Genomic DNA, 56,937 nt, shown 5'->3' with positions numbered 1-56,937 from the left:
TCTCGGATCGCTCCGCGGCGGGGCTGCGCGAGGACGTCTCCGGTCCGCTCGCCGCCGAACTCCTCGCGGGCGGTGGCTGGCGGGCCGACGTCCGGGTGGTTCCCGACGAGGTCGCGGAGATCGTCGCCGCGGTGCGAGAGGCCGCGGATGCCGGGGCGCGTCTGGTCGTGACGACCGGCGGCACCGGCGTCTCCCCGCGGGACGTGACGCCCGACGCGATGGACGAGCTGTTCGACCGCGAGCTGCCGGGGATCGCCGAGGAGCTGCGCCGCCGCGGCGCCGCCGTCCTCCCGCAGGCGCTGCTCTCGCGCGGGCGGGCGGGGATCGCGGGGCGCGCGCTCGTGGTGAACCTCCCCGGCTCGCCGGGCGCGGTGCGCGACGGCATCCCGGTCGTCCTCTCCGTCGCCGCGCACGCGCTCTCGCAGCTCGACGGGGGTGATCACCCGTGATCGTGCGCAGTGAGATCTCCGCGCAGCCGCTGGACGTCGCCGCGCACCTGACCGCGGTGGCGGATGCCGCGGCCGGCGCCACCGCGCTCTTCGTCGGCACTGTGCGCGACCACGACCCGGATGCCGAGGGGCGCGTGGTGCGGCTGGAGTACAGCGCGCACCCGGATGCCGGGCGCTTCCTCGCCGCGCTCGCCGCCGATGCGGATGCGGCGGGGCTGAGGATCGCGATCAGCCACCGCGTCGGGGCGCTCGGCGTGGGTGAGACGGCCATCGTGTGCGCGGTGTCGTCCGCGCATCGCGCCGACGCCTTCGAGGTGTGCCGCGCGCTGGTCGAGAGCGTGAAGGCGGAGCTGCCGGTGTGGAAGAAGCAGGTGGAGGCCGACGGCGGGGCGTCCTGGGTCGGCCTGGGCGGTCTCGCGACGTGAGGTCCGCGGGGTTCGCGGCCTGAGGCCGCGAGGCCCGGCGCCGGGCGCCTGTGACGCGGGGCGCCGCGCAGCGGCGATCGTGGTCTATTCTCGCCCCATGGCCCGGAACCCCCCGACAGAGGACATCGACGAGACGCGTCTGCGCGTGACGGCTCCGAAGGAGGTGGCCGTGGGCGTGCCGGCCGTGCTGCACGCCCTGCAGATCGCGCACGAGCAGATGGGGATCGTGCGCTCGGTGCAGACCCTGACGCGAGTCAACCAGAAGGACGGGTTCGACTGTCCCGGCTGCGCCTGGCCGGAGGAGGACAGACGGCACATCGCGGAGTTCTGCGAGAACGGCGCCAAGGCGGTCGCCGAGGAGGCCACGGTGCGCCGCGTGGGCCCGGAGTTCTTCGCGGCGCATTCTGATCCCCATCCTCGCGGCGGTCTCGGCGCCGTCGTCGCTCGCGGTCGAGCTCGCCGCGGCGTCCGGACTCACGCTCGTCGGTTTCCTCCGCGGGCGCTCCATGAACGTGTACACCGGGGCGGAGCGCATCCGGGTCGAGGCCGCCCGGGTGTGACGCCGCGACGCCGCGCGCCCGGCGTCAGAGCCGCGGCGTGCGCGGCGGAGGCGTGCGCCGCGTGCCGGGGGTCCCGATCGCCTCGAACGCGGAGGCGACGCGCAGCAGCTCGGTGTCGTCGTACGCCCGGCCGATGAAGGTGAGCCCGATCGGCATGCCGATGTCCTCCATCAGGCCCATCGGCACCGTCACGCTCGGGATGCCGAGGTGACGCATCGCCAGGTTGCCGTTCGCGATCCAGACGCCGTTGCGCCAGCCCAGGTCCGCGGATGCCGGGTTCACATCCATGTCCGCCGGTCCCACGTCCGCGACCGCGGGGAACACCACCGCATCCAGGCGCAGCCCGTCCATCCACTCCTCGAGGTCGCGGCGGCGGGTCTCCTCCAGCCCGCGCAGCCCGTCGGCGAGCTCCGGCATGTCGTCGAACGTCGCTCCCGGGTGCTCGCGCACCCAGGCCGGGTACTCCGCGATGTCGTCGTCGAACCCGTCGTACCGGTCCGGCAGCGCACCCTCCGGATGCGGGAAGATCGTCGCCCCGTCCACATCCGCGAGCGAGCGCAGAGCCGGGTCACCGTTCGCCTGCAGGAAGTCCTCCCAGCCCCACGCGGAGAGGTCGACGATCTCCCGGCGCAGGTACTCCGGGCTGACCAGGCCGCGGGTGGCGATCGTGGGCGCCCCAGGCCGGTCGCCCTCGTAGTTCGACACGACCGGGAAGTCCACCTCGACCACCGTGGCGCCGGCGGCCTCCAGGTCGCGGCGCGCGACCTCCCAGCGGGCGATCACGGACGGGCGGGTCTCGATGCGCCGCCCGGTGGGGCCGCCGATGCCGGGGTTCTCCGCGGTGCCGGCCTCGGGGTCGGCGTTGATGTACATCTTCGGGATGCCGATGCGCTTTCCCGCCAGGACCGCCGCGCCCTGCTCGGCATCCGTCACCGCGAGCGCGGGGTACGAGGCCGGGCGCACCGCAGATGCCGCGGGCAGCTGCACCCACGGCTGCACGCGCCAGAAGTCGCCCCGCGTCTCGGCGTCGTCGCCGACGATGACGTCGAGCACCTCGAGCAGATCCGCCATGCTGCGGGTGTGCGGCACGACGACGTCCATGGTCGGCACCAGCGGCCAGTTGCCGCGCACCGAGATCACGCCGCGGGACGGCGTGTACGCGCACAGGGCGTTGTTCGTCGCCGGTCCCCGCCCGCTCGACCACGTCTCCTCGCCCAGGCCGAAGGCGCCGAAGCTCGCCGCCGTCGCCGTGCCGGATCCGTTCGAGGACCCGGAGGCGAACGGCGCGGTGAGGTAGTCGGCGTTGTACGGGCTCTCGGCGCGGCCGTACACGCCGCGCTGCATGCCCCCGTTGGCCATCGGCGGCATGTTCGTCAGGCCCAGGCAGATCGCCCCGCCGGCGCGCAGCCGCTCGATCGTGAACGCGTCGCGCTGGGCGACGAGGTCCTTGAACGCCGGGCTGCCGGATGCCGCGGTGAGCCCCTTCACCAGGTAGCTGTCCTTCGCGGTGTACGGGATGCCGTCCAGCGGGCCGAGCGTCTCGCCGCGGGCGCGCCGGGCGTCGGATGCGGCGGCCTCCGCGCGCGCCTCCGGGTTGCGCACGACGACCGCGTTCAGCGCGGTGGGCGTGTCGGGGGCGTCGTAGGCGTCGATGCGGGCGAGATAGGCGTCGACCAGCTCCACGGCGGTCGTCGCGCCGGTCTCCAGCGCACGGCGCAGGTCGGCGATGGAGCGTTCGTACACGTCGAACATGGGGTGACTCCTTGCAGGGTTCGTCTCGGGTTGCCGGGGTCGTCTGGGGCGGCTTTCCGGCCGCGGCCGGCGGCTGTGTCTCGGCGGGCGTTCAGCGGGTGGTGTCGGGCAGGGCGGGCTGCTGCTGCGTGATGCAGTGGATGCCGCCGCCGCGGTCGAACAGCGGGCGCGCGTCCACCGTGACGACGCGGCGACCGGGGTACACGTCGGACAGGATGGCGCGGGCGCGGGCATCCGCCTTCTCGTCGCCGAAGCCGCACGCGACCACGCCGTCGTTCGTGACGAGGTGGTTGACGTAGCTCCAGTCCACGAAGCCCTCGTCGTCGCGGAGGGTGGACGGCGCCGGCAGGTCGACGATCTCGAAGGTGCGGCCGGCGGCGTCCGTCTGGGTCTCCAGGTGTGCGCGCAGCTCGGCCATCACCTGGTGATCGGGGTGCGCCGGGTCCTCCTGCGCGTGCATCAGCAGCACGCCCGGGGAGGGCAGGGTCGCCACGATGTCGACGTGGCCGTTCGTGCCGAACTCGTCGTAGTCGCGGGTGAGGCCGCGGGGCAGCCAGACCGCGGTGGTGGCGCCGATCGTGCGGAGCATCTCCGCCTCCACGCGCGTGCGGTCCAGGTACGGGTTGCGGCGCGGGTCGAGCTGTACGGTGTCGGTGAGCAGCACGGTGCCCTCGCCGTCGACGTGGATGCCGCCGCCCTCGTTCACGAGCGTGGAGCTGACCAGCTCGGCGCCGGTGGCCGCCGCGATGATCCGGGCGTGCTCCGCGGACTTCCGCCACTGCGCCCAGGCCGGGGCGCCCCAGCCGTTGAACACCCAGTCGACGGCGCCGAGCACCCCGGGGCGCTCGTCGTCGACGACGAAGGTGGGGCCGGAGTCGCGCATCCAGAACTCGTCCACCGGAGCCTCGACGATCTCGATCTGCTCCGACAGCATCCGGCGCGCGCGGCCGAGCTCGCTCGGGTCGACGAGCATGGTGACCGGCTCGAACTCGGCGACCGCGTGCGCGACCGCGGTCCAGGCGGCGTATCCCTCCTCGCGCTCGGTGTCGCTCTCGCCGAGGGTGATCCCCTCGGCGGGGAACGCCATCCAGGTGCGGGTGTGCGGTGCGGTCTCGGACGGCATGCGCCAGGACATGGGATCTCCTTCGATTCGCCGCCGCCTGATCTCTCGGGCGACGGTCTAGAGCGATGGTAGTGAAACGGGGCCGGGGTCAGGTGCCGATGACGTGGACGGTGCGGCCGCCGACGACGGTGCGGACGACGGATGCCGCCAGCAGTGCGTCCGGGCCGAGGGCGAACGGGTCCCGGTCGAGGACGGCGAAGTCCGCCCGCATGCCGGCGGCGAGGCTGCCGCGGAGGTGCTCCTCGCCGAGGGACGCCGCGGCGTCGCGCGTGCCGTGCACGATCGCCTGCTCGAGGGGGAGCGCGAAGTGCGGCAGCACCGGGGGCAGGGAGGGGTCGGCGGCGGAACGGCGGGTGGCCGCGATGAACATGTTCGCCAGCGCCGGGTGCGGCGCGGTCGGCGCGTCGGTCGAGAACGCGAGCCGCACCCCGGCGTCGACGTACTCCGGCCAGGCGAAGCCGCGGGCGGCGCGCTCAGGCCCGAGCATGGCGGCCCAGTTCTCCCAGATCGACGGGTCGGCGTGCACCGGCTGCATGGATGCGGTGACGCCGAGCTTCGCCATCCGCGCCGGGGTCTCCGGCGCGGCGTACTCGAGGTGCTCGATGCGGTGCCGGCGCTCGCGGGCGCCGTTGCGGGCGACCGCGGCCTCTAGGGTGTCCAGGGCGATGTCGCTGGCCCGATCGCCGATCGCGTGCATCGCGATCTGCAGCCCCGCCGCGTCCGCGGCGGTCACCACCGGGATCAGCCGATCGAGGGGCCAGATCGGGTCGGCGTTCGCGCCGTTCGTGTACGGCGCCCGCAGCGCCGCGGTGCAGGCGTCGATCACGCCGTCCAGGATCAGCTTGATGCCGACCACGCGCAGCCACGGGGCATCCGTCCGCTGCGACAGCTCCACCGCACGGCGCACCTGGGCGAGGTTCTCCTCGTCGTCGCCGGTGTTGTGGACGAACCAGTGCGCGCGCACCGCGAGCGGGAGCCCGCCGCGGCGCCCGGCGATCCGGTCGAGGGCGGCGAGGGCGACCGGATCGAGCGCCATGCCACGGCGCCGGTCACGCCGGCGGCGAGGTACGCGGCGAAGGCGCGCTCCAGGGCCTCGTCCCGCTCGGCATCCGTGCGGACCTCGTCGAGGAACGGCCAGACGATCTGCTGCGCGGCCGTCTCGTAGAACATCCCGTCCGGCGCACCGTCCGCGTCACGGCCGATCTCGCCGCCGAGCGGGTCCGGCGTGTCCCGGGTGACGCCGAGCTCGGCCAGCGCCGCCGAGTTCACCCACACGGAGTGGTAGTCGTTGGCCTGCAGGTACACCGGCACATCCGGCACGGCCGCGTCGATCATGGCTGCCGTGGGACGACCGCCGGGCACCGAGTCGAACAGCCAGCCGCGGCCGTGCAGGCGCGGGGCCGCGGGATCCGCCGCCCGGGCCTCGCGCAGACGCGCCTGGATCGCCTCCAGCGTGCGCTCCTCCGTGAGCGGGACGGCGCCGAGCGCTTCCCCCATCATCAGCAGGTGCGTGTGCACGTCGAGGAAGCCGGGCAGCACGACCCCGCCGTCCAGGTCGACGATCTCCGCGTCCGGGCCGGCCGCGGCGCGCGCGGAGTGCTCGTCGCCCACGAACGCGAGGCGATCGCCGTCGACGACGAGCGCCTCGGCCCAGGGGGCCTCCGCGGCGGTGAACACCCGGGCACCTCGATAGATCGTTGCCATGAATTCAGACTCCTGCCGTGCGGATGAGGTCGATATCGGGGGAGGCCTCACCCGGGAGCAGCTGCTCCTTCTCCACGCGTGTGGAGAGGCGGGCGACCAGGATGAGCGGGATCAGCAGGACCGCGCTGATGCCGGCGAGCACGATCCCGAGGCCGAGGAACCCGGACATCTCGGCGATCCACGCCCCGAACAGCGGCGAGAAGCTCGAGCCGATGAGGTACACGCCGAGCACCGGACCGGACCATCGCCCGCTCGCGTCCAGGGCGGCGGCGGTGGCCACGATGTACATGAAGGCGACGGCGTACACGGTGTTCCACGCGATCATGCTGACGAGATACACGGTGGGGTCGGTGGTCGTGCAGGCGAGCAGTTTGAGCGCGCCGCCGAGCGCGATCAGGATGCCGAGCGGCAGGGCCCGCCCGAGCCGGGCGCCGAGGACGATGAGCGCGATCGCGGCGACCAGGCCTCCGGCCGTGGACGCGCTCAGCACGAGCCCGAGGCCTCCGTCGTCCATGCCGGCCTGGGCGATGCCGATCGCGCCGGACATCGCCCACAGCGAGTCCTCGCCGACCGCCCAGACGGCGAACATCACCAGCAGGGCGAAGCCGGCGACGGTGATCGTGCGGGTGGAGGTGCGGACCCGGCTGGTGCCGGTGCGGGTGGTGATGATCGCCCCGGTGAGCGCGGGATCGGTCGCGGCGTCGCCGGACGGCTCGCCGTCGTCCAGGGCGAGACCGATCCCTGAGCGCGGCCCGGCCGACGGCGCGACACGCCCGGAGCGCGATCCGGATTTGCCGGGTCGGCGGGATCCGCGTAAGTTGTTACCTGTTCGCCCCAAGCGGTTGAGCGGAAGGCCGGAAGGTCCAGCTCCCCTCCAAGCGGCGGACACACCTCCTACTTCACATCAGTGGTCACGTTGGTGTAGGATGGAGGGCCCGGGTCCGGAAGGCTGCACAGCCTCAACGGTGCCCGGACAGATTGCGAAGTTGCCCTGCGCGTCCTGCCTTGGTTGGTGGGTGTGTGGGTGCGTCCGATCCTTGAGAACTCAACAGCGTGCACTTGTCAAATGCCAAATTATCCTCGTCGGCTTTTCGGAGTCGTTGAGAATTCCTTTGGATCAATTTGCGGATGTCAGTGACATTCGTTTTGGTCATGATTGAACTCGCTGGCCTTCGACTGTTTTCCCGGTTGTTGGTTGGCTTCTGTTTTTTTACGGAGAGTTTGATCCTGGCTCAGGATGAACGCTGGCGGCGTGCTTAACACATGCAAGTCGAACGATGAAGCCCAGCTTGCTGGGTGGATTAGTGGCGAACGGGTGAGTAACACGTGAGCAACCTGCCCCTGACTCTGGGATAAGCGCTGGAAACGGCGTCTAATACTGGATATGTGCCATGGCCGCATGGTCTGTGGTTGGAAAGATTTTTTCGGTTGGGGATGGGCTCGCGGCCTATCAGCTTGTTGGTGAGGTAATGGCTCACCAAGGCGTCGACGGGTAGCCGGCCTGAGAGGGTGACCGGCCACACTGGGACTGAGACACGGCCCAGACTCCTACGGGAGGCAGCAGTGGGGAATATTGCACAATGGGCGCAAGCCTGATGCAGCAACGCCGCGTGAGGGATGACGGCCTTCGGGTTGTAAACCTCTTTTAGCAGGGAAGAAGCGTGAGTGACGGTACCTGCAGAAAAAGCGCCGGCTAACTACGTGCCAGCAGCCGCGGTAATACGTAGGGCGCAAGCGTTATCCGGAATTATTGGGCGTAAAGAGCTCGTAGGCGGTCTGTCGCGTCTGCTGTGAAAACCCGAGGCTCAACCTCGGGCCTGCAGTGGGTACGGGCAGACTGGAGTGCGGTAGGGGAGATTGGAATTCCTGGTGTAGCGGTGGAATGCGCAGATATCAGGAGGAACACCGATGGCGAAGGCAGATCTCTGGGCCGTAACTGACGCTGAGGAGCGAAAGGGTGGGGAGCAAACAGGCTTAGATACCCTGGTAGTCCACCCCGTAAACGTTGGGAACTAGTTGTGGGGTCCTTTCCACGGATTCCGTGACGCAGCTAACGCATTAAGTTCCCCGCCTGGGGAGTACGGCCGCAAGGCTAAAACTCAAAGGAATTGACGGGGACCCGCACAAGCGGCGGAGCATGCGGATTAATTCGATGCAACGCGAAGAACCTTACCAAGGCTTGACATACACGAGAACGCCCTAGAAATAGGGAACTCTTTGGACACTCGTGAACAGGTGGTGCATGGTTGTCGTCAGCTCGTGTCGTGAGATGTTGGGTTAAGTCCCGCAACGAGCGCAACCCTCGTTCTATGTTGCCAGCACGTTATGGTGGGAACTCATGGGATACTGCCGGGGTCAACTCGGAGGAAGGTGGGGATGACGTCAAATCATCATGCCCCTTATGTCTTGGGCTTCACGCATGCTACAATGGCCGGTACAAAGGGCTGCGATACCGCGAGGTGGAGCGAATCCCAAAAAGCCGGTCCCAGTTCGGATTGAGGTCTGCAACTCGACCTCATGAAGTCGGAGTCGCTAGTAATCGCAGATCAGCAACGCTGCGGTGAATACGTTCCCGGGTCTTGTACACACCGCCCGTCAAGTCATGAAAGTCGGTAACACCTGAAGCCGGTGGCCTAACCCTTGTGGAGGGAGCCGTCGAAGGTGGGATCGGTAATTAGGACTAAGTCGTAACAAGGTAGCCGTACCGGAAGGTGCGGCTGGATCACCTCCTTTCTAAGGAGCATCTGGCACCTGTTGGTGTCCAGGCGCCGGTTCGGGGCGAACGTTCCCGCCGGTCAGCTCATGGGTGGAACATTTGACATGACGTCAGCGCAGCTGTCTTCTGCTAGTACGCCGCTTCGGTGGTTGGAAGGTGGGGGGTGGTGAGCGGGGCGTCTGCACGCTGTTGGGTCCTGAGGGACCGGGCCGGCTTTCGGGTTGGACTGGACCTCGTGGCCCTTTCTTCTGTCGCCGTGGTGGTGGTGGGGGAGGGGGACCGCCCGTACTTTGAGAACTACACAGTGGACGCGAGCATCTTAAAGAAAACTTCGACCGGCCCTTTTGGGGTTGGTCGTGCTCATGTGATTTCAAGTCTTTAAGAGCAAACGGTGGATGCCTTGGCATCTGGAGCCGAAGAAGGACGTAGCAATCTGCGATAAGCCTCGGGGAACTGATAAGCGAGTTTTGATCCGAGGATCTCCGAATGGGGAAACCCCGCCGGGCGGCGTGCCGACCTGGTGACTCCCGTCTGAATATATAGGGCGGGTAGAGGGAACGTGGGGAAGTGAAACATCTCAGTACCCACAGGAAGAGAAAACAACCGTGATTCCGTGAGTAGTGGCGAGCGAAAGCGGATGAGGCTAAACCGGGTGTGTGTGAGAGCCGGCAGGCGTTGCATATCCGGGGTTGCGGGACTCTCCTGGTCATTCTGCCGAGTGGCCGACGTGATGCGATCGTATAGACGAATGGTCTTGAAAGGCCAGCCGTAGTGGGTGCCAGCCCCGTAGTCGAAATGCGGTTCGCAGCGTGGAGTGTATCCCAAGTAGCACGGGGCCCGAGAAATCCCGTGTGAATCTGTCAGGACCACCTGATAAGCCTAAATACTCCCAGATGACCGATAGCGGACAAGTACCGTGAGGGAAAGGTGAAAAGTACCCCGGGAGGGGAGTGAAATAGTACCTGAAACCGTTTGCTTACAAACCGTTGGAGCACCCCTGGTAGGTGTGACAGCGTGCCTTTTGAAGAATGAGCCTGCGAGTTAGTGATATGTGGCGAGGTTAACCCGTGTGGGGTAGCCGTAGCGAAAGCGAGTCTGAATAGGGCGTTTGAGTCGCATGTCCTAGACCCGAAGCGAAGTGATCTATCCATGGCCAGGCTGAAGCGACGGTAAGACGTCGTGGAGGGCCGAACCCACTTAGGTTGAAAACTGAGGGGATGAGCTGTGGATAGGGGTGAAAGGCCAATCAAACTTCGTGATAGCTGGTTCTCTCCGAAATGCATTTAGGTGCAGCGTTGCGTGTTTCTTGCCGGAGGTAGAGCTACTGGATGGCCGATGGGCCCCACCAGGTTACTGACGTCAGCCAAACTCCGAATGCCGGTAAGTGAGAGCGCAGCAGTGAGACTGTGGGGGATAAGCTTCATAGTCGAGAGGGAAACAACCCAGACCACCATCTAAGGTCCCAAAGCGCGTGCTAAGTGGAAAAGGATGTGGAGTTGCTCAGACAACCAGGAGGTTGGCTTAGAAGCAGCCACCCTTGAAAGAGTGCGTAATAGCTCACTGGTCAAGTGATTCCGCGCCGACAATGTAACGGGGCTCAAGCACGCCACCGAAGTTGTGGCATTGACATTTTTGGTAGGCCTTCGTGGTCCAGCCGTGTTGATGGGTAGGAGAGCGTCGTGTGGGCGGTGAAGCGGCAGAGTGATCTAGCCGTGGAGGCCACACGAGTGAGAATGCAGGCATGAGTAGCGAAAGACGTGTGAGAAACACGTCCTCCGGAAGACCAAGGGTTCCAGGGTCAAGCTAATCTTCCCTGGGTAAGTCGGGACCTAAGGCGAGGCCGACAGGCGTAGTCGATGGACAACGGGTTGATATTCCCGTACCGGCGAAGAACCGCCCCAGTCAATCCAGTGGTGCTAAGCGCCCGAACCATCACACCGCCGCCTTCGGGTGGCATCGTGGTGGGGAGCGCGCGACCCCATGCTGGTGCGGCTAGCGTATTAACAGGTGTGACGCAGGAAGGTAGCCCAAGCCAGGCGATGGTTGTCCTGGTGCAAGTGCGTAGGCCGAGTCGTAGGCAAATCCGCGGCTCATACAGGCTGAGACACGATGCGGATGAAAAGTGGGTGATCCTATGCTGCCGAGAAAAGCATCGACGCGAGGTTCTAGCCGCCCGTACCCCAAACCGACTCAGGTGGTCAGGTAGAGAATACCAAGGAGATCGAGAGAATCGTGGTTAAGGAACTCGGCAAAATGCCCCCGTAACTTCGGGAGAAGGGGGGCCCTCCGCTTATTAGGACTTGCTCCGAAAGGGCGTGGGGGCCGCAGAGACTAGTGGGTAGCGACTGTTTACTAAAAACACAGGTCCGTGCGAAGTCGCAAGACGATGTATACGGACTGACGCCTGCCCGGTGCTGGAAGGTTAAGAGGACCGGTTAGCCGCAAGGCGAAGCTGAGAATTTAAGCCCCAGTAAACGGCGGTGGTAACTATAACCATCCTAAGGTAGCGAAATTCCTTGTCGGGTAAGTTCCGACCTGCACGAATGGCGTAACGACTTCCCAACTGTCTCAACCGCGAACTCGGCGAAATTGCATTACGAGTAAAGATGCTCGTTACGCGCAGCAGGACGGAAAGACCCCGTGACCTTTACTACAGCTTGGTATTGGTGTTCGGTGTGGCTTGTGTAGGATAGGTGGGAGACGGTGAAGCTCGGACGCCAGTTCGGGTGGAGTCATTGTTGAAATACCACTCTGGTCACTCTGGATATCTAACTTCGAACCGTGATCCGGTTCAGGGACAGTGCCTGGTGGGTAGTTTAACTGGGGCGGTTGCCTCCCAAAGAGTAACGGAGGCGCCCAAAGGTTCCCTCAACCTGGTTGGCAATCAGGTGTCGAGTGTAAGTGCACAAGGGAGCTTGACTGTGAGACTGACAGGTCGAGCAGGGACGAAAGTCGGGACTAGTGATCCGGCAGTGGCTTGTGGAAGCGCTGTCGCTCAACGGATAAAAGGTACCTCGGGGATAACAGGCTGATCTTGCCCAAGAGTCCATATCGACGGCATGGTTTGGCACCTCGATGTCGGCTCGTCGCATCCTGGGGCTGGAGTAGGTCCCAAGGGTTGGGCTGTTCGCCCATTAAAGCGGTACGCGAGCTGGGTTTAGAACGTCGTGAGACAGTTCGGTCCCTATCCGCTGCGCGCGTAGGAAGTTTGAGAGGATCTGACCCTAGTACGAGAGGACCGGGTTGGACGAACCTCTGGTGTGCCAGTTGTTCCGCCAGGAGCACCGCTGGTTAGCTACGTTCGGGATGGATAACCGCTGAAAGCATCTAAGCGGGAAGCCGGCCTCAAGATGAGACTTCCATCACCCTCGGGTGGAGAGGCTCCCAGCCAGACGACTGGGTTGATAGGCCAGATGTGGAAGCCCAGCAATGGGTGCAGCTGACTGGTACTAATAAGCCGACGACTTGATAACACTTTCCCTTGAGAAAGCTCGCGTCCACTTTGTGGTTCTCGACGTACGGTCGGAACCAAACAACACACCACACGAGTGTGTTGCCGATGAACATGTCAACAGTGTTTCGGCGGCCATAGCGTGAGGGAAACGCCCGGACACATTCCGAACCCGGAAGCTAAGCCTCACAGCGCCGATGGTACTGCAGGGGGGACCCTGTGGGAGAGTAGGACACCGCCGGACTTCTTCTGTGAAAGAGCCACCCAGTGCTGGGTGGCTCTTTCGCGTTTAACGCCCCTGTCCCGGGGCGCTCACCTCCCGTGCGCGGCGCCACGATGATTCGGGGCCTGATTCGGTCACGGTGACGCGCCCGGCCGGTCGCGCCGTCCGGTGCGTCGCTCCAGCGTGCGGGCGGCACCGGTCACGGCATCCGTCACCGCCCCCACGTCGACGCCGGCGTCCGCCGCCCAGGTCACCGCGACTGCGGCGGTCGGCCACCCGGCGTGATCGCGCACGGCCACGGCGACCGAGCGGAAGCCCTCGGTCACCTCGCCGTCCTCGGTCGCCACCCCGGTGCGCCGCACCTGGCGCAGCAGCTCCCTCAGCTCGGACGGCTTCGACGGGCCGCGCCCGGTGCGCTCGGTGAACGCCGAGACGTCCGGATACAGCGCGCGCACCTGCGAGGCCGGCAGCGCGGCGAGCATCGCGCGGCCGGTGGCGGTGAGGTGCGCGGGAAGGCGCACCCCGACCTCGGTCACCAGCGCCGGGCGGCGCAGCGCCCGCTCCTCCACGATGTACAGCACGTCTCGTCCGCTCATCACCGCGAGGTGCGCGCTCTCGCCCAGACGGTCGGCGAGGCCTGCGACCAGGGGCCGGCCGAGACGCGCCAGGGGCTCCTGCCGGGCGTAGCCGCCGGCGAGCTCGAAGGCGCTGGTGCCCAGACCCCAGCGCCGCTCCTGCGGCAGCCGCACCACGAAGCCGTGCGCCTCGAGCGTCGCCAGCAGGTGGTAGACCGTCGACCTCGGGATGCCGAGGTCCCGGGCGAGCGCGGATGCCGCCACCGGCGCCGGCCGCCGCGCGAGATGGCGGAGGATGCGCAGCGTCTGGTCCGCCGCGGGAACCTGCGGGCGCGCCTCGGGGCGGGCGAGTTCGTCTGGAATCACAGACACAGTCTGTCATTCCGCCCCTCCGCCCGGCACCCCCAGGGTGTGGAATCGAAGCATGCAGGAAACCTCCCCGATCGTCATCGGCGCGACGCCGCTCACTCCCGCGGACGTCGTCGCCGTCGCCCGCCACCACGCCCCCGTCACCATCGCCGACAGCGCCCGTGACCGCGTCGCCGCGGCCCGCGCCGTCATCGACGGCATGGCGGCCGATCCCAAGCCGCACTACGGCGTCTCCACCGGGTTCGGCGCCCTCGCCACCACCTTCATCGCCCCGGAGCGCCGCCGTCAGTTGCAGGTCAGCCTGATCCGCTCGCACGCCGCCGGCACCGGCCCCGAGGTGGAGACCGAGGTCGTCCGCGCGCTGCAGCTGCTGCGCCTGCAGACGCTCGCCTCCGGCCACACGGGCGTGCGCCCGGCGGTCGTCGACGCCTACGCGGCCATGCTGAATGCGGGGATCACCCCGATCGTGCGCGAGTACGGCTCGCTCGGCTGCTCCGGCGACCTCGCCCCGCTCGCCCACATCGCGCTCGCCGCGATGGGCGAAGGCGAGGTGCGCGACGCCCACGGCGAGCTGATGCCGGCGGCCCAGGCGCTCGCCGCCGCGGGCATCGAGCCGCTGGTGCTCGTGGAGAAGGAGGGGCTCGCCCTCATCAACGGCACCGACGGCATGCTCGGGATGCTCGTGCTCGCGCTGCACGACCTGGAGACGCTGGTCACCACCGCCGACCTCGCCGCCGCGATGTCGATCGAGTCGCAGCTGGGCACGGATGCCGTGTTCGCCGCCGATCTGATGGCGCTGCGCCCCCAGGTCGGCCAGGCCGCCTCGGCCGCGAACCTGCGCGCCTTCCTCGGCGACTCGCCCATGGTGGCCAGCCACAAGGGCCCGGAGGACGGGCGCGTGCAGGACGCCTACTCGCTGCGCTGCTCTCCGCAGGTGCACGGCGCCGCCCGCGACACCATGGCGCACGCCGCGACGATCGCGGAGCGCGAGCTGGCCTCCGTCGTCGATAACCCCGTGGTCACCGCCGACGGACGCATCGAATCGAACGGCAACTTCCACGGCGCCCCTGTCGCCGCGGTCCTCGACTTCCTCGCGATCTCGGTCGCCGACGTGGCATCCGTCTCCGAGCGCCGCACGGACCGCGCCCTCGACCCGGCGCGCAGCCACGGCCTGCCGCCCTTCCTCGCCCACGAGGTGGGCGTGGACTCCGGGCTCATGATCGCCCAGTACGCCGCCGCCGGCATCGTCTCGGAGCTGAAGCGGCTCGCCGCCCCGGCATCCGTCGACTCCATCCCGTCCTCGGCGATGCAGGAGGACCACGTCTCGATGGGCTGGGCCGCCGCCCGCAAGCTGCGGCGCGCGATCGACGGACTCGCCCGCGTCCTCGCCATCGAGATCCTCACGGGCGCCCGCGCGCTCGACCTGCGCGCGCCGCTCGAGGCCGGACCCGCCACCGGCGCGGTGCGCGACCTCGTCCGCACCGTGGCCGAAGGCCCCGGACCCGACCATTTCCTCTCACCCGACATGGAGGCCGTCACCGAGCTCGTGCGCTCGGGCGAGGTCCTCCGCACTGCGAAGGAGCACGCGAATGTCTGACACCACCACCGCGACCACCACTGCGACCGCCGCCAACGGGATCGGCCACCAGGGGCGGAGCGTCCGCGCCCCGCGCGGCAACGAGCGCACCGCGAAGAGCTGGGGCGCCGAGGCCGCCAAGCGGATGCTGATGAACAACCTCGACCCCGAGGTCGCCGAGCACCCCGAGGACCTCGTCGTCTACGGCGGTACCGGCCGCGCCGCCCGCAGCTGGGAGGCGTACGACGCGATCGTGCGCGCCCTCGACGAGCTGGAGCCCGACGAGACCCTGCTGGTGCAGTCCGGCAAGCCGGTCGGCGTGTTCCGCACCCACGAGTGGGCGCCGCGCGTGCTCATCGCGAACTCGAACCTCGTCGGCGACTGGGCCACCTGGCCCGAGTTCCGTCGGCTCGAGTCGCTGGGCCTGACCATGTACGGCCAGATGACCGCCGGCTCGTGGATCTACATCGGCTCGCAGGGCATCCTGCAGGGCACCTACGAGACCTTCGCCGCCGTCGCCCGCTCGCTCGGCCGCGACTCGCTCAAGGGCACGCTGTCCCTCACCGGCGGCGCCGGCGGCATGGGCGGCGCGCAGCCGCTCGCGGTCACGCTGAACGAGGGCGCCTGCCTCATCGTCGACGTCGACGAGACCCGCCTGGCCCGCCGCGTGGACCACGGCTACCTGGACGAGTACCACACCGACCTCGACACCGCGGTGGCCCGTGCCGTGGCAGCCAAGCAGGCCGGCGAGGCCCTCTCGGTCGGCATCGTCGGCAACGCCGCCGAGGTGTTCCCAGAACTGTTCCGCCGCGGCGTGCCGATCGACATCGTCACCGACCAGACCAGCGCCCACGACCCGCTCGCCTACCTCCCGATCGGCATCTCGGTCGAGGACTGGAAGGCCGAGGCCGAGCGCGACCCGGAGGAGTTCACCCGCCGCTCGCGGGAGTCGATGGCCGCGCACGTGCGGGCCATGGTCGACTTCCAGGACGCCGGCGCCGCGGTGTTCGACTACGGCAACTCGATCCGGGCCGAGGCGCAGCTCGGCGGCTTCGACCGCGCGTTCGCGTTCCCCGGCTTCGTGCCGGCCTACATCCGCCCGCAGTTCGAGGAGGGCCGCGGCCCGTTCCGCTGGGCCGCTCTCTCGGGCGACCCGGAGGACATCTACAAGACCGACCGCGCCATCGCCGAGCTGTTCCCGGAGGACGCCGCCCTGCACCGCTGGCTGAAGAAGGCGGGGGAGAAGGTGCACTTCGAGGGCCTGCCCGCGCGCATCTGCTGGCTCGGCTACAAGGAGCGCCACCTCGCCGGCCTGAAGTTCAACGAGATGGTCGCCTCGGGCGAGCTGAAGGCGCCGATCGTGATCGGCCGAGACCACCTCGACTCCGGCTCGGTGGCCTCGCCGTACCGCGAGACCGAAGCCATGAAGGACGGCTCCGACGCGATCGCCGACTGGCCGCTGCTGAACGCGCTGCTGAACACCGCCTCCGGCGCGGCGTGGGTGTCCATCCACCACGGCGGCGGTGTCGGCATCGGCCGCAGCATCCACGCCGGCCAGGTCACCGTGGCCGACGGCACCGAGCTCGCCGCGCAGAAGCTGGAGCGGGTGCTCACCAACGACCCCGGCACCGGCGTGATGCGGCATGTGGACGCCGGCTACGAGCACGCGCGCGAGGTCGCCCGCGAGCGCGGCCTGAAGGTGCCGATGCTGTGAGCGCCACGCTGATCACGAACATCGGGGAGCTGACCACCAACGACCCCGGCGCCGCCGGCGACCGCTGCGGCACGCTGCACGATGCCGCCGTGCTCATCGAGGATGGCCGGATCGCATGGGTCGGCGCCGCCCCGGATGCCCCGGTCCGGGCATCCGGGGAGAGCGGCCGCGGCGCCGCCGAGGTCGTCGACGCCGGCGGCCGGGCGGTCATCCCCGGGTTCGTGGACAGCCACAGCCACCTCGTCTTCGGCGGCGATCGCGCCGCCGAATTCGAAGCGCGCATGGCCGGCGAGAAGTACGCCGCGGGCGGCATCCGCTCGACCGTGACCGCCACTCGCGGCGCGAGCGACGACCAGCTGCGCGAGCGGCTGCGCGGCTTCCTCGACGAGATGCACGCCCAGGGCACGACGACGGTGGAGATCAAGAGCGGATACGGGCTCGACGTCGCCACCGAGGAGCGGCTGGTGCGGCTCGCCGCCGAGGTCACCGAGGAGGTGACGTTCCTGGGCGCGCACGTCGTGCCGGCCGAGTACGCCGGCCGCGCCGACGAGTACGTCGACCTCGTCGTCGGGGAGATGCTGGACGCGTGCGCGCCGCACGCGAAGTGGATCGACGTGTTCTGCGAGACCGGGGCCTTCACGGTGCCGCAGTCGCGGCGGGTGCTCCAGGCCGGCATCGCGCGCGGGCTGCAGCCGCGCCTGCACGCCAGCCAGCTCGGCCCCGGTGAGGGCGTGCAGCTGGCGGTCGAGCTCGGCGCGGCATCCGTCGACCACGGCACCTACCTCACCGACGCGGACGTCGCCGCGCTCGCCGCATCCGACACCGTGCTCACCCTGCTGCCGGGCGTGGAGTTCTCCACGCGCCAGCCCTATCCGGACGCGCGGCGCCTCATCGACGCCGGGGTGACCGTGGCGCTGGCATGCGACACCAACCCCGGGTCGAGCTTCACCTCGTCGATGCCGTTCTGCATCGCCGTCGCCGTGCGCGACATGGGCATGACCACGGCGGAGGCGGTCTGGGCCGCGACCGCCGGCGGGGCCGCCGCGCTCCGGCGCGATGACATCGGCGTCATCGCGCCGGGCAGGCGCGCCGACCTGGTGCTGCTGGACGCCCCGACCCGCGTGCACCTGGCCTACCGCCCCGGCGTGCCGCTGGTGGCGCGGGTCTGGAAGGACGGCGTTCCGGTGCGCTGACGCCGGACTCAGGTGTTGCGGGTGAACGTGATGCCGTGCTGTGCGGCGGCCGCGCCGAGGAGCTGCAGGGCGCGGTGGACCTCTTCGCCGGTGCGGCCGTTGAGTCCGACGTGCACGGTGGCCGCGCTGCCGAGCATCGGGGCGAAGAGCACCATCCTGCGCGCCTTGGTCGTGGCCCGGGCCTTCACGGCCTCGTAGTCCTTCAGGGACAGCGTGATCACCTTCATCGAGGCGTCGATGCCGGCGTCGGCGATCCCCTTCCCGACCGCGTTCGCCGCGATCGCGAGCCAGACCAGGATCGCCGCGATCGCCAGGCCGATCACGATCCAGCCGACCAGCGGCACGCCGAGCAGGATGAACCCGATCCCGACGCCGATCCCGAGGACGCAGGCGATGGCCACCCCGAGGCTCTTGCCGGCGAGGGACCTCTGGGCGGTGGGGTCGCTGACGTAGCGGAGGCGTTCGGTCCAGGTGTGCGGTGTCACGGATGCGGCGGTCACAGCCCTCATCCTAGGGTCGGCCCGCCGACCTCCGGAGGAGGCGCGGTCTCAGCGCGAGGCAAGCCCTGCGAGCAGCTCCAGCACACACAGCGCGGTCAGGCGCACGGTGCGCGCGTCCTCGGCATCCGCCGTCGCGTCCACCTCGACGAGGTCGGCGCTGACGACGCGGGCGTCCGAGGCGACACCGCGGGTGAGGGCGCGCAGCTCCCACGCGGCGAGCCCGCCGGGCGCGCTGGCCGGGCAGCCGGGTGCGACCGACCGGTCGCACACGTCCACGTCGATGTCGAGGTGCACGCGGGCGCCGTCCCCGGCCCCGGCGATCTCGAGGGCCTCAGCGAGGACGTCCGGGATGCCGCGGCGGCGCAGCTCGTCGAGAGCGATCACTCGGATGCCCCAGTCGGCGGCGCGCTGCGCGTAGGCGACCGAGTTCGTGAAGTCGGCGATGCCGATCTGCACGATCCGCCGCGGGTCGATCCGCTCCTCGTCGGGGGCGTCCTCCACGAGTCGGCGCACCGGGGAGCCGTTGGAGACGCCGTCGCGCAGGTCGAAGTGCGCGTCGAAGGTGATCAGACCGGTCGCCCGGGCCCCGCGCGCGACGGGGTAGGTCACCGAGTTGTCGCCGCCGAGCGCGATCGTGAAGGCCGGGCCGAACTCGCGCACCCGCTGCACGACCGCCGCGATGCCCTCCTCGCCGTCCGGTTCGGACACGTCCCCGGCATCCGCGATCCGCAGCACCGCGTTCAGGTCCACCGCGGGCGGGCCCATCAGGGTCGGGCTGTACCGGGCCAGCGCCTCGCGCACGGCCGCCGGGGTCGCGTGCGCGCCGGTCGGCGACAGCGAGCTGCGCCAGGCGGGGACGCCGAGCAGCACGGCATCCGCCGCGTCGTCGAAGGCCGGCCAGGAGCCCGCGCGGGGCCAGAGGGGGTCGTGCGAGAGTGCCATGTCATGCTCCGGGGATCAGGTTGTGGGCGACGGCGAAGATCGCCAGGCCCGCGAGGGCGCCCACGACCGTGCCGTTCAGGCGGATGTACTGCAGGTCGCGACCGACCATGAGCTCGATCTTCTCGGTGGTCTCGGCGGCGTCCCACCGCTCCACGGTATCGGTGATGATCGAGGCGATGTCGTGCCGGTAGCGGTCGACGAGGAACACCGCCGCCTCGGTGGCCCAGCCGTCCACGCGGGCCTGCAGGGCGGCATCCGTGGCCAGCCGCTCGCCCACCTCGGTCAGGGCCGTGGCGGCGCGCCGCCGCAGCCCGCTCTCCGGGTCGGCGAGAGCCGTGAGCAGCCCGTTCTTCGCGGTGTTCCACGCCTCCGCGGCCAGCGCCGCGACGCGGGGACTGTCGAACATGGCCGCCTTGGCGCCCTCGAAGCGGGCGCGCACCGCCGGGTCGTGCTGCAGGCCGTCGGCGAGGCGGGCGAGGTAGCCGTCGAGAGCGCGGCGGGCCGGATGCCCGGCATCCGCCTGCACGGCGCGGACGAACTTCACCGCCTCGTTGTACACGGTCTCGTCGACCAGCCGCTGCGCGATCCGCGGCACCCAGGCCGGCAGGCGGCGCGACACCAGGCCGGAGAACGCCTCCGCGTTGCCGTCCAGCCAGGTGGCGATGCTGTCCACGGCGAGATCCACCGCGCCGCGGTGCGCGTCGGCCTCGACGATCCGCTGCAGCCAGGCGCCCGCCGGCGGTCCCCACTCCGGCGCGACAAGGTGCTCGCGGGCGAGATCGGCGATCAGGTCGCGCACGTCGTCGTCGCTGAGCGCGTGCAGCACGGCGGTGGCGACGGTCGCGCCCTCGGCGGCGACCCGCTCGGCGTGCGCGGGCCGGCGCAGCCAGTCGCCGAAGCGGCGCGCCACGGACGTCGTCGCGAGCTTGGCGCGCACGACCTCCGCGGACAGGAAGTTCGCCTCCACGAACTCGCCCAGGGAGCGGCCGATCTCGTCCTTGCGGGTCGGGATGATCGCGGTGTGCGGGATCGGCAGGCCGAGCGGGCGGCGGAACAGGGCGGTGACCGCGAACCAGTCCGCCAGCGCCCCGACCATGCCGCCTTCGGCCGCGGCGCGCAGATAGGCCAGCCACGGATGCCGCTCCTGCAGCCAGAACGCGAACACGAAGGCGATCGCCATGGCCAGCAGCGCGCCCAGCGCGACCGCCTTCATCCGCCGCAGGCCGCGCAGCCGCTCCTGATCGGCGGGGGACAGCAGCGCCATCGGCGTACGCGACATGCCGCCATCCTTTCATGGACGTGCCGGCGGATCCCGCCGGGCTCGTGCGGACTACGCTCGAAGGGTGATCGACGACATCAAGAAGCGCGCCCTGCACCGCACCAGCATCCTCGAGGGTCAGCTGCGCGGGATCGCGCGGATGATCGAGAACGAGGAGTACTGCATGGACATCATCACGCAGTCCCGTGCGATCCAGCGGTCCCTCGAATCCCTGAACCGGCTGCTGCTGGAGAACCACCTGCGCACCCACGTCACGCACATGTTCGAGCACGGCGGGGAGCAGCGCGACAAGGCGGTCGGCGAGCTGCTGAAGGCGTTCAACTTCGACGGACGCTGATCCCGGATATCCGTTGCTCGATTCGGCGAATGCAACGGATATCGTCGCAAAGTGCTCCGTATGCTTCGTTTTTCGCTGTACCTCGGTCGGCTCTTGTGATTGACTACCGGCAGTCGGAACTCGATGGGGAGGTCTCATGCCGGGCACTGCCGCGAATCCACACGACGAGGTGCGCGCGGGCGGCGCCTCGCACTGCTCGACCGGGACCCGTCCGACGGACCGGCCGACGAGATCGGCAGCACGCGGGTGCTCGGCACGTGGGTGGAAGGGGAGCAGGTCTACGACGCGGAGCCCGGTCGCTGAGCGAGGACGCCCCTGAGCCTGTCGACGTCCGCTCGACGGACGGGCTCTCAGAGGATGCGGGCCGCCTCGCCGAGGACCCCGCGGAGGATGTCCGCGATCTCGCGGAACTCCGCGGCGCCGACCGTGAGCGGCGGGGCGAGCTGGATCACCGGGTCGCCCCGGTCGTCGGCGCGGCAGTACAGCCCGGCCTCGAACAGCGCCTTCGACAGAAACGTGCGCGTTCAGCCTCTCCTCGTCGAAGATGTCGAGGTTCTCCAGGGCGACCGCCGCCGACACCGGGTGCCCGCCGAAGGTGTACCCGTGCGGGAAGAAGGTCTGCCCCGTGGAGAACGGCTCGTAGATCCGATCCGACACGATGGTCGCGCCGATCGGCGCGTACCCGCTCGTCATCGCCTTGGCGCACGTGATCATGTCCGGGACGTAGCCGTAGCCCTCGCAGGCGAACGTGTGCCCCAGCCGGCCGAACGCGCAGATCACCTCGTCGGAGACCAGAAGGACATCGTGACGGTCGCAGTTCTCGCGGACCCGGGCGAAGTAGCCCGGAGGCGGCGGAAAGCATCCGCCCGAGTTCTGCACCGGCTCCAGGAACACGGCCGCGACGGTGTCCGGTCCCTCGAACAGGATCATCTCCTCGATCCGGTCCGCCGCCCACCTCCCGAACGCCTCCTCGTCGTCGGCGGGCCCGCCCGCCTCCGCCGCGCGGTAGAAGTTCGTGTTCGGCACCCGGAACCCTCCGGGGGCGACGGGCTCGAACATCTCCTTCATCGCCGGGATGCCGGTGATCGCCAGCGCTCCGTGGGGCGTGCCGTGATAGGCGACCGCGCGGGAGATCACCTTGTGCTTGCCAGGCTTCCCGGCCCAGGCGCCAGTACTGTTTGGCCAGCTTGAACGCCGTCTCCACCGCCTCGCCGCCGCCCGTGGTGAAGAACACCCGGTTCAGGTCGCGAGCGAGCTTGACAACCGAAAGCGAAGCCTCAGTCCGCCTGGAGCTTCGGATTCAGGACTCGAGCGGCCCCAGCCACGCGGTGGCGGCGGTGGCGTGCGCCGACTCGGGGTCGGAGGGGTGGAACATCCCGGCGAGCACGTCCCGGTACAGCCGGGAGAGCTCGTTGCCGGTGAAGTAGGAGCCGCCGCCGGCGACGAGCATCGCCTCGTCAACGACCCGCTTGGACATCGTGACCGCGCGGTGCTTGACGCCGGACAGCAGCGTGAACCATCGGGCCCCGTGGTCGGCCTGTTCGTCCACGTCGCGTGCGAGGGCGGCGATCTGCGGCGGCAGGGCGTCGTAGGCGAGGGCCATGTCGGCGATGCGCCAGCGGATGTCCGGGTCCTGGCTGTACGGCCGCTGAACCGCGCCCTGAGCGTGCCGAAGGGTGGAGCGCCGGGTCTGCGCGGTCGCCACCGCCAGGTCGAGGGCCCGCCGGGCGATGCCGGTGTACACGGAGGCGAGCAGGATCTCGAACACGCTGAAGATGCCGAACACGATCGGATCCGGGTTCGGGCCGGGATCGATCCGCCGCACGACGTGCTCCGGCGCGGCGACGGCGCCGTTCAGGCGCGTAGTGCGGCTCTGGGTGCCCCGCATGCCGAGGGTGTCCCAGTCGCCGCTCGTGGCGACGGCATCCGTGCGATCCACGAACGCGAAGACGAGCTTCGGCGCGTCCTCGCTCGCGGTGTCCAGCCCGTGCAGGCCGAGCCTCGTCCAGACCGGTGCGAGGGAGGTGAAGATCTTGGTGCCGGTGAACGCGTAGCCGCCGTCCGGACGCGGCGCGGCCTCGGCGCTGCTGCCGAACAGCACCAGGTCGTTGCCGGCCTCGCTGATGCCGAACGCGTATACCTCGCCGGCGGCGGCGCCGTCCTGCACGAACTCCAGGCCCGGGACGCCGCGGTCGCCGAACACTTTCGCGACCCCGGTCCACACCAGGTGCATGTTGACCGCGAGGGCGGTGGCGGGGGAGGCCGTCGCCAGGCGCTGCTGCAGCAGCGCCGCCTGCTCCAGCCCGAGCCCGGCGCCGCCCCGTGCCTCCGGGACGAGGATGCGCAGGTATCCGGCATCCCGCAGCTCGTCGAGGTCCTGCTGGGGGAAGGTGTTCTCCCGGTCGTGGATCGGGGCGCGCTCGCGGATCCGCGCGAGCAGGTCGTCGGGCAGGTGCGCGGCGGGGTCTGAGGCGGCGGGGTCTGAGGCGGTCATCGCAGGGCCTCCAGGATCTCGTGGACGGTCTCGTCGGGCTTGTCGCGGTGCGGGGAGTGGCCGGCGCCCGCCACGATCGACATGGTGATGCGCGGGTTCTCCAGGACGGATGCCGCCAGCTCCCCGGTGAACAGGCTGTACACCTCCGGATCGGCGCCGATGATGTGCGTGGGCACGGTGAGGCGCGCGGCCTGCTCGCGCACGTCCCATGGCCGGTTCTGGGCGCTGGTCTCCGCGACGGCCCACGCGCTGGCGCGGCGGACGGCGTCCACCTTGAGCTCGACGTCCTGCGGATGCCAGTGCGGATGTTCGGCGCGCACCGTGGCCTCGGACGGGTCGGCGAAGGCCCGCTCCTGGCTGCGGCGGATGATCCCGGCGTCCCGGCCGGCGACGTGGATCGCCGGGTCGATGAGCACCAGGCGCCGGGTCCAGTGCGGATGCCCGGCCGCCGCGACCACGCCGGCGGCGCCGCCCAGGGAGTGCCCGATCACGGCGTCCCACGCGCCGCCGCCGTCCGGCGCGGTCGCGGCGAGATCGGCCGCGTAGGCGCCGACGGTGTAGTCCAGGGCGCGCGGGGCGTCGCCGTGGCCGCGCAGATCGACGGCCGTGGCCTGCCATCCGGCATCCGCGAGCGCGACGCCGATGCGCCACATCAGGGCCGCGGAGGAGCCGAGGCCGTGGACGAGCAGGGCGCGGCTCGGGCCGGCGCCCCAGACGATCCGGGGGAGCGTGAGCGGTGCGGGCACCGTCCCAGCCTACGGCGGAGGGCCGGCGCGATCGCGCCGGCCCTCCGTGGCGTCTGCAGCGGATCAGCCCCGCGCGACGGATCCGGTCGCCGCGGTGACCGGCTCGGGGCGCGGCACCAGCCGGGTGAGGACGAGGTAGAGCGCGCCGCTGGCCAGGAAGCCGACGATCCAGGCGACGTCCACGTCGGCCAGGGCGACGCCGAGTGGGCCGGTGTAGAGCGGGGTGACCATGAACGGCAGCTGCACGAGCAGGCCCACCGCGTAGGTGCCCAGGCCCACGGCGTTCCACTTCCCGTAGCGCCCGCCGTCCCGCTGGTACAGTACGACGCGCTGCCCGGGCTCGGTCACGCCTGCGGGCACAACCTCATCGCCGCCAGCGCCGTCGGCGCGGGACTCGCGCTGGCCCGCGTCGCCGACGAGCTCGGCATCACCGTCCGCGTCTACGGGACGCCGGCCGAGGAGGGCGGCGGCGGCAAGATCGAGATGATCGAGCACGGCGCGTTCGCGGATCTGGACCTCGCGATGATGGTGCATCCGGCGCCGGTCGATGTGGCCGAGGCGCGTCCGTTCGCCGTGGCGCACAGCCACGTCGCGTACCAGGGCGTGTCGGCGCACGCCGCCGCCTATCCGGACCAGGGCGTGAACGCCAACGACGCCTTCCTGATCGCGCAGGTCGCGATCGGCCTGCTGCGCCAGCAGCTGCCCGCGGACACCCGGGTGCACGGCATCCAGACCCTCGGCGGCGACGCGCCGAACGCGATCCCGGAGCGCACCGAGGGGCGCTGGTACTGGCGGGCGAACACGCTCGAGGAGCTCGCCGAACTGGAGGAGCGCGTGCGCCGCTGCTTCGAGGCGGGCGCCCTCGCCACCGGGGCGGCGCTGACGATCACCCCCGAGTCGAAGCCGTACGCCGAGTTCCGCACCGACGAGCGCGCGCTCGCCGCGTACCGGCGCGCGGCGCGCGAGCGGGGCCGCGTCTTCGCCGATCCGGCGGTGGCCGGCCGGATGAACCGCGCCTCCACGGACATGGGGAACGTGTCGCTGCTCGTCCCCGCCATCCACCCGTACATCGGCGTCGACTCGCTGCCGCACGGCAACCACCAGAAGGAGTTCGCCGCCGCCTGCGTCGGGCCGACCGCGGAGCGCGCACTCCTGGACGCCGCCGTCCTGATGGCCTGGACGGCGATCGACACCATGATCGAAGGAAGAACCGCATGACCACCATCGACTGGCAGACCCGCGCCCGCGACCTCCGGATCGACGGCCGCGCGTTCGACGGGGGCGCCTGGAGCCGGATCGGCGCCGCCGACCGCGGGCGGGTGCTGATCGCGCTGGCGGATCTCATCCAGGAGAACCTGGAGGAGCTGGCGCTGCTGGAGACGCTCGACTCGGGCAAGCCGATCGCGCAGACGCTCACCGTGGACGTGCCGGGCGCGGCGGAGACGTTCCGCTGGTACGGGGAGCTCGCCGACAAGCGCACCGACGAGATCCCGGCGACGCCGCCCGGATCCACCGCGCTGGTGCGCCGCGTGCCGCTGGGCGTGGTCGGTGCGATCACCCCGTGGAACTACCCGCTCGAGATCGCCGCCTGGAAGCTCGCCCCGGCCCTCGCCGCGGGCAACAGCGTCGTCCACAAGCCGGCGACGGAGACGTCGCTGACCGCGCTGCGGCTCGCGGACCTGGCGCTCGAGGCCGGGGTGCCGGCCGGGGTGCTGAACGTCGTGCCCGGACGGGGCTCGGATGTCGAAAGCAGGATCGCCCGGCATCCGGACGTCGACGTGCTGGCGTTCACCGGGTCCACGGCCGTCGCGAAGCGGCTGCTGATCGACGCGGGGTCCTCGAACATGAAGCGCGTCGCGCTGGAGGCCGGCGGCAAGAGCGCCAACCTCGTCTTCGCCGACGCGGACCTCGGCACCGCCGCGGAGAAGGCCGCCTTCGGGGCCTTCTATAACCAGGGCCAGGTCTGCTCGGCGAACTCCCGCGTGCTCGTCGAAAGGGCGGTGCACGACGAGTTCCTGGAGCTTCTCGTGGCGGCCTCCCGCGCGTACGAGCCCGCCGACCCGCTCTCCGGCGGGCCCGGCAACGGCAGCCTGATCAGCACCGCGCACGCCGACGACGTCAGCCCGGCGATCGAGGCCGGCGCACGCGACGGGGGCCTCGTCAGCGGCGGCGAGCGGGTCACGATCACCGGGTCCGACGCGTACCTCCGGCCCGCGATCGTCACCGGGCTGGACGCCGGTCACGACCTGCACCGCAGCGAGGTGTTCGGACCTCTCGTGGTGGTGCATCCGTTCGACACGGAGGAGGAGGCCGTGGCGCTGGCGAACGCGACCGAGTACGGGCTCGCGGCGTCGCTGTGGACGTCCGACCTGTCGCGCGCGCACAGGGTGTCCGAGCGGCTCGTCGCCGGAACCGTGTCGGTGAACACCGTCGACGCGCTGGGACTGACCACGCCGTTCGGAGGCTTCCGGCAGTCCGGCTTCGGCCGCGACCTCTCCCGGCACGCCCTGGACAACTACACCGACTGGAAGACCACCTGGTTCCAGCACGGCTGAGGACCGGGACAGATCAGGACGGCGTGACCGCCACCGGCTCGGTATCCGGGTGCGGGCTGGCGTCGCGATGACGCAGGTCGGGGAAGGCGCGGACGGCGAGCACCGACACGATCAGCCCCACCGCCACGAAGAGCACCGCGGCGAGGTAGGCGCCGGCCGGTCCGCGCTGGTCGATGAGCACGCCCGCCACCGCGGAGCCGGCCGCGGCGCCGATCAGCTGACCGGTTCCCGCCCAGCCGAAGGCCTCGGCGGTCTCGCTGAACTTCACGCTCGCGCTGGTGATCGCGAAGAGCACCGCCAGCGCGGGTGCGATGCCGACCCCGGCGAGCAGGAGCGTGCCGCCGAGCCAGAACACGTTCAGCGACACCATCGTCAGCGCCAGGCCGACGGTCACGATGAGCAGGCGCCGCGCCATCGCCCACGGGCCGATCGGCACGTGGCCGAAGGCGAGACCGCCGGCCAGGCTGCCCACCGAGAACACGGCCAGGACGAGGCCGGCCTCCAGTCCGCCGTGCCCGAAGGTGGCGACCACCCCGACCTCGACCGCGGCGCAGGCGCCGATGAGGAGGAAGCCGAGCACCGTGGCCAGCAGCACCGGGGGCTTGAGCACGACGAGTCCGAAGGCGCGGCGGCTGCGCGGGATGCGCACCCGGCCCACCTCGGGGGAGAGGATGAACCACGCGCCGCCGCCGGCGAGGATCACCGCCACCAGGAGCAGACCGGGCACCGTGCCCGCCTGCGTGGAGACGACGGTGATCACCACCGGGGCGACGATCCAGATGATCTCCTGCAGCGACGCGTCCAGTGAGAACAGCGGCGTCAGATGCCCGGCGTTGACGAGCTTGGGGTAGATGGTGCGCACCGCCGCCTGCACCGGGGGCGTGGAGAGGCCGGCGAGCAGCGCCAGCGCCATGTAGCCGGGCAGCCCGAGCGGCAGCAGCGCCAGGCCGAGCACCGAGAGGACGCACACGACGAGGGTGAGCAGCAGCACGCGGCGCATGCCCCAGGCGCCCATCCAGCGGCTGGTCACGGGGCCGGCGACGGCCTGGCCGACGGATGCCGCGGCGAGCACGATGCCGGCCGCGCCGTAGGAGCCGGTCTGCTGCTCGACATGCATGAGGATCGCCAGGCTCATCATCCCGTTGGGGAAGCGCGCCGTCAGCTGCGCGGCGATGATGCGCGCCACGCCGGGCGTGCGAAGAAGGTCACGATATCCCGCCACCAGAGCAACGATATCGGCGGGACGCGACACCGCGCGAAGCCGCCGGCGGTGCGACACGCCGCGACACGCCGAAGGCGGCTCTCCACAGGAAAACCGATGTCCGAGGGGTGGCGTAGCGTCCGCCCTGTGGATGGATCGCGGACCGGCCGTCGCGAGCCGCGGGAAACCGCGCTTCGAGAGCCCTCCGCCGGCATCCGCGCCTGTGGAAGAAACGGGGGAGAACCTGTGTTGAAACCAGGGAGAACGGTGGAAAACTACACGGATGTAACTACTACCCCTTGTGGTCGCTTCCAATGTCCGTCCCCATATGTAGTATTGAGTTCCCGGCGGGGGTCTGCCGGGGCAACAGCCGGAATCTGAGGGGAAGAAGAGCCAACATCATGTCGATCACGGTCTACACCAAGCCTTCGTGCGTGCAGTGCAACGCCACCTACCGCGCCCTCGACGCCAAGGGCATCGAGTACGAGATCCACGACCTCTCGCAGGACGCGGACGCGCTCGAGCAGGTCAAGGCACTCGGCTACATGCAGGCGCCGGTCGTCGTCACCGACGAGGACCACTGGTCGGGCTTCCGCCCGGACAAGATCGACGAGCTGGCCGCTCGCCTCGCGTGAGGAGTGACCATGAGCGTCGTCGCCACCGCCGCGCCGCTCGTGGTCTTCTTCTCGAGCGTCTCCGGCAACACAGCCCGCTTCGTCGAGAAGCTCGGGCTGCGAGCCCGCCGCATCCCCCTGCACAGCACGGATGAACCGCTCGTCGTGGACGAGCCGTTCGTGCTGATCACCCCCACCTACGGGGGCGGGCAGGGGCGCGGCGAGGAGAAGGGTGCGGTCCCCAAGCAGGTGATCCGGTTCCTCAACGACGAGCGCAACCGGAGACACATCCGCGGAGTCATCTCCGCGGGCAACACCAACTTCGGCGAGGCCTTCTGCCTCGCCGGGGAGATCATCAGCCGCAAGTGCCACGTGCCGCACTTGTACCGGCTCGAAGTCTTCGGCACACAGGACGACGTCGATCGCGTGAGCGACGGATTGGAACGATGGTGGGCAGCGCAATCGAGCATGCAGAGCAGGACGCAATGACCGAGCAGACCGAGGAGGCCTTCAAGGTCAACCCCGCGTACGAGGGCCTGGACTATCACGCCCTGAACGCGATGCTGAACCTGTACGACGCGAACGGGAAGATCCAGTTCGACGCCGACAAGCGGGCGGCGCGGGAGTACTTCCTGCAGCACGTGAACCAGAACACCGTCTTCTTCCACTCGCTCAAGGAGCGGCTGGACTACCTGGTCGAGAAGGAGTACTACGAGGCCGCGGTCATCGAGAAGTACTCGTTCGAGTTCATCCAGAAGCTCAACGACCTCGCCCACTCGAAGAAGTTCCGCTTCGAGACCTTCCTCGGCGCGTTCAAGTACTACACCAGCTACACGCTGAAGACCTTCGACGGCAAGCGCTACCTCGAGCGCTTCGAGGACCGCGTCGTGATGACCGCCCTGGCGCTCGCCGACGGCGACGAGCAGCTCGCCGTGAACCTCGTCGAGGAGATCATCTCCGGCCGGTTCCAGCCGGCCACCCCGACCTTCCTCAACGCCGGCAAGGCGCAGCGCGGCGAGCTCGTCAGCTGCTTCCTGCTGCGCATCGAGGACAACATGGAGTCGATCGCCCGCGGCATCAACTCCGCGCTGCAGCTGTCCAAGCGCGGCGGCGGCGTGGCGTTGCTGCTGTCGAACATCCGCGAGGCCGGTGCGCCGATCAAGCAGATCGAGAACCAGTCCTCCGGGATCATCCCGGTGATGAAGCTCCTCGAGGACAGCTTCAGCTACGCTAACCAGCTGGGTGCGCGTCAGGGCGCCGGCGCCGTCTACCTCTCGGCGCACCACCCCGACATCATGCGGTTCCTGGACACCAAGCGCGAGAACGCCGACGAGAAGATCCGCATCAAGACGCTCTCCCTCGGCGTCGTCGTGCCCGACATCACCTTCGAGCTCGCCAAGAACGACGAGGACATGTACCTGTTCTCGCCGTACGACGTCGAGCGCGTCTACGGCGTGCCGTTCGGCGACATCTCGGTCACCGAGAAGTACCGCGAGATGGTGGACGATGCGCGGATCAAGAAGACGAAGATCAACGCCCGCGAGTTCTTCCAGACGCTCGCCGAGATCCAGTTCGAGTCGGGCTACCCGTACATCATGTTCGAGGACACGGTGAACCGGGCCAACCCGATCAAGGGCCGGATCAACATGTCCAACCTCTGCAGCGAGATCCTGCAGGTGAACACGCCGACCACCTACAACGACGACCTGTCGTACAAGGACATCGGCAAGGACATCTCCTGCAACCTCGGCTCGATGAACATCGCCCTGTCGATGGACGCCGACGACCTCGGGCAGACCGTCGAGACCGCGATCCGTGCGCTGACCGCGGTCAGCGACCAGAGCCACATCCGCTCGGTGCGCTCGATCGAGGACGGCAACGACCGCTCCCACGCGATCGGCCTCGGCCAGATGAACCTGCACGGCTACCTGGCGCGCGAGCGCGTGTTCTACGGCTCGGAAGAGGGCCTGGACTTCACGAACATCTACTTCTACACCGTGCTCTACCACGCGCTGCGCGCCTCCAACCGGATCGCGATCGAGCGCGGGGAGACGTTCGACGGCTTCGAGGACTCGACGTACGCGTCGGGGGAGTTCTTCGACAAGTACATCGAGCGGGAGTGGGTGCCGCAGACCGACAAGGTCAAGGAGCTGTTCGCCCGGCACCACATCCCGACCCAGCAGGACTGGATCGAGCTGAAGGAGTCCATCCAGAAGCACGGCATCTACAACCAGAACCTGCAGGCCGTCCCGCCGACCGGGTCGATCTCGTACATCAACAACTCGACGAGCTCGATCCACCCGATCGCCTCGAAGATCGAGATCCGCAAGGAGGGCAAGCTCGGCCGCGTCTACTATCCGGCGCCGTTCATGACGAACGACAACCTGGAGTACTACCAGGACGCGTACGAGATCGGCTACGAGAAGGTGATCGACACCTACGCCGCCGCCACCCAGCACGTCGATCAGGGTCTGTCGCTGACGCTGTTCTTCAAGGACACCGCCACCACTCGCGACATCAACAAGGCCCAGATCTACGCCTGGAAGAAGGGAATCAAGACGATCTACTACGTGCGGCTCCGTCAGCTGGCGCTGGAGGGCACCGACATGACCGAATGCGTCTCCTGCATGCTGTGACCCTTCCCGGTCGTCGAGCGAGGGCCGCAGGCCCGGAGACCACCGGCCGTTGAGCGAGGGCCGCAGGCCCGAGACGAAACGCACACTCAGACACTTCAAGGAACACCATGACCCCTGAACAGATCAAGCTGGCCACCGAGGTGCAGGCGATCAACTGGAACCGGATCGAGGACGACAAGGACCTCGAGGTCTGGAACCGCCTCACCGGGAACTTCTGGCTGCCGGAGAAGGTGCCGCTGTCCAACGACATCCAGTCGTGGAACACGCTCACCCCCGAGGAGCAGACCCTCACGATGCGGGTGTTCACCGGGCTCACGCTGCTGGACACCATCCAGGGAACGGTGGGTGCGGTCTCGCTGCTGCCGGATGCGCTGACGCCGCACGAGGAGGCGGTGTACACCAACATCGCGTTCATGGAGTCGGTGCACGCGAAGAGCTACTCGTCCATCTTCTCGACGCTGTGCTCGACGAAGGAGATCGACGAGGCGTTCCGCTGGTCGGTAGAGAACCCGAACCTGCAGAAGAAGGCGCAGATCGTCCTGCACGACTACCGCGGCGACGAGCCGCTGAAGCGCAAGATCGCCTCCACCCTGCTGGAGTCATTCCTGTTCTACTCCGGCTTCTACCTGCCCATGCACTGGTCGAGCCGCGCCAAGCTCACCAACACCGCCGACCTGATCCGCCTCATCATCCGCGACGAGGCCGTGCACGGCTACTACATCGGCTACAAGTACCAGCGCGGGCTGGAGCAGGTCGACCAGGCCAAGCGCGACGAGCTGAAGGACTACACCTTCTCGCTGCTGTACGAGCTCTACGACAACGAGGTGCAGTACACGCAGGACCTCTACGACGCCGTCGGCCTCACCGAGGACGTGAAGAAGTTCCTGCACTACAACGCCAACAAGGCGCTGATGAACCTCGGCTACGAGGCGATGTTCCCGTCATCGGTGACGAACGTGAACCCGGCGATCCTCTCGGCCCTGTCGCCGAACGCCGACGAAAACCACGACTTCTTCTCCGGGTCGGGCTCCTCGTACGTGATCGGCAAGGCGGTCGCGACCGAGGACGACGACTGGGACTTCTGAGTCGCAGTCAGCACGGCTGACAGAGGCCCGGCCCGCAGGATGCTGCGGGGCCGGGCCTCTTCTCATGACCGGCCGGCACCATGACCTGTCACGCGCTCGCGTCGTCGACCTCGCCGATGTCGGGGATCGTGGGGAGCCAGTCGGCGAAATCGTCCACCCAGCGCTCGATCGCCCTGACCGCGTAGTGCGACGGATCCCATCCCGCATACAGGCGCATCCGAACCCGCTTCCCCCGCTGCATGATCCGCACCGGCCTCAGCCCGAAGACGGCCGCGTTGGTCAGGATCGCCGCCCCGCGACCGGTGGCCGCCACGCCCTGTGCCATGAACGACGAGGCCATCTCTATGGCGCTCGCGGGCTCCAGCCGCTCGGCGGCCAGCGCGTCGTCGAACACCGTCCGTGCGGCGTTGGTGCGATCCATGAGCACGAGCGGATGCCGCACCAGCTCGGACATCTCGACCTCGCCGCGTCCGCCGAGCGGATGATCGGGGGGAACGTGGGCGCTCAGGCCGACTTCGCACAGCAGGCGATCCGACCAGCGGGCAGGCGGAGGGACGGTGGAGACGCCGAGGTCGGCTCCGATCTCGACGGCGCGTTCGAACACCACCGCGGGGCTCGCCTCGACCGCGTCGATGATCGGATGGGACGACCCGCGCTCGGCGGTGAACGGGGCGAGGGTGCGCAGAATCGTCGCGAACGGAGCGACCACGGTGAACTGCGTCTCACGGAGGCGATCGGCGCCCAGCGCGGTCCGTGCCATCTCCTCCCGGCGGACGAGATCCCGAACGATCGCGAGGAAGCGTCTGCCGGCGTGGGTGAGCCGGAGCGCACCGTGACCGCGTTCGAAGAGCGTGGTGCCGAGCTCCCCGAAAGCGGGCGGCGACGGTACGCTCCTGCGCCGCGGACACGTAAGGGGTTGCATCCCTTCGGCGGGTGTGTCAGCAGCGACAGGTATCTTGAGCCCGCCGGTGTCAAGAAACGTCCGGCACGCATGGTGCCGGCGCCCCGCGAGGAGTGTCGTCCTGACATGGGGAGAATCATCTATGACGGGTCCGAATACCCGATCGAAATCGACGATCGGACCCTTGCGCACCTCAAGGTCGTGATCGCGACCAAGCTGCGCCGGAACGAGGCGTTCACGTTCTCGTGGGTGCATCCGGACAGCGACAACGGCGGCAGGTCGACGATCTGGCTGCATCCGTCCATCCCGCTGCGCTTCGTCTTCGAGGATCCGAAGCCGCCCGCACTCAATCGCGAGTGGATCGAGCGGCTCATGCACTCCGCGAACTCGAGCGGCGGTATCACCTTGCTGGAGGAGAACGTCCCCGAGAACGTGTCCGAAGCCGTGTGAGCGAACCCGATCTGTCGCGACTGTGTCGGGCGCGTTACATGATGCCGCCGAAACGCTCCTGGTGCGCTACGGTCGGCATATGGGCGCACTTTTCTACGGTCAGTCCGACGACCCGATACACATCGATGATCGCGCGCTGGCGCACCTGAAGGTGGTCATCGCAACGAAGCTCCGCCGCCAGGAGAGCTTCACGCTGTCCTGGCGGCATTCGGACGGGGACGCACCCGGCCGGTCGACGATCTGGATGCACCCGTCCATCCCGCTGCGGTTCGAATTCGAGGAGTCGGAACCGCCCCAGCTGAACCGTGAGTGGATCGAGCGGCTGATGCACCTCGCGAACACGACCGGCGGCATCATGCTCGTCGACGAGGTGATCGATCCGGACCAGAGTCTCGCAACGGCCTGAGCGGCCCCGGCGCGTATGCCCATGCCTGCATACGCAGGCGCGTAGCCTGGCATCAGCGATCGGCATCCGCCTTTGGCTTCCACAGCTCAAGGGCTTCCGATCGGCAGGAGAAGGCCATCTCTCTCACCCAGACCGCTCCCCCCACCGCCACTCTCGGCCCCGTCCGGCAGACGTACGCCGGCACCGCGGACTTCCCGCCGATGGCGAAGGCGTACAACCAGGTCTCGCAGGTGGTGCGCGAGACCGGCCTGCTGCGCCGCACCCCGGTGTTCTACGGTCTCGTCGCCGCCGGCATCCTGCTGGGCTTCGCCGGATGCATCGCCGGGTTCCTCCTGCTCGGCGACAGCTGGTTCCAGCTGCTGATCGCGGGGGCCCTGGGCATCCTGTTCACGCAGGTCGCGTTCCTCGCGCATGAGGCGGCACACCGTCAGATCCTCTCCAGCGGGCCCGCGAACTTCCGGCTCGCGCGCATCCTCGCCGGCATCGTCGGCATGAGCTACTCCTGGTGGGACTCCAAGCACACCCGGCACCATGGCAACCCGAACCGGGTCGGCAAGGATCCGGACATCGAGGTCGACACCATCTCGTTCCTCGACACGGATGCCGCGCGCTCGCGCGGTCTCACCCGGCTGATCACCCGCAGACAGGGCTGGCTGTTCTTCCCGCTGCTCACCCTCGAGGGGCTGAACCTGCACGTCCTCGGCCTCAAGCACCTCGTCTCGCGGGGCCCGGTGAAGGGCCGCTGGACCGAGCTCGGCCTCATCGCCGCGCGCTTCGCGCTCCTGCTCACCCCGATCTTCCTGCTGCTGCCGCTGGGCATGGCCTTCGCCTTCCTCGGTGTGCAGCTGGCCGTCTTCGGCGTGTACATGGGCGCGTCCTTCGCGCCGAACCACAAGGGGATGCCGATCATCGCGCCGGACGCGAAGCTCGACTTCTTCTCCAAGCAGGTGCGCACCTCCCGCAACATCAGCGGCGGCTGGTGGGCGACCTGGCTGATGGGCGGGCTGAACTACCAGGTGGAGCACCACCTGTTCCCCAGCATGCCGCGGCCGCACCTGGCGCGGGCGCGCGAGATCGTCCGCGAGTACTGCGCGACCCACCAGGTGCCGTACACCGAGACGACGCTGCTGCGCTCCTACGGCATCGTCATCGCCTACCTGAACCGGGTCGGCCTGGCGGCGCGCGACCCGTTCGACTGCCCCGCCGCGGCATCCTTCCGCCGCGTCTGACGCCGCGCACGGCGGCCCGGTGAGCTCGCGGCGAGAGACACCGCTCAGCGGCTGCGGTGCTGGTGGTAGTAGGCCAGCAGCGCGCGGGTGGAGGGGTCCTGCGCGTCGATGGCGGCGTCGTCGCCCTCGAGGGCAGGGGCGATCTGCAGGGCCAGCTGCTTGCCGAGCTCGACACCCCACTGGTCGAACGAGTTGATGCCCCACACCACGCCCTGCGTGAAGGTGATGTGCTCGTACAGCGCGATCAGCTGGCCGAGCACCTGCGGGGTGAGCGCCGGGGCGAAGATCGAGGTCGTCGGCCGGTTGCCGGGGAACGTCCGCGCGGCGACGAGGGCGCCGGTGGTGCCCTCCGCCTCCACCTCGGCGGCGGTCTTGCCGAAGGCGAGCGCCTTGGTCTGTGCGAGGAAGTTCGCCAGGAACAGCCCGTGCACGTCGCGTCCGCCGTCGCTCAGCGGGTAGGCCGGGTTGACCACGGCGATGAAGTCGGCCGGGATCAGCCGGGTGCCCTGATGGATCAGCTGGTAGAAGGCGTGCTGGCCGTTCGTGCCCGGCTCGCCCCAGAACACCTCGCCGGTGTCGGTGGTGACCGGGGTGCCGTCCCAGCGGACCGACTTGCCGTTGGACTCCATCGTCAGCTGCTGCAGGTACGCCGGGAAACGGCTCAGCTGCTGCGCGTACGGCAGCACGGCGTGCGACTGCGCGCCCAGGAAGTTCACGTACCAGACGTTGAGCAGGCCCATCAGCACCGGCACGTTGCGCTCGAGCGGCGTGGTGCGGACGTGCTCGTCCACGGCGTGGAAGCCGGCCAGCAGGTCCCGGAACGCCGCCGGCCCGAGCGTGATCGCCAGCGAGAGGCCGATCGCCGAGTCCACCGAGTACCGGCCGCCCACCCAGTCCCAGAACCCGAACGCGTTGGCCGGGTCGATGCCGAACTCGGCGACCTTGTCGAGGGCGGTCGAGACGGCGACGAAGTGGTGCGCCACGGCATCCGCCCGGCTCGCGTCGTCCTCGCCCACGGCGCCGGATGCCGCCAGCCGCTGCCACAGCCAGTCCCGGGCCAGCCGCGCGTTGGTGAGCGTCTCGAGCGTGGTGAAGGTCTTGGACGCCACGACGAACAGCGTCGTCTCCGGGTCGAGGTCCGCCGTCTTCTGGGCGATGTCGGTGGGGTCGATGTTCGACACGAAACGGGCCTCGATCCGCCCCGCATCCGCGAACGGGCGCAGCGCCTCGTACACCATCGCCGGCCCGAGATCCGACCCGCCGATGCCGATGTTCACCACGTGCGTGACCTTCTTGCCGGTGACGCCGCGCCACTCGCCGGAGCGCACGCGCTCCGCGAAGGCGGTGAGGGCGTCGAGCACCTCGTGCACGTCGCGGTCCACGTCCTGACCGTCGACCACGAGGGCGGGGGAGGCGCCCGCCGGGCGACGCAGCGCGGTGTGCAGCACCGCCCGGTCTTCGGTGGTGTTGATGTGCGCGCCCTCGAGCATCGCGGCGAACCGCTCCGTGACGTGGGTCTCCTCGGCGAGGCGCAGCAGCGCGGCGAGGACGTCGTCGGTCACCAGGTTCTTCGACAGGTCGACGTGCAGGTCGGCGAGCGGGAACGTGAGCCGCTCGGCGCGCTGCGAATCCTCGGCGAACCAGCGCCGCAGGTCGGGGGAGAAGCCGTCACGGAGGGTGGAGAGGTCGGCCCAGGCCGAGGTGCGAGTGGGGTCGATCGGTGCGCTCATGCGACCAACGTTAGCGTCGCGCCGTGTCAGGCGTGTTTCGCGAGTCGCGCCTCCAGGTTCGCCTCCACGGCCGGCCACTCGGGCTCGATGATCGAGTACTCCACGCTGTCGCGGAGAGCGCCGTTGCGGTAGCGGCCGATCGCCCGCATCACGCCGTCCTGCTTCGCGCCCAGTCGCTCGATGGCGGCCCGGGACTGGAAGTTCACCCACTGCGTGGTGAAGCCGACCCGGTACACGCCCAGCGTCTCGAAGGCGTGCCGCAGCAGCAGCAGCTTCGACTCGGCGTTCGTGCCGGTGCCGTGCGCGGACGGGCGGTTCCAGGTGTAGCCGATGTGCAGCCGCGGCACGTCGGCGACGATGTCGTAGTACGTCGTCATCCCGAGGACGCGTCCGGCGGCATCCACCGCGGTGAACGGCACCATCTCGCCCTTCTCCTGGAGCGCCAGCCGGCGCTCGATCTCGGCCTCGATGCCGTCCGGCGCCGGCACCGAGGTGTACCAGGCCCGCCGCCACAGGTCCCCCTCGGAGACCGCTTCGATGAGGTCGTCCCGGTGCTCTCGGGTGAGCGGACGCAGCTCGACGAGGCGGCCGGTGAGGGTGATGGGGTCGATCGCGAATGCCATTCCGCCATTCAACCAGCGCGATAGCGTGGTCCCGACACGGGAGGAGCCCCCATGAAGCACGTCCCCTTCGGCGCCGGGACCGCGCCGGCCGTGATCGCCGGCATGATGCGGATCACGGAGAAGACGGATGCCGAGATCCGCACCCTCTACGACACCGCGCGCGACGCGGGCGTGGACTTCTTCGACCACGCGGACATCTACGGCGGTGACATGCACGTGTGCGAGGACCGGTTCGCCGCCGCTCTGCAGCTGACCGCGTCGGAGCGAGAGGAGATCGTGCTGCAGACGAAGTGCGGCATCGTCCCCGCGCAGGGCATGTTCGACTTCTCCTACGAGCACATCGTGGCCCAGGTCGAGGGGTCGCTGCGGGCGCTGCGCACGGACTATCTCGATGTGCTGCTGCTGCACCGGCCGGACGCCCTGGTGGAGCCGGACGAGGTCGCCCGGGCGTTCGACGAGCTCGAGTCCTCGGGCAAGGTGCGGGCGTTCGGCGTCTCGAACCACACGCCCCGGCAGATCGACCTGCTCCGCACCGCGGTCCGCCAGCCGCTGATCGCGAACCAGCTGCAGCTGTCGATCACGCACGCGCCCATCCTCGCGCAGCCGCTCGCGGCGAACATGCTGGCCGCGGACCAGAGCATCGTCCGCGACGGCGGCGGCATCGTCGAGTACTGCCGCATCAACGGCATCACGATCCAGGCGTGGTCGCCGTTCCAGGGCGGCTTCTTCACCGGCGTCTTCCTCGGCAATCCCGAGTACCCGGAGCTCAACGCCGTGATCGACCGGCTCGCGGCGTCCTACGGCGTCGAGCCCATCGCGATCGCGACCGCGTGGATCACCCGGCATCCCGCGAAAATGCAGGTCGTGCTCGGCACGACGACGCCGGAGCGGGTGACGGATGCCGCGGCCGGCGCCGACGTCGAGCTCAGCCGCGCGGAATGGTACGAGCTGTTCCGCGCCGCCGGGCACATCGTCCCCTGATCGTCCCCCCTGATCGTTCCTGAGAGCGGAGGAGCCATGGTGAACCCCCTGATCCAGGCCGAGGAGCTGCAGCGGCGCCTCGGCGAGGTGCACGTGCTGGACGCCCGCTGGCAGCTCGGCCGCGACGACGGCCGGGAGCAGTACCTCGCCGGCCACATCCCCGGTGCCGTGTTCGTCGACGTGGAGCGGGAGCTCGCGCGGCACGGCGAGCCGCACGAGGGCAGGCACCCGCTGCCGCGGGACGCCGACCTCGCCGCCGCGGCGCGGCGCTGGGGCATCCGCCGCGGGGTGCCGGTCGTGGTGTACGACGACCACCGGATGCTGGCCGCCTCCCGCGCCTGGTGGGCGCTGCGCCGGGCCGGCGTGGCGGATGTGCGTGTGCTGGACGGCGGATGGCCGGCGTGGCTCGCTGCGGGCGGGGAGATCCAGACCGGGGAGGTCGTCGTGCCCGAGGGCGACGTCGAGCTCGCAGCGCCCGGGGATGCCGGCACGATCGACACCGAGGGCGCCGCGCGCTGGCCGGAGCACGGGGTGCTCATCGACGTCCGCGCGCGGGAGCGCTACCGCGGCGAGATCGAGCCGATCGACCCGGTCGCCGGTCACATCCCGGGCGCGCGGAACCTCCCGATCGGGGAGCTGCTCACCGCGGACGGCCGGTTCCGCCCGGCGTCCGACATCGCCGCTGCGCTGGACGGCATCGGCGCCGGCGTCGACACCCCGGTCGCGGCGTACTGCGGGTCCGGGATCACCGCGGCCCAGTTCGCCCTCGCCGGGGCCATCGCCGGCCGCGACGTGACGGTGTATCCGGGGTCGTGGAGCGCGTGGTCCAACACGCCCGGCCGCCCGGTGGCGACCGGGGCTCTCGATCGCCTTCCTCCCGGTCGTTGAGCGAGTCGGTCCGCTCGCGGGCATCGTCCGACGACCGGGAGTCGCCGGTCGTCTACCCTGAGACCATGCCGTTCCTGTTCACCCTGCTGACCATCGCGCTGATGGTGTTCGCCCTCGTCGACATCATCCGGCGGGAGGACGCGCAGGTGCGGTACATGCCGAAGTTCGTCTGGCTGCTTCTGGTCATCCTGCTGCCCCTCATCGGCAGCATCCTGTGGTTCGCCATCGGCCGGGAGTACCCCGACGGCGGCATCCGTCTCGGCGGGCCCGCGCGGGCACCGCGAGCAGTCACGGCCGCCCCTCCGGCGCCGCCGGCGGCGCCGCCGGCGCCCGCCGACACCCGCACCACCGAGGAGCAGATCGCCGACCTGGAGCGCGAGATCGAGGAGTGGCGGCTGCGCGAGGAGATCGCGAAGCGCAAGAAGGAGCGCGGCGAAGAACAGGACGGCTGATGCGGGCGGTCCTCGGCGGCGGCAGCGGCTTCCTCGGCCGCGCCCTGCGCCGCGCGCTTGAGGAGGACGGGTACGAGATCGCGGTGATCGGCCGCGACGGCCCGGATGCCCGGTGGGACGACCCGGACGCCGTGCGCGGACTCGTCGACGGCGCCGACCTGCTGATCGGCCTGGCCGGCCGGAGCGTGAACTGCCGCTTCACCGACCGCAACCGCGAGGAGATCCTGCACTCCCGCCTCGACACCACCCGGGTGCTGCGCGAGGCCGTGGCGCAGTCCGCGCATCCGCCCGCGGTGTGGATGAACGCGAGCAGCGCCACGGTGTACCGCTACGCGCTCGATCGGCCGCAGACCGAGGCGGACACCGAGTTCGACACGGGATTCTCCCCGGACGTCGCGCTGGCCTGGGAGGAGGAGTTCTTCCGCGGCGCGCTGCCGGCCACGCGGCGGGTCGCTCTCCGCATCACCATCGTGCTCGGGGACGGCCCCGCCACCGACCTGCTCTTCCGGCTCGCACGGTGGGGCCTGGGCGGACCGCAGTACGACGGCTGGTGGTTCCCGCACCGCCGATACCGGGGGATCGGGCAGCATCCGACGCAGCCGCGGCAGCCCCTCGGCATCCGCTCTCGCGGCCGGCAGAAGTTCAGCTGGATCCACCTCGACGACGTCGTGGGGGCGGTGCGATTCCTCCGCGACCACTCCGGGATCGACGGTTCATCCGGGCGAGATCGCCTACGATTACTGGACGTCCGTGCGGGCGCTGGAGGCGATCGACCGCCGTCCCGCCTTCGGCTTCAACTGGGATCCGTCCCACATGATGTGGCAGAACATCGATCCGGTCGGCTTCATCTGGGACTTCCGGGACCGCATCTACCACGTCGACTGCAAGGACACCCGGATGCGGCCTCGCAACGGCCGCGCCGGCGTGCTCGGCTCGCACCTGCCTTGGGGCGACCCGCGTCGCGGCTGGGACTTCGTGTCCACGGGTCACGGCGACGTGCCCTGGGAGGACGCGTTCCGCGCGCTGGACGCGATCGGCTACACCGGGCCCATCTCCATCGAGTGGGAGGACGCGGGGATGGACCGCCTGCACGGGGCCGCGCAAGCGGTCGGATTCGTGCGGTCGCTGCTGTGGCCGCCGCCGGAGGCGTCGTTCGACGCCGCGTTCAGCAACCAGTAGCCGGGGCTCAGTCGCGCGCGGTCGCCAGGTGCTGCTCCAGTGCCTCGACGACCAGCGCGTGGTCGTCCGCCTGCGCCAGGCCCGACACCGTGACGCTGCCGACCACGCCGACGCCGGCGACGGTCACCGGGAAGGCGCCGCCGTGCGCGGCGTAGCGGGCCGGGTCGTTCCACGGCTTGTCGAGGAAGTCGGCCCCGGATGCCTTGTGGCTGAGGCCGACCAGATACGAGCTCTGCCCGAACCGGGAGACCGTGTTCGCCTTGCGGGTCGCCCAGCCGTCGTTGTCGGCGGAGGTGCCGGGAAGCGCGGCGTGGAACAGCACCTGCTCGCCGCGGACGATGCGGATCGTGATCGCCAGGCCGCGTTCGCGGGCGGCCCGGACGAGCCAGCTCCCGATCTCCCAGGCCTCGTCGAAGGTGAAGCGGGGGAGCACCAGGCGCTCCTCCTGGGCCCGGATCTCGGCGATCCGGGTGCGCAGCTCCTCGGTCATGGTTCCTCCCTCGGTCTCGAACGCGGCGGCTGTCCTCCTCAGCGCTCGCGCAGGCGCACCAGGCGCTCGTGCCCGGTCTCCTCGAGCTCGGCGATGTCGTCCCGCGACTTCAGGAAGTCGGAGAACGACCGGTAGCCGAGCGCCTTCTCGCTGAAGGACGGGTCCATGCGCCGCATGTGCGTCTTCACCGCCGAGCTGTGCAGCCACTCGTCGGCATCCGCCTTGTCATGCCCGAGACGCAGTGCACGCTCGAGCAGCTGCGTCGCCTCGCCCTGCTCATCGAGCTTCGGCGCGGCCATCGCCTTGCGGGTACTGCCTCCCGTCTTCCCCTCGGCTCGCTCCTTGGCGGGCGCGGATGCCGTCGCGACGACCTCGGCACGCGGCGTCGGGCGGACCACGCCGGGCAGCGAGTCGTACGCCTCGAACTCGTCGCACGCCGCGGCGAGCGACTTCGCGGTGGAACCGGCCACCCCCACGCCGATGACGTAGCGGCCCAGCCGCTTGCAGCGCTGCGCCAGCGGCACATAGTCGCTGTCGCCGGCGACGATCACCACGTGCGTGAGGTCGGGCAGGCGGAACATGTCCTCGACCGCATCCACGGCGAGGCGGATGTCGGCGCCGTTCTTGGCGTACGCGGCCGCCGGGAACAGCTGCACCAGGTCCACCGCGCGCGCCACCAGCTGCGTGCGGTACTCGGCGTTCACGGGCGAGGACCAGTCGGCGTACGCGCGGGTGAGGACGAGCGTGCCGAAGGAGGCGGCGTAGTCGATGATCGCGCCGACCTCGATCATGGCGCGGCTGAGCCGGTCGGCGACCTCGGCGTCGTTCGGGTCGTCGGCGATGCGCTGCCGGTCCTTGCCGTAGGCGTTGCGGCCGTGCACGCGGTCGTACCAGGAGATGACGATGTTGTCGAAGTCCAGGTAGACCGCGACGCGGGCGTCCGTGCTCTCTGCCATCAGGTCGTTCCTCCGTGGGCCATCAGGTCGTTCCTCCGTGGGCCATCAGGTCGTTCCTCACTCACCCGGGTAGGTGACGCCGATCTGGCGCCGGATCTCGTCGAGGGTGCCCATGATGGCGACGCTCTCGGCCACCGGGAGGATGTCCCCGGCGAGGGTGCCGTCGGCGACGAGGCGCTCCGCCGCGAACGCCTGGAACTGCATGCCGCGCCCGTCCACCCTCGACACGTACTCCTCGAGGACCTCGCCGGCCGGCGCGACCACCCGGAACGACGTCGGGGTGTACCAGACCCGGTCGATCTCGATCCGGGCATCCGTTCCCACGACCACCGCCGTGTTCGGCCCCGCCGCGCGCGACGACGAGATGCTGGTCGACACCGCGCCGCCCTCGTGCGTCATCACGGTGGCGACCTCGCTGTCGGCGCCCGTCTCGACGAGCCGGCCCGACGCCTTGACCGAGGTCGGCGCGCCCAGCACGTCCCAGATGAACGAGATCGAGTAGATGGCGAGGTCGAGCAGGGCGCCGCCGCCGAGCTCGAGCGCGTTCAGCCGGTGCGCGGGGTCGGAGGGCAGCAGCTGGGTGTGATCCGCCGTCACCGCGCGCAGCTCGCCGAGCGTCCCCGCCGCGAGGATCTCGCGCAGCCGCACCATGTGCGGCAGGTAGCGGGTCCACATCGCCTCCATCACCAGGAGGCCCTTCTCCTCCGCCAGCCGCTGCAGATCCTCCGCCTGCGCCCGGTTGATCGTGAACGCCTTCTCGACCAGGGCGTGCTTGCCGTGCTCCAGCGCGAGCCGTGCGTTGGCGTGGTGCATCGGATGCGGCGTGGACACGTACACGATGTCGACGTCCGGGTCGGACACGAGCGCCTCGTACGACCCGTGCGCGTGCGGGATGCCGAAGCGCTCGGCGAAGGCATCCGCCGCCTGCTGCGTGCGAGAGCCGACCGCCACCAGGTCGAGGCCGGCGGTGCGGAGGTCGGAGGCGAAGGCGGAGGCGATGCCCCCGGTGGCGAGGATTCCCCAGCGAAGACCGGTCATGCACTCAGACTAGCCCGCGCGGGCGCGGCCCGGCGGGCGAGCGGACGGCACCCCGCGCCCCGGACCTCAGATCCCGGCGAGCGCCCGGTCGAGATCCGCGATGAGGTCGTCCGGGTCCTCCAGACCCGCCGACAGCCGGATCGTCGTCGGCGAGATGCCCGCCGCGGCGAGCTGCTCGGCCGTGAGATGCGAGTGCGTCATCGACGCCGGGTGCGCGACCAGGCTGCGCGCGTCGCCGATGTTCGCAACCAGGCGCCACACCCGGAGGGCGTCGATCACCCGCGCGACCGCCTCCTGCGCGGCCCGGTCGGCGGGGGCTGCGAGATCGAACGAGAACACCGAGGGCACCCCGCGCGGCAGGTACCGCGCGGCGAGGTCGTGCCACGGGTTGCCGGGCAGCCCCGGGTGGTTCACCGCCGCGACCGCCGGATGCCGCTGCAGATGCTGCGCCACGGCGAGCGCCGTGGCGCTCTGGCGGGTCACCCGAAGGTCGAGCGTCTCGATGCCCTGCAGGATCTGCCACGCGTTGAACGGCGACAGCGACGGGCCCAGGTCGTGCACGTACTTCGACTTCACCAGCGGCACGAAGGACTGGCCGATGCCGAAGCGCTCCCACAGCACCAAGTCGCCGAACCGCGGGTACGGAGCGGTGAACTGCGGCCACCGCTCCGGCTCGGCGCCGAAGTCGAAGCTGCCCTGGTCGACCACCACCCCGCCGAGGGAGGTGCCGTGACCGGAGAGGAACTTCGTCGCCGAGTGCACCACGAAGTCCGCGCCGTGCTCGCCCGGCCGCACCAGGTAAGGGGTGCCGACGGTGTTGTCGATCACGAGGGGCACGCCGGCCTCGTGCGCGATGTCGGCGACGAGGCGGATGTCCAGCACCTGCGCGATCGGGTTCGCCACCGACTCGGCGAACACCGCGCGGGTCTCGGGCCGGATCGCGTCCCGCCAGGCGTCCGGGTCGTCCTGGTCGACGAAGGTCACCGGGATGCCGAAGTCGGCGAACGTGTCGTGCAGCAGGTCGACCGTGCCGCCGTAGAGCTGGTTCGCGGCCACGATGTGCCCGCCGCGGCCCGCCAGGGCGAGCAGCGTCACCGCGACGGCGGCCTGCCCGGAGGCCACGGCGGCGGCGGAGGCGCCGCCTTCGAGAGCGGCGACGCGCTCCTCCAGCACCTGCTGGGTCGGGCTGGCGTTGCGGCTGTACAGGTTCCCGGACTTGCGCAGCGCGAACAGCTCCGTGGCATCCGCGAGCGAGGCGAACTGGTACGCCGCCGTCTGGTGGATGGGCGGGATCGCGCCGTTCTGCGGCGTGCCGGGGACGTAGCCGGCCTGGATCTGAAGGGTCGCGAACGCGCTCATGCCGTCCATCATCCGGGCAGGGGCCCCGCCCGCGCCCGGTCTGTTACCGCCGGTTACCGCCGCGGCGTCACGGCACCAGGATGATCTTGCCGCGCGCCGCGTGCTCCTCGATCAGCTCGTGCGCCCGCGCCGCCTCGGCCAGCGGCAGCTCCGGCCCCAGCTCCACCTGGAAGTCGCCGGCCTCGATGAGGTTGATGGTCAGCGGCAGCGCCTCCGCCCGCCAGGCCTTCTCCTCGTCGGTGAGCGGCACCGGGCTGCCGCCGGAGAACGCGCGGATGCCGAAGTCCGCCGCCTCCGGGCCGCGCACGAGCGTCGCGATCCGGTCCCGGTCGGGGACGAGTGCGAGCGAGGTCTGGATGGCCTCGTCCGTGCCGACCACGTCGATCGCGACCGTGATGCCGCCGGGCGCCGCCTCGCGGACCCGCTCGGCGAGCCCCTCGCCGTAGGCGACCGGGATGCCGCCGAGGGCGCGCACCTGCTCGAAGCGCTCCGGGCTGGCCGTGCCGATCACGGTGGCGCCCCACAGCGTGGCGTACTGGACGATCGCCTGACCGACGGCGCCGGAGGCGGCATGCACCAGCACGGTGTCGCCCTTGCGCACGCCCAGCGAGCGCAGGGTCTGGTAGGCGGTGCCGGCCGGGATGCCGAGGGCGGCGCCCTCGGCGGTGGTCACGCCGTCCGACAGGCGCGCCAGGTGCGCGGCCGGCACGGCCAGAGCCGTGGCGTAGGTGCCGACGGTGTCGCGGATCGCGACCCGGTCGCCGACCCCGAAGCCCCGCACGCCCTCGCCGATCGCCGTGATCACCCCGGCGCCGTCGAAGCCGACCCGGCGCGGCCGGGTGATCGGCGGCGACGGCCGGCGGCCGCCGCGCAGCTTCGCGTCGAGGGGGTTCACCCCGGCGGCCTCGATCCGCACCACGACCTCGCCCGGACCGGCGACGGGATCGGGCACCTCCTCGAGGCGCAGGACGTCAGGGGCACCGATTTCCGTGTACACGATCGCTCGAGCCATGGTCCCAGGCTAGTCGGCCGGGATCACCGCCGGGGCGACCCCGCGCGTCTCCTGCCCCGGCGGCGGCGCGAGCACGAGCAGCACCAGCACGAGCCCGATCAGCCCCAGGCCGACCCAGCCGATGAGGCTCAGCCGCTCGCCGACGATGAGCACCGCGAGCACGGCGGCGACCGCGGGCTCGGTCAGGGTGAGCGTGGTGGCGGCGATCCCGAACACCGCTCCCATCGACGCCGCACGGCTCACGCCCGCGCCCATCAGGCGGGTCGCGGCCCACGAGTAGATCGCGTATGTCGCTCCGGCGACCAGGCCGAGCAGGATGCCGGCGAACGTGCCCCACAGCGCGCGACCGGCGTCGCCGTCGAGGGTGGACAGGCACAGCAGCGCGCTGCCGAGGATGCCGGCCGCGGCCGCCGCCACCCACCAGCGTCCCAGCCGCGCGCCGTCGACGACCCGCTCCAGCACACCGGAGGCCAGCGGCGCGGATGCCAGCGAGACCCCGGTCCCGATCGCGACGCCCGCGAGGTGCATCGAGCTGTAGAAGGCGAGGGGGTAGATCGTCACGGACAGGGCGCCGGCCGCCACGAGAGCGCGGTGCTCGTGCAGCCGGACGCGCGCCTCGCGCAGCGGCCGGATCGCCACGGCGGCCTGCAGTACGCGGCCGACGCCGAGCGCGGCCGCGGCGATCGCGAGCGGCCCCGCATCCGAGGCGAACGTCGCCGCCGTCCCGGTCGTGCCCCACAGCACCGAGGCGGCGGTGATGGCGAGGATCGCGAGCAGACGGTGCGGCAGACGGTGCTGGTGCATCAGACGGTGCCGGGCATCAGGCGGCTCCGGCCAGGGCCTTCTGGATGCGCTGCGGCGAGACCGGCTGCGCGGTGCCGAGCCGCTGCGCGAACAGGCTGATCCGGTATTCCTCGAGCAGCCAGCGGACCTCCACGAGCGGCGCCGGCGCGGCGGCGGGGAGGGGGATCGTGCCGCCGGCATCCGCGAACAGCTGCGCCATCCGCTCGAACTCGCTCATCCGGGCGCGGTCCTTCCCGGGAGCCTCGGCCAGCACGCGCAGGCGCTCGAGCATGCCGTCCAGGTAGCGGGGGAGATGCGCAAGCCGGGCGATGCCGGTGGCCGAGACGAAGCCGGGATGCAGCAGCCCGGACAGCTGCGAGCGGATGTCGTTCAGCGGGCCGAGCAGCGCGAGCGAGTTCTGGGCGCGGATGCCGCGCTCGACCTCGCGCGCACGGGTGAGGATGCGCGCCACGAGCGAGACGCACGCGAACAGCTCGTCGACGAGGGAGGCCGAGACGGCATCCCGCACGCGTGCGAAGGCCTCCGCGGTGCGGATGCCGCCGCCGTCCGGGCTCGCCTCGTCGATGATCCGGTGGGCGACCGCGGCACGGCAGTCCTCGATCAGCGCCGCGACGTTCGGATACGGCGAGGCGGCGAGCGCGAGCTTCTCCTGCGCGGTCAGGTGCTCCTGCACGTACGAGGCCGGCGAGGGGACGTTCAGCAGCACGAGCCGCAGCACGCCGTCGCGGGTGGCGGCGGCCGCGGCATCCGCCGTCGCCTCCACGCGCAGCGAGACGGACTTCCCGGCGTCGATCAGGGCCGGGTAGCCGCGGACCACGCCTCCGGCCACCCGGGTGTCCAGCACCGGCGGCAGGTCGCCGAAGTCCCAGGTGGTGATCCCGTCGCGCTCGACCGTCGGTCGTCCCGGACCCTGAGCCTGTCCCTGACCCTGAGCCTGTCCCGGACCCTGAGCCTGTCGAAGGGTTCCTCCGTCACCCGGACCCTTCGACGAGCTCGGGGTGCTGTTGTCGCCCTTCGCGACCGTGCGCGCGACGCTCGCGCGGGAGCGGTCGGCGAGCCGCTGCTGCAGCGCGGTGAGGTCGCGGTCCGAGCCGACCACGCGGCCGCGTTCGTCCACCGCGCGGAAGTTCATCCGCAGGTGCCCCGGCACCCGCTCCATGTCGAAGTCGGCGGCCGAGACGGGCTGGTTCGCGAGCGGCTGGATGAGCTTGGCGAGCGCCTCGCGCAGCGATCGGGGCGGCAGCCCGTCATGCCGCTCGGGCGCGTCCGGGGCGACGTCCTCGCCGAAGCGCTCCGCCCAGTCTGCCGCGGGCACGACGTGCCGGCGGATCGCCTTGGGCAGCGCCCGCAGCAGCCCGGTGATGAGCTCGGCGCGCAGGCCGGGCACCTGCCAGTCGAAGCCGGTGTCCCGGACCTGCTGCAGCAGCGCGAGCGGGACGACGACGCTCACGCCGTCGTCGGGCGCCCCCGGTTCGAAGCGGTAGGCGAGGCCGAGCACCTGGTCGCCCTGCGGCCAGCGCGTGGGGAACTCGCCGCGCTCGCCGCGGTCGGCGTCCTCGAGCAGGTCGCTCTCGCGCATCACGAGCAGCTTCGGGGCGGTGGGGAGCGTGTCGCGCCACCACTTCTCGAAGGAGCGCACATCGAACACCTCGGGCGGGATGCGCTCGTCGTAGAAGCGGTACACGGCCTCGTCGCCGGCGAGGATGTCGCGACGGCGCTCCCGCTCCTCGCGCTTCTCCAGCCGCCGGCGCAGCTCGGCGTTGCTGCGCCAGAACGCGCCGACCCGCTTGTCCAGCCGGGACGGATCCCACTCGCCCTCCACCAGCGCGTGCCGCAGGAACAGCTCGCGCGCGCCGGGTCGGTCGATCCGGGCGAACTGCACGCGCCGGCGCGGCACGATCTCCAGTCCGAACAGCAGCACCTTCTCGAAGGCGACCGCGGCGCCGGCGTCCTTCGACCAGTGCGGCTCGGACACCTGCCGCTTCGCCAGGTCGCCGGCCAGCGCCTCCGCCCAGGCCGGATCGATGGCCGCGACCGTGCGCGCGAAGGTGCGCGAGGTCTCCACGATCTCGGCGGACATCACCGCGCGCGGGCTCTTCTTCCGCAGCGCGGAGCCCGGGAAGATCGAGAAGCGGATGCCGCGCGCACCGCGGTACTCGGCGCCGCGACGGCGCGGATCGGTGCGGGCGCCCTGGCCCTTCGCCGCGGTGCGCTCGTCGAGGATGCCGATCTGGGAGAGCAGACCGGCGAGGATCGCCCGGTGCAGGGCATCCGGGTCGGCGGTGGCCGTCTCACTGGGCGACCGGGAGGGCACCAGGGTGCGCAGCTGACGGTGCACGTCGAACCACTCCCGCACGCGGACGTAGTTCAGGTGCTCGGCGCGGCACAGCCGGCGGAAGGCGCTCGACCCGAGCTCCCGCTGCTGCGCGCGCAGATGGTTCCACAGATTCAGCAGGGTCAGGAAGTCGCTGCCCGGGTCGGTGAAGCGGGCGTGCGCGCGCTCGGCCTCGTCGCGCACCGCCTGCGGGGCGTCGGCGGACGGGCGCTCGCGGACGTCCTGGATGGACAGCCCGGCGACGATCGCGAGCACGTCGCGGAGCACCTCGGGCGAGCTCTTCGCCGCCTCCACCAGCATCCGGGCGAACCGCGGGTCGATCGGCATGCGCGCGATCTCCCGGCCGATCCGGGTGAGGCGCGGCTCGCCCCGGGAGAGGTCGGCCGCCCCGATCTCGGTGAGCAGGTCCAGCGCCGCCTTGATTCCCCGCGAATCCGGCGGAGTGAGGAACGGGAAGTCGGCGATGTCCCCGAATCCCAGCGACAGCATCTGCAGCACCACCGAGGCGAGCGAGGTGCGCAGGATCTCCGGTTCGGTGAACTCCGGCCGCTTCGCGTAGTCCTCCTCGCTGTACAGCCGGATGGCGATGCCGGCGCTGGTGCGGCCGGCGCGTCCGGAGCGCTGGTTCGCGGATGCCTGCGACACCGGCTCGATGGGCAGGCGCTGCACCTTGGAGCGGCTGCTGTACCGCGAGATGCGCGCGGTGCCGGTGTCGATGACGTATTTGATCCCCGGAACGGTGAGGCTGGTCTCGGCGACGTTCGTAGCCAGCACCACCCGGCGGCGCAGTCCCGCCACCGTCGACCTCTCGAACACCCGGTGCTGCTCGGCGGCGGACAGCCGGCCGTACAGGGGCAGCACCTCGACCGGCGCGGTCTGCGAGCGGTACGCGCCGCGCACGGCGTCCGCGGCATCGCGGATCTCGGCCTCGCCGGGCAGGAAGACGAGGACGTCGCCGGGCGCCTCGCGGTCGAGCTCACGCAGCGCCGCGACGATCGCCGACACCTCGTCCTCCGGTTCCCCGGCGGATGCAGAAGCGGACGCTGGGCCCCTCGCGGACGCTGGGCCCGTCGCGGACGCTGGGCCCGTCGAAGCGTCATCGTCTCCTGCAGCCGGCGGCCGGTAGCGGATCTCCACCGGGTAGGTGCGGCCGGAGACCTCGATGATCGGCGCCGGTGCGCCGCCCGGGGCGGCGAAGTGCGCAGCAAAGCTCTCCGGGTCGATGGTGGCGGAGGTGATGATCACCTTCAGGTCCGGCCGCTCGGGGAGGACGCGCTTGAGGTAGCCGAGCAGGAAGTCGACGTTCAAGGACCGCTCGTGCGCCTCGTCGATGATGATGGTGTCGTAGCGGCGCAGCAGCCGGTCGCGGTGGATCTCGTTCAGCAGGATGCCGTCGGTCATCAGCGCGATGCGCGTGGCATCCGACACCTGATCCGTGAACCGCACCTTGTAGCCGACGAGGCCGCCCAGCGGCACCTGCAGCTCTTCGGCCACGCGCTCGGCGATGGTGCGTGCGGCGAGCCGGCGCGGCTGGGTGTGCGCGATCCGCTCCCGCCCCAGCTCCAGGCAGATCTTCGGCAGCTGGGTGGTCTTGCCCGAGCCGGTCGCGCCGGCGACGATCACCACCTGGTGGTCGCGGATCGCGGCGGCGATCTCGTCGCGCGCGGCGCTGACCGGCAGCTCGGGCGGGTACGAGATCGCAGGCGCGGACATAGCCCTCCATCGTATGCCGTCGCCTCCTAGGATTGCCTCATGACGAGCACCGGGGAGCCGGGCCGTGCCGACGCGGCGGCCTCCTGGTTGCGCACCTTCGGCCGGCCGCCGCGGATCATGGGACTCGACGTGGCCCGCGCGGTCGCCATCCTCGGCATGATCGGCGCGCACCTGGGGGACGTGCCGGATGCCTTCCGGCCGGACGACCCGGACAGCTGGGGAAGCGTGGTGCACGGGCATCCGTCCGTGCTCTTCGCAGTGCTGGCCGGCGTGTCCGTCGCGCTGATGACCGGCGGACCGGCCGGGCCCGCACCCGAGCGGCTGCCGTCGCTGCGGCTCGGACTCGTGGGCCGCGGCGCCACCATCTTCACGATCGGCCTGCTGCTGGAGCTGCTGAACACCCCGATCGCGGTGATCCTCACCCTGTACGGGGTGCTGTACGTCGCCCTCATCTCGGTGCTGCGATGGCGGACCGGGTCGCTGTTCGCCGCGGCCGCGGTGCTCGCCCTCGCCGGTCCCGTCGTCACGGCCCTGATCGGGGTGCTCGCGCTGGGCCCGTCCGGGCAGGCGGCCGGGTTCGTGCTGTACGGGTCGTACCCGCTCACGGTGTGGCTGGCGTACGCCCTGGCCGGGATGGCGCTGGGCCGGCTGGGGATGGACCGCGCCGCCACGGCGTGGTGGATGCTGGCGGGCGGCGTCCTCTTCGCGCTGGCCGGGCACGGGCTGGGCGCGATCGGCCGGATGCTCGGGGTGGCCGAGGACGACGCGCGGCCGCCGGTCGACGCTGCGTTCCGGGCCTCCGGCTGGGAGGGTTGGCTCGACGCCGTCCAGGCGGCGGACCCGGGCCGGGTCGCGCTCGCCGCGCTCCTCTCCGTCGACCCGCACAGCGGCGGCACCGCCGACATCCTCGCCGCGGCGGGCATCGCCGCCGCCGTGATCGGGCTGTGCCTGCGGGCGGCGCAGCCGCTCCGGCTGCTGCTGCTGCCGTTCGCGGCGCTGGGATCCATGCCGCTGAGCGCATACACCCTGCACGTGATCTCCTACGTGCTGATGGCGGGGCCGGGCGGGTTCCTCCGCGACAACGGCATCTGGCTGGTCAGCGCGCTGGTGCTGCTGCTCGGCGCGACCCTGTGGTCGATCCTCTCCGGCCGCGGTCCGCTGGAGCGCCTCACCGCCGCGGTCGCGCGAGCCGCGGCATCCGTCCCCACGCGATGAACCCGCGATCTCGGCGCCCGGGCTCTCCGGCGGTGACAGCCTGTCATCACAGGCTCTAGGCTGAGGGGGCATGACGATCCCCACCCTCGAACTCAACGACGGCAACAGCATCCCCCAGCTCGGCTACGGCGTGTTCCTCGTGCCCGCCGACGAGGCCGAACGCGCGGTCAGCGAGGCGCTCGAGGCCGGTTACCGGCACATCGACACCGCGGCCATCTACGGCAACGAGGAGGGCGTGGGCGCCGCGATCGCCAAGAGCGGCATCCCGCGCGAGGAGCTGTTCATCACCACCAAGCTGTGGAACGACCGGCACGACGGCGACGAGCCCGATGCCGCGATCGCCGAGAGCCTGGAGCGCCTCGGGCTCGAGCAGGTCGACCTGTACCTGGTGCACTGGCCGACCCCCGCCCGCGACAACTACGTGCACGCCTGGGAGAAGCTCATCGGCATCCGCGAGCGGGGCCTCGCCCGCTCGATCGGCGTGTCCAACTTCCTCGTCCCGCACCTCGAGCGCATTGTGGCAGAGACGGGCGTGGTGCCCGCGGTGAACCAGATCGAGCTGCACCCGGCGTACCAGCAGCGCGACATCACCGAGTGGGCCGACCGCAACAGCGTGCGCATCGAGTCGTGGGGCCCGCTCGGCCAGGGCAAGTACGACCTGTTCGGCACGCCCGCGATCGCCGAGGCGGCCGCGGAGACCGGCAAGACCCCGGCCCAGGTGGTGCTGCGCTGGCACCTGCAGAAGGGCTTCATCGTCTTCCCGAAGTCCTCGCGCCCCGAGCGCATGCGCGAGAACCTCGACGTGTTCGACTTCGAGCTCACCCCGGTGCAGATGGAGCGGATCGACGCCCTCGACCCGCTCGACGGCACCGGCCGCGTCGGCAGCCACCCGAACGACCTGAACTGACGGCCCCCGGGCTGAGGGCTCGGCGTAGCGTGGAGGGATGAACCGCCTCGCCGACGCCCTCAGCCCGTACCTCCGCGCGCACGCGGGGAACCCGGTCGACTGGTGGCCGTGGGGCGCGGACGCCTTCGCCGAGGCGCGTCGCCGGGACGTGCCGCTGCTGATCTCGATCGGCTACTCCACCTGCCACTGGTGCCACGTGATGGTGCGGGAGTCTTTCGACGACGACGCCACCGCCGCGGACATCAACGACGGGTTCGTCGCCGTGAAGGTCGACCGCGAGGAGCACCCGGACGTCGACGCGGCGTACATGGCCGCCGCGTCCGCGTTCACGCAGAACCTGGGCTGGCCGCTCACGGTCTTCACCACCCCGGAGGGACGGGCGTTCTACGCCGGGACCTACTGGCCGCCGGTCGCGCGCGGCGGCATGCCGGGCTTCCGCGACGTGCTCGCCGCCGTGCGCGAGGCGTGGACCGAGCGGCGCGGGCGGGTGCACGAGTCGGCGGATGCCGTCGCGGACGCGCTCGCCGCGGCATCCGCAGAAGCCGCCCCGTCGGACCTGCCCGATCTTCCCGCGCTGCGCGCCGCCGCCCGCCTCGCCGCCCAGCGCGAGGACCGCGTGCACGGCGGCTTCGGCGGGGCGCCGAAGTTCCCGATGGCCACCACGCTCCGGTTCCTGCAGCGCTTCGAGCCGGACGTCGTCGACCGCGCGCTCGCCGCGATGGCCCGCTCGGAGCTGCGGGATGCCGTGGAGGGCGGGTTCTTCCGGTACGCCACGCAGCGGGACTGGAGCGTGCCGCACTACGAGCGGATGCTGACCGACAACGCGCAGCTGCTCGAGGTGGCGCTCGACGCGGGGGAGGAGGAGGTCGCCCGCGGGATCGCCGGGTTCCTGCTCGGCGTGCTGCGCCGCCCCTCGGGAGCCTTCGGCGCTGCGCAGGACTCCGAATCGTGGATCGACGGCCGGCGTGACGAGGGCGGCTACTACCGCCGCTCCGCCGCGGAGCGCGCCGGGCTGGAGCCGCCCGCCGTGGACGCCAAGGTGATCACGGGATGGAACGGCCTCGCGATCGGCGCCCTCGCCCGCGCCAGGAGCGTGCTCGGAGAGCCGGAATGGGAGCGCGCCGCGGCCGACGCGGCCCGGCACGTGCTGGCGGTGAACCGCGCGCCCGACGGGCGTCTGGTGCGGGCATCCGTCGACGGTGCGGCCTCGGATGCCGTCGCGACCGCCGCCGACATCGGCCTGCTCGCGGAGGGGCTGTTCGCCCTGGCTCTCGCGACCGGGGACGCGACCTGGGCGGTGACGGCGCGGGAGCTGCTGGAGGTGGAGCCGGCGGCGGATCCGGTGCTGGCCGCGCACGGCATCCCGGGCTCGTCCGATGACAGCGACGGCGACCTCCCCTCGGGGACGGCGGCCCTGGCAGCCGCGTCGCTGACCGCCTGGCGGCTGGGAGCCGGCGAGCGGCACCGCGAGCGGGCCGAGGAGCTGGTGACGCGCACGGCCGGCCGGGCGCTCGCGCAGCCGTTCGCGTACGGGGCGCTGCTGCGCGTCACGGCCGGTCTCGCCGAGCCGCCGCGGCAGCTGGTCGTGGTCGACTCCGATCCCGGCGGGCCCCTCGCAGCCGCGGCGCGGGACGCCGACGCGGACGTGGTCGCGGTGGTCTCGCCCGCGCAGGCCCGCGCGTTCGCGGATGCCGGGTTCGCGCTCTTCGAGGGCAAGGACGCCGCGGACGGCGTGGCCTACGACTGCCGCGCGTTCGTGTGCCGGCTGCCGGTGAACGACCCGGGGGCGATCCCTCGGGAGCGCTGAGCCCGGCGTCCGGGCCGGTCCGCGAGGGGCGGCCCTGCGGGGGCGGGACTGTGCAGATCGTCCAGTGATGCGCCCGGAGCCGCGACGCCATTGCGCGCCATGCGCAGTGATCGCTGGGCCGTTTGCCCATCCGGCCGCCGCCGTCCTAGTCTTGCGCACCGGAGTCCCGGGCCGATCCGGTGTCCTCCTCCCGATGCTTCCCGACGCTTCCGACGCACAGGACAAGGAGGTCCGCGCATGAGCGCTGTTCCCGTCACCACCACCACGACCAAGGGGCTGCATCCCGGTCTCACCCGCCGGCAGATCTCGATGATGGGCCTCGGCGGGGCGATCGGCGCCGGACTGTTCGTCGGATCCGGGCAGGCGATCGGCATCGCCGGGCCCGCCGTCCTGGTGTCCTACCTCGTCGCCGGAGCGATCGTCATCCTGGTGATGGCCATGCTCGCCGAGATGGTCGCCGCGCGGCCGAGCTCCGGCGCGTTCAGCTCCTACGCCCAGAAGGCGATGGGCCGCAGCGCCGGCAGCGCGGTCGGCTGGCTGTACTGGATCCAGCTCGTCGTCGTCATCGCGGCCGAGGCCACCGGGGCCGCCGGCATCGTCGCCGGCTGGGTGCCCGGCATCCCGGCCTGGCTGTGGGTGCTCGTCTTCGTCGTGACGCTGATGACGGTGAACCTGTTCGGCGTGCGCAACTACGGCATGTTCGAGTTCTGGTTCGCCGCGATCAAGGTCTTCGCGATCATCGCGTTCCTCGTCGTCGGCGTGTGCGCCATCCTCGGGTTCGTCCCCGGCGTGCCGGCCACCGGCATCGGCAACCTCTTCGCCCACGGCGGGTTCGCACCGAACGGTCTCGTCGGCGTCGCCGGCGCCCTGCTCATGGTGATCTTCGCCTTCGGCGGCACCGAGGTCGTCGCCATCGCCGCCGCCGAGTCCGACGATCCGTCCCGCAACATCCGCCGCATCGTGCGCGAGGTCGTCGTCCGGATCCTGGTGTTCTACCTCGGCTCGATCTTCGTGATCGTCGCGGTGCTGCCGTGGAACTCCCCGGCCGTGCTCGAGGGGCCCTTCTCCGCCGTGCTGGCGACGCTGCGCGTGCCCGGGGTCGACCTGGTGATGTCGCTCATCGTCGTGATCGCCCTGCTGTCGGCGATGAACGCCAACATCTACGGCGCCTCCCGCATGTTCTTCTCGCTCGGCGAGCGCGGGCTCGCGCCTCTCGCGGTCACCCGCACCAGCGACAAGGGCGTCCCGTACGTCGCCGTACTGGCATCCGTCGCCTTCGGCTTCGTCACCGTGGGCCTGAACTGGGCCTTCCCGGACGTGGTGCTGCCCGCGCTGCTCAACGTCGTCGGGTCGACGCTGCTGGTCATCTGGACCGCCACCGCGGTCTCGCAGATCATCCTGCGCGGCCGCGCCGACCGCGCCGGCGAGCCCATGCCGATGCGGATGTGGGGCTTCCCCTGGCTCTCCGGGCTGTGCCTCGTGCTGCTGGGGGTGGTGATCGTGCTCGCGATGTTCGACCCGGCCGCGCGCACGCAGCTGCTGCTCACGCTGGGCCTGACCGTGCTGCTCGTGGTCGCGGCGCGGCTGACCCGGACGGTGTCCCGACCCGGGGTTGTGAAGGAGTAGCCGTGCGGATCGATCGGCTCGATGCGGAGCTGATCCGGCTGCTGACCGAGTCGCCGCAGCTGCCGATCCTGGAGTGCGCACGCCGGCTGAGCCGGCGGTGCCCGGCCGGGCGTCCGTCGCCTAGTAGCGTGGGAGTTCCCCACAGCATCCAGGAGGCACCACATGTCCGTCGGTCTGCTCGCCGTCGTCGACGACATCCTCACCGCCGCGATCAAGGCGTCCTCCAAGTCCGCCGGGGTCGTCATCGACGACGCCGCCGTGACCCCGCAGTACGTGCAGGGCATCACGCCCGCGCGCGAGCTGCCGGTGGTGGCGAAGATCGCGCTGGGGTCGATCGCGAACAAGTTCCTCATCATCATCCCGGTGGCGATGCTGCTCACCGCGTTCGCGCCGTGGGTGCTGCCCTACCTGCTCATCATCGGCGGCTCGTACCTGTGCTTCGAGGGCGCGGAGAAGGTGCTGGAGTGGTTCGGGTTCGGGCACGGCCACGTTGAGGAGGGCGCACGCGACGAGAAGCGGCTGGTGTTCGGCGCGATCCGCACCGACCTCATCCTGTCCACCGAGATCATGCTCATCTCCCTCGCCAGCCTCGACCCCGAGATGGGGCTGTGGCAGAC

Annotated in this window: 45 protein-coding genes, 3 rRNA genes and 6 pseudogenes (2 of these 54 only partly in view); 31 read left to right on the top strand and 23 right to left on the bottom strand. The window is 70.5% G+C overall.

The genetic code is table 11. The features are described 5' to 3' along the window. The 4 genes and pseudogenes from JSY13_RS09310 to JSY13_RS09295 form a co-directional block, all read left to right on the top strand. Positions 1–449: the 3' portion of a MogA/MoaB family molybdenum cofactor biosynthesis protein gene (locus JSY13_RS09310; protein ID WP_259606413.1), read on the top strand. The gene continues 37 nt to the left of window position 1, outside the view; only the last 449 of its 486 coding nucleotides appear in the window; the start codon falls outside the window, past its left edge; its stop codon occupies positions 447–449. Continuing rightward, complete coding sequence (locus JSY13_RS09305) at positions 446–874, top strand: molybdenum cofactor biosynthesis protein MoaE (RefSeq protein ID WP_259606412.1); 429 nt, start codon at positions 446–448, stop codon at positions 872–874. Before JSY13_RS09310 ends, JSY13_RS09305 begins: the two co-directional genes overlap by 4 nt. A gap of 97 nt (positions 875–971) precedes the next feature. After that, positions 972–1,280, top strand: a pseudogene (locus JSY13_RS09300) (hypothetical protein); the annotation flags it as partial. Position 1,281: 1 nt separating this feature from the next. Further along, positions 1,282–1,434, top strand: a pseudogene (locus JSY13_RS09295) (formate dehydrogenase accessory sulfurtransferase FdhD); the annotation flags it as partial. A 24-nt stretch (positions 1,435–1,458) separates the two neighbouring features. Here JSY13_RS09295 and JSY13_RS09290 read toward each other — a convergent pair. The 5 genes and pseudogenes from JSY13_RS09290 to JSY13_RS09275 all read right to left on the bottom strand — a co-directional run bounded on the left by JSY13_RS09290 (position 1,459) and on the right by JSY13_RS09275 (position 6,851). Next, positions 1,459–3,186: an amidase gene (locus JSY13_RS09290; RefSeq protein WP_259606411.1), complete on the bottom strand. Its 1,728-nt coding sequence runs from the start codon at positions 3,184–3,186 to the stop codon at positions 1,459–1,461. Positions 3,187–3,277: 91 nt separating this feature from the next. Further along, positions 3,278–4,321: an agmatine deiminase family protein gene (locus tag JSY13_RS09285; protein ID WP_259606410.1), complete on the bottom strand. Its 1,044-nt coding sequence runs from the start codon at positions 4,319–4,321 to the stop codon at positions 3,278–3,280. A 76-nt stretch (positions 4,322–4,397) separates the two neighbouring features. Then, complete coding sequence (locus JSY13_RS12565; protein ID WP_336297682.1) at positions 4,398–5,345, bottom strand: amidohydrolase; 948 nt, start codon at positions 5,343–5,345, stop codon at positions 4,398–4,400. A gap of 56 nt (positions 5,346–5,401) precedes the next feature. Then, positions 5,402–6,013: pseudogene (locus tag JSY13_RS12560) on the bottom strand (amidohydrolase family protein); the annotation flags it as partial. A 4-nt stretch (positions 6,014–6,017) separates the two neighbouring features. Next, a complete protein-coding gene (locus JSY13_RS09275) occupies positions 6,018–6,851 on the bottom strand; it encodes an MFS transporter (protein ID WP_259606409.1) in 834 nt (277 codons plus the stop codon). 371 nt (positions 6,852–7,222) lie between these two features. Here JSY13_RS09275 and JSY13_RS09270 point away from each other — a divergent pair. The 3 genes from JSY13_RS09270 (at position 7,223) to rrf (ending at position 12,424) form a co-directional block, all read left to right on the top strand. Further along, positions 7,223–8,746: ribosomal RNA gene (locus JSY13_RS09270) — 16S ribosomal RNA — on the top strand. Positions 8,747–9,097: 351 nt separating this feature from the next. Next, positions 9,098–12,202 (top strand): 23S ribosomal RNA (locus tag JSY13_RS09265). A gap of 105 nt (positions 12,203–12,307) precedes the next feature. Then, positions 12,308–12,424 (top strand): 5S ribosomal RNA (rrf, locus tag JSY13_RS09260). Together the 16S, 23S and 5S rRNA genes form the textbook arrangement of a ribosomal RNA operon. Before the next feature lie 113 nt (positions 12,425–12,537). Here rrf and JSY13_RS09255 read toward each other — a convergent pair. Then, positions 12,538–13,350 carry an IclR family transcriptional regulator gene (locus tag JSY13_RS09255; RefSeq protein WP_259606408.1) on the bottom strand — a complete coding sequence of 271 codons (813 nt, stop codon included), beginning with the start codon at positions 13,348–13,350 and terminating at the stop codon, positions 12,538–12,540. A 52-nt stretch (positions 13,351–13,402) separates the two neighbouring features. On the opposite strand from JSY13_RS09255, the gene hutH reads away from it, so the two are divergent. From hutH to hutI, 3 genes are read left to right on the top strand one after another with little or no spacing between them, the layout of a single operon-like run. Then, on the top strand, positions 13,403–14,944 hold the full coding sequence (hutH, locus tag JSY13_RS09250) for a histidine ammonia-lyase (RefSeq protein ID WP_259606407.1): 1,542 nt from the start codon (positions 13,403–13,405) through the stop codon (positions 14,942–14,944). Further along, positions 14,937–16,637: a urocanate hydratase gene (gene hutU / locus JSY13_RS09245; protein ID WP_259606406.1), complete on the top strand. Its 1,701-nt coding sequence runs from the start codon at positions 14,937–14,939 to the stop codon at positions 16,635–16,637. Before hutH ends, hutU begins: the two co-directional genes overlap by 8 nt. Then, on the top strand, positions 16,634–17,830 hold the full coding sequence (gene hutI, locus JSY13_RS09240; protein WP_259606405.1) for an imidazolonepropionase: 1,197 nt from the start codon (positions 16,634–16,636) through the stop codon (positions 17,828–17,830). Before hutU ends, hutI begins: the two co-directional genes overlap by 4 nt. A gap of 8 nt (positions 17,831–17,838) precedes the next feature. On the opposite strand, the gene JSY13_RS09235 is transcribed toward hutI, so the two are convergent. Genes JSY13_RS09235 through JSY13_RS09225 form a run of 3 tightly spaced genes read right to left on the bottom strand, consistent with a single transcriptional unit; the run spans position 17,839 to position 20,551 of the window. Further along, positions 17,839–18,330: a hypothetical protein gene (locus tag JSY13_RS09235; RefSeq protein WP_259606404.1), complete on the bottom strand. Its 492-nt coding sequence runs from the start codon at positions 18,328–18,330 to the stop codon at positions 17,839–17,841. Positions 18,331–18,378: 48 nt separating this feature from the next. Next, entirely contained in the window at positions 18,379–19,272 is an 894-nt protein-coding gene (locus JSY13_RS09230) for an arginase family protein (RefSeq protein ID WP_259606403.1), read from the bottom strand. A 1-nt stretch (position 19,273) separates the two neighbouring features. After that, positions 19,274–20,551, bottom strand: a complete 1,278-nt coding sequence (locus JSY13_RS09225) for a DUF445 domain-containing protein (RefSeq protein WP_259606402.1) — start codon at positions 20,549–20,551, stop codon at positions 19,274–19,276. Between the two features lie 64 nt (positions 20,552–20,615). Between JSY13_RS09225 and JSY13_RS09220 the strand changes: the two genes are divergently transcribed. Together JSY13_RS09220 and JSY13_RS09215 are read left to right on the top strand one after the other, a co-directional pair. Continuing rightward, entirely contained in the window at positions 20,616–20,888 is a 273-nt protein-coding gene (locus JSY13_RS09220; RefSeq protein WP_259606401.1) for a metal-sensitive transcriptional regulator, read from the top strand. 123 nt (positions 20,889–21,011) lie between these two features. Continuing rightward, positions 21,012–21,191 carry a hypothetical protein gene (locus JSY13_RS09215; RefSeq protein WP_259606400.1) on the top strand — a complete coding sequence of 60 codons (180 nt, stop codon included), beginning with the start codon at positions 21,012–21,014 and terminating at the stop codon, positions 21,189–21,191. A 47-nt stretch (positions 21,192–21,238) separates the two neighbouring features. Here JSY13_RS09215 and JSY13_RS09210 read toward each other — a convergent pair. The 3 genes and pseudogenes from JSY13_RS09210 to JSY13_RS09200 all read right to left on the bottom strand — a co-directional run. Continuing rightward, a pseudogene (locus JSY13_RS09210) lies at positions 21,239–22,134 on the bottom strand (aminotransferase class III-fold pyridoxal phosphate-dependent enzyme); the annotation flags it as partial. Between the two features lie 54 nt (positions 22,135–22,188). After that, on the bottom strand, positions 22,189–23,382 hold the full coding sequence (locus JSY13_RS09205; protein ID WP_259606399.1) for an acyl-CoA dehydrogenase family protein: 1,194 nt from the start codon (positions 23,380–23,382) through the stop codon (positions 22,189–22,191). Then, positions 23,379–24,128, bottom strand: a complete 750-nt coding sequence (locus tag JSY13_RS09200; protein WP_259606398.1) for an alpha/beta fold hydrolase — start codon at positions 24,126–24,128, stop codon at positions 23,379–23,381. The genes JSY13_RS09205 and JSY13_RS09200 overlap by 4 nt, the downstream gene beginning before the upstream one ends. Between JSY13_RS09200 and JSY13_RS09195 the strand changes: the two genes are divergently transcribed. Continuing rightward, positions 24,060–25,346, top strand: a complete 1,287-nt coding sequence (locus JSY13_RS09195) for a M20/M25/M40 family metallo-hydrolase (RefSeq protein ID WP_336297681.1) — start codon at positions 24,060–24,062, stop codon at positions 25,344–25,346. The genes JSY13_RS09200 and JSY13_RS09195 overlap by 69 nt on opposite strands. Then, a complete protein-coding gene (locus JSY13_RS09190) occupies positions 25,343–26,683 on the top strand; it encodes an aldehyde dehydrogenase family protein (protein WP_259606397.1) in 1,341 nt (446 codons plus the stop codon). The genes JSY13_RS09195 and JSY13_RS09190 overlap by 4 nt, the downstream gene beginning before the upstream one ends. 13 nt (positions 26,684–26,696) lie before the next feature. On the opposite strand, the gene JSY13_RS09185 is transcribed toward JSY13_RS09190, so the two are convergent. Further along, positions 26,697–27,905: an MFS transporter gene (locus JSY13_RS09185; protein WP_259606396.1), complete on the bottom strand. Its 1,209-nt coding sequence runs from the start codon at positions 27,903–27,905 to the stop codon at positions 26,697–26,699. A 380-nt stretch (positions 27,906–28,285) separates the two neighbouring features. Between JSY13_RS09185 and nrdH the strand changes: the two genes are divergently transcribed. The 4 genes from nrdH to nrdF all read left to right on the top strand — a co-directional run bounded on the left by nrdH (position 28,286) and on the right by nrdF (position 32,219). Further along, entirely contained in the window at positions 28,286–28,519 is a 234-nt protein-coding gene (gene nrdH, locus JSY13_RS09180; protein ID WP_259606395.1) for a glutaredoxin-like protein NrdH, read from the top strand. Positions 28,520–28,528: 9 nt separating this feature from the next. Next, positions 28,529–28,987, top strand: a complete 459-nt coding sequence (gene nrdI, locus JSY13_RS09175; RefSeq protein ID WP_259606394.1) for a class Ib ribonucleoside-diphosphate reductase assembly flavoprotein NrdI — start codon at positions 28,529–28,531, stop codon at positions 28,985–28,987. Then, positions 28,984–31,134, top strand: coding sequence for a class 1b ribonucleoside-diphosphate reductase subunit alpha (gene nrdE / locus JSY13_RS09170; RefSeq protein WP_259606393.1), 2,151 nt, complete (start codon positions 28,984–28,986; stop codon positions 31,132–31,134). Before nrdI ends, nrdE begins: the two co-directional genes overlap by 4 nt. Positions 31,135–31,241: 107 nt before the next feature. Further along, on the top strand, positions 31,242–32,219 hold the full coding sequence (gene nrdF / locus JSY13_RS09165) for a class 1b ribonucleoside-diphosphate reductase subunit beta (RefSeq protein WP_259606392.1): 978 nt from the start codon (positions 31,242–31,244) through the stop codon (positions 32,217–32,219). Between the two features lie 88 nt (positions 32,220–32,307). Here the strand turns inward: nrdF and JSY13_RS09160 are convergent, their stop codons facing one another. After that, on the bottom strand, positions 32,308–32,979 hold the full coding sequence (locus tag JSY13_RS09160; protein ID WP_259606391.1) for a LysR family transcriptional regulator substrate-binding protein: 672 nt from the start codon (positions 32,977–32,979) through the stop codon (positions 32,308–32,310). Positions 32,980–33,246: 267 nt separating this feature from the next. Here JSY13_RS09160 and JSY13_RS09155 point away from each other — a divergent pair, with 267 nt between their 5' ends. From JSY13_RS09155 to JSY13_RS09145, 3 genes are all read left to right on the top strand, one after another. After that, positions 33,247–33,570, top strand: coding sequence for a DUF7882 family protein (locus JSY13_RS09155; protein WP_259608191.1), 324 nt, complete (start codon positions 33,247–33,249; stop codon positions 33,568–33,570). Positions 33,571–33,649: 79 nt separating this feature from the next. After that, a complete protein-coding gene (locus JSY13_RS09150) occupies positions 33,650–33,976 on the top strand; it encodes a DUF7882 family protein (RefSeq protein ID WP_259608190.1) in 327 nt (108 codons plus the stop codon). Positions 33,977–34,092: 116 nt separating this feature from the next. Then, on the top strand, positions 34,093–35,205 hold the full coding sequence (locus tag JSY13_RS09145; RefSeq protein WP_259608189.1) for a fatty acid desaturase family protein: 1,113 nt from the start codon (positions 34,093–34,095) through the stop codon (positions 35,203–35,205). A gap of 44 nt (positions 35,206–35,249) precedes the next feature. On the opposite strand, the gene pgi is transcribed toward JSY13_RS09145, so the two are convergent. Further along, on the bottom strand, positions 35,250–36,935 hold the full coding sequence (gene pgi, locus JSY13_RS09140; protein WP_259606390.1) for a glucose-6-phosphate isomerase: 1,686 nt from the start codon (positions 36,933–36,935) through the stop codon (positions 35,250–35,252). A 26-nt stretch (positions 36,936–36,961) separates the two neighbouring features. Next, a complete protein-coding gene (locus JSY13_RS09135; protein ID WP_259606389.1) occupies positions 36,962–37,558 on the bottom strand; it encodes a GNAT family N-acetyltransferase in 597 nt (198 codons plus the stop codon). Positions 37,559–37,609: 51 nt separating this feature from the next. Between JSY13_RS09135 and JSY13_RS09130 the strand changes: the two genes are divergently transcribed. From JSY13_RS09130 to JSY13_RS09110, 5 genes and pseudogenes are all read left to right on the top strand, one after another. Further along, a complete protein-coding gene (locus tag JSY13_RS09130) occupies positions 37,610–38,539 on the top strand; it encodes an aldo/keto reductase (RefSeq protein ID WP_259606388.1) in 930 nt (309 codons plus the stop codon). A 36-nt stretch (positions 38,540–38,575) separates the two neighbouring features. Beyond that, positions 38,576–39,427 (top strand): sulfurtransferase, encoded by an 852-nt coding sequence (locus tag JSY13_RS09125; RefSeq protein WP_259606387.1) that lies wholly within the window; start codon positions 38,576–38,578, stop codon positions 39,425–39,427. A gap of 65 nt (positions 39,428–39,492) precedes the next feature. Beyond that, entirely contained in the window at positions 39,493–39,879 is a 387-nt protein-coding gene (locus tag JSY13_RS09120; protein ID WP_259606386.1) for a PLDc N-terminal domain-containing protein, read from the top strand. Next, positions 39,879–40,229, top strand: a pseudogene (locus JSY13_RS09115) (NAD-dependent epimerase/dehydratase family protein); the annotation flags it as partial. The gene JSY13_RS09120 and the pseudogene JSY13_RS09115, both read left to right, overlap by 1 nt. 361 nt (positions 40,230–40,590) lie before the next feature. Beyond that, positions 40,591–41,058 (top strand): annotated as a pseudogene (locus tag JSY13_RS09110) (sugar phosphate isomerase/epimerase family protein); the annotation flags it as partial. Positions 41,059–41,065: 7 nt separating this feature from the next. Here JSY13_RS09110 and JSY13_RS09105 read toward each other — a convergent pair. From JSY13_RS09105 to hrpA, 7 genes are all read right to left on the bottom strand, one after another. Then, positions 41,066–41,548 carry a heme-degrading domain-containing protein gene (locus JSY13_RS09105; protein ID WP_259606385.1) on the bottom strand — a complete coding sequence of 161 codons (483 nt, stop codon included), beginning with the start codon at positions 41,546–41,548 and terminating at the stop codon, positions 41,066–41,068. Between the two features lie 38 nt (positions 41,549–41,586). Then, a complete protein-coding gene (locus tag JSY13_RS09100) occupies positions 41,587–42,504 on the bottom strand; it encodes an NYN domain-containing protein (RefSeq protein WP_259606384.1) in 918 nt (305 codons plus the stop codon). A 57-nt stretch (positions 42,505–42,561) separates the two neighbouring features. Next, positions 42,562–43,542, bottom strand: a complete 981-nt coding sequence (locus JSY13_RS09095; RefSeq protein WP_259606383.1) for a Gfo/Idh/MocA family protein — start codon at positions 43,540–43,542, stop codon at positions 42,562–42,564. A 66-nt stretch (positions 43,543–43,608) separates the two neighbouring features. Further along, the gene (locus JSY13_RS09090) at positions 43,609–44,901 is read right to left on the bottom strand and encodes an O-acetylhomoserine aminocarboxypropyltransferase/cysteine synthase family protein (protein WP_259606382.1); all 1,293 of its coding nucleotides are present in this window, start codon (positions 44,899–44,901) and stop codon (positions 43,609–43,611) included. 67 nt (positions 44,902–44,968) lie between these two features. Continuing rightward, on the bottom strand, positions 44,969–45,913 hold the full coding sequence (locus tag JSY13_RS09085) for a quinone oxidoreductase family protein (protein WP_259606381.1): 945 nt from the start codon (positions 45,911–45,913) through the stop codon (positions 44,969–44,971). 9 nt (positions 45,914–45,922) lie between these two features. Further along, a complete protein-coding gene (locus JSY13_RS09080; protein ID WP_259606380.1) occupies positions 45,923–46,717 on the bottom strand; it encodes an EamA family transporter in 795 nt (264 codons plus the stop codon). A 16-nt stretch (positions 46,718–46,733) separates the two neighbouring features. Then, positions 46,734–50,765: an ATP-dependent RNA helicase HrpA gene (gene hrpA / locus JSY13_RS09075; protein WP_432806408.1), complete on the bottom strand. Its 4,032-nt coding sequence runs from the start codon at positions 50,763–50,765 to the stop codon at positions 46,734–46,736. A 39-nt stretch (positions 50,766–50,804) separates the two neighbouring features. Between hrpA and JSY13_RS09070 the strand changes: the two genes are divergently transcribed. The 5 genes from JSY13_RS09070 to JSY13_RS09050 all read left to right on the top strand — a co-directional run. Beyond that, complete coding sequence (locus JSY13_RS09070) at positions 50,805–51,980, top strand: DUF1624 domain-containing protein (RefSeq protein ID WP_259606379.1); 1,176 nt, start codon at positions 50,805–50,807, stop codon at positions 51,978–51,980. A gap of 70 nt (positions 51,981–52,050) precedes the next feature. Further along, entirely contained in the window at positions 52,051–52,887 is an 837-nt protein-coding gene (locus tag JSY13_RS09065; protein ID WP_259606378.1) for an aldo/keto reductase, read from the top strand. A gap of 37 nt (positions 52,888–52,924) precedes the next feature. Then, a complete protein-coding gene (locus JSY13_RS09060; protein ID WP_259606377.1) occupies positions 52,925–54,694 on the top strand; it encodes a thioredoxin domain-containing protein in 1,770 nt (589 codons plus the stop codon). Between the two features lie 237 nt (positions 54,695–54,931). Next, positions 54,932–56,320, top strand: a complete 1,389-nt coding sequence (locus JSY13_RS09055; RefSeq protein WP_259606376.1) for an amino acid permease — start codon at positions 54,932–54,934, stop codon at positions 56,318–56,320. Positions 56,321–56,482: 162 nt separating this feature from the next. Continuing rightward, on the top strand, positions 56,483–56,937 hold the 5' portion of the coding sequence (locus tag JSY13_RS09050) for a DUF808 domain-containing protein (RefSeq protein ID WP_259606375.1). Its footprint extends 463 nt past the window's final position; the window shows 455 of its 918 coding nt (coding positions 1–455); its start codon is at positions 56,483–56,485; its stop codon lies beyond the right edge, outside the window.

Source organism: Microbacterium neungamense, assembly GCF_024971095.1.
Lineage (GTDB): Bacteria > Actinomycetota > Actinomycetes > Actinomycetales > Microbacteriaceae > Microbacterium > Microbacterium neungamense.
The sequence above is the reverse complement of the archived record's forward strand: the minus strand, read 5'-3'. Positions and strand labels throughout refer to the sequence as shown.

What these genes read in the sequence shown, in the direction of transcription:
- JSY13_RS09290 (WP_259606411.1), bottom strand. Translation starts at nt 3,186, where the DNA reads ATGTTCGACGTGTACGAACGCTCCATCGCCGACCTGCGCCGTGCGCTG.
- JSY13_RS09285 (WP_259606410.1), bottom strand. Translation starts at nt 4,321, where the DNA reads ATGTCCTGGCGCATGCCGTCCGAGACCGCACCGCACACCCGCACCTGG.
- JSY13_RS12565 (WP_336297682.1), bottom strand. Translation starts at nt 5,345, where the DNA reads ATGGCGCTCGATCCGGTCGCCCTCGCCGCCCTCGACCGGATCGCCGGG.
- hutH (WP_259606407.1), top strand. Translation starts at nt 13,403, where the DNA reads ATGCAGGAAACCTCCCCGATCGTCATCGGCGCGACGCCGCTCACTCCC.
- hutU (WP_259606406.1), top strand. Translation starts at nt 14,937, where the DNA reads ATGTCTGACACCACCACCGCGACCACCACTGCGACCGCCGCCAACGGG.
- JSY13_RS09230 (WP_259606403.1), bottom strand. Translation starts at nt 19,272, where the DNA reads ATGGCACTCTCGCACGACCCCCTCTGGCCCCGCGCGGGCTCCTGGCCG.
- JSY13_RS09225 (WP_259606402.1), bottom strand. Translation starts at nt 20,551, where the DNA reads ATGTCGCGTACGCCGATGGCGCTGCTGTCCCCCGCCGATCAGGAGCGG.
- JSY13_RS09215 (WP_259606400.1), top strand. Translation starts at nt 21,012, where the DNA reads ATGGGGAGGTCTCATGCCGGGCACTGCCGCGAATCCACACGACGAGGT.
- JSY13_RS09205 (WP_259606399.1), bottom strand. Translation starts at nt 23,382, where the DNA reads ATGACCGCCTCAGACCCCGCCGCCTCAGACCCCGCCGCGCACCTGCCC.
- JSY13_RS09190 (WP_259606397.1), top strand. Translation starts at nt 25,343, where the DNA reads ATGACCACCATCGACTGGCAGACCCGCGCCCGCGACCTCCGGATCGAC.
- nrdH (WP_259606395.1), top strand. Translation starts at nt 28,286, where the DNA reads ATGTCGATCACGGTCTACACCAAGCCTTCGTGCGTGCAGTGCAACGCC.
- nrdI (WP_259606394.1), top strand. Translation starts at nt 28,529, where the DNA reads ATGAGCGTCGTCGCCACCGCCGCGCCGCTCGTGGTCTTCTTCTCGAGC.
- nrdE (WP_259606393.1), top strand. Translation starts at nt 28,984, where the DNA reads ATGACCGAGCAGACCGAGGAGGCCTTCAAGGTCAACCCCGCGTACGAG.
- nrdF (WP_259606392.1), top strand. Translation starts at nt 31,242, where the DNA reads ATGACCCCTGAACAGATCAAGCTGGCCACCGAGGTGCAGGCGATCAAC.
- JSY13_RS09160 (WP_259606391.1), bottom strand. Translation starts at nt 32,979, where the DNA reads ATGGCACGGACCGCGCTGGGCGCCGATCGCCTCCGTGAGACGCAGTTC.
- JSY13_RS09155 (WP_259608191.1), top strand. Translation starts at nt 33,247, where the DNA reads ATGGGGAGAATCATCTATGACGGGTCCGAATACCCGATCGAAATCGAC.
- JSY13_RS09150 (WP_259608190.1), top strand. Translation starts at nt 33,650, where the DNA reads ATGGGCGCACTTTTCTACGGTCAGTCCGACGACCCGATACACATCGAT.
- pgi (WP_259606390.1), bottom strand. Translation starts at nt 36,935, where the DNA reads ATGAGCGCACCGATCGACCCCACTCGCACCTCGGCCTGGGCCGACCTC.
- JSY13_RS09135 (WP_259606389.1), bottom strand. Translation starts at nt 37,558, where the DNA reads ATGGCATTCGCGATCGACCCCATCACCCTCACCGGCCGCCTCGTCGAG.
- JSY13_RS09130 (WP_259606388.1), top strand. Translation starts at nt 37,610, where the DNA reads ATGAAGCACGTCCCCTTCGGCGCCGGGACCGCGCCGGCCGTGATCGCC.
- JSY13_RS09125 (WP_259606387.1), top strand. Translation starts at nt 38,576, where the DNA reads ATGGTGAACCCCCTGATCCAGGCCGAGGAGCTGCAGCGGCGCCTCGGC.
- JSY13_RS09120 (WP_259606386.1), top strand. Translation starts at nt 39,493, where the DNA reads ATGCCGTTCCTGTTCACCCTGCTGACCATCGCGCTGATGGTGTTCGCC.
- JSY13_RS09105 (WP_259606385.1), bottom strand. Translation starts at nt 41,548, where the DNA reads ATGACCGAGGAGCTGCGCACCCGGATCGCCGAGATCCGGGCCCAGGAG.
- JSY13_RS09100 (WP_259606384.1), bottom strand. Translation starts at nt 42,504, where the DNA reads ATGGCAGAGAGCACGGACGCCCGCGTCGCGGTCTACCTGGACTTCGAC.
- JSY13_RS09095 (WP_259606383.1), bottom strand. Translation starts at nt 43,542, where the DNA reads ATGACCGGTCTTCGCTGGGGAATCCTCGCCACCGGGGGCATCGCCTCC.
- JSY13_RS09090 (WP_259606382.1), bottom strand. Translation starts at nt 44,901, where the DNA reads ATGAGCGCGTTCGCGACCCTTCAGATCCAGGCCGGCTACGTCCCCGGC.
- JSY13_RS09085 (WP_259606381.1), bottom strand. Translation starts at nt 45,913, where the DNA reads ATGGCTCGAGCGATCGTGTACACGGAAATCGGTGCCCCTGACGTCCTG.
- JSY13_RS09080 (WP_259606380.1), bottom strand. Translation starts at nt 46,717, where the DNA reads ATGCACCAGCACCGTCTGCCGCACCGTCTGCTCGCGATCCTCGCCATC.
- hrpA (WP_432806408.1), bottom strand. Translation starts at nt 50,765, where the DNA reads ATGTCCGCGCCTGCGATCTCGTACCCGCCCGAGCTGCCGGTCAGCGCC.
- JSY13_RS09070 (WP_259606379.1), top strand. Translation starts at nt 50,805, where the DNA reads ATGACGAGCACCGGGGAGCCGGGCCGTGCCGACGCGGCGGCCTCCTGG.
- JSY13_RS09065 (WP_259606378.1), top strand. Translation starts at nt 52,051, where the DNA reads ATGACGATCCCCACCCTCGAACTCAACGACGGCAACAGCATCCCCCAG.
- JSY13_RS09060 (WP_259606377.1), top strand. Translation starts at nt 52,925, where the DNA reads ATGAACCGCCTCGCCGACGCCCTCAGCCCGTACCTCCGCGCGCACGCG.
- JSY13_RS09055 (WP_259606376.1), top strand. Translation starts at nt 54,932, where the DNA reads ATGAGCGCTGTTCCCGTCACCACCACCACGACCAAGGGGCTGCATCCC.